At 33.6% G+C, this 57,671-nt stretch carries 50 protein-coding genes (1 of these 50 running past the window's edge); 37 read left to right on the forward strand and 13 right to left on the reverse strand.

Annotated elements, in window-relative coordinates:
* Positions 1–578 precede the first annotated feature (578 nt).
* Together JM172_RS19285 and JM172_RS19290 are read left to right on the forward strand one after the other, a co-directional pair.
* Positions 579–1,190, forward strand: a complete 612-nt coding sequence (locus JM172_RS19285) for a hypothetical protein (RefSeq protein ID WP_214484008.1) — start codon at positions 579–581, stop codon at positions 1,188–1,190.
* Positions 1,191–1,549: 359 nt separating this feature from the next.
* Positions 1,550–2,485, forward strand: coding sequence for a DUF2262 domain-containing protein (locus JM172_RS19290; RefSeq protein WP_214484009.1), 936 nt, complete (start codon positions 1,550–1,552; stop codon positions 2,483–2,485).
* A gap of 248 nt (positions 2,486–2,733) precedes the next feature.
* Here JM172_RS19290 and JM172_RS19295 read toward each other — a convergent pair whose 3' ends face one another.
* Positions 2,734–3,177, reverse strand: a complete 444-nt coding sequence (locus tag JM172_RS19295; protein WP_214484010.1) for a VOC family protein — start codon at positions 3,175–3,177, stop codon at positions 2,734–2,736.
* 81 nt (positions 3,178–3,258) lie between these two features.
* Between JM172_RS19295 and JM172_RS19300 the strand changes: the two genes are divergently transcribed.
* From JM172_RS19300 to JM172_RS19310, 3 genes are all read left to right on the forward strand, one after another.
* Positions 3,259–4,203, forward strand: a complete 945-nt coding sequence (locus JM172_RS19300; protein ID WP_214484011.1) for a helix-turn-helix transcriptional regulator — start codon at positions 3,259–3,261, stop codon at positions 4,201–4,203.
* A 577-nt stretch (positions 4,204–4,780) separates the two neighbouring features.
* On the forward strand, positions 4,781–5,320 hold the full coding sequence (locus JM172_RS19305) for a GNAT family N-acetyltransferase (protein WP_250886778.1): 540 nt from the start codon (positions 4,781–4,783) through the stop codon (positions 5,318–5,320).
* Between the two features lie 60 nt (positions 5,321–5,380).
* On the forward strand, positions 5,381–6,154 hold the full coding sequence (locus tag JM172_RS19310; protein WP_214484012.1) for a GNAT family N-acetyltransferase: 774 nt from the start codon (positions 5,381–5,383) through the stop codon (positions 6,152–6,154).
* A 588-nt stretch (positions 6,155–6,742) separates the two neighbouring features.
* On the opposite strand, the gene JM172_RS19315 is transcribed toward JM172_RS19310, so the two are convergent.
* Positions 6,743–6,880 carry a hypothetical protein gene (locus JM172_RS19315; protein ID WP_214484013.1) on the reverse strand — a complete coding sequence of 46 codons (138 nt, stop codon included), beginning with the start codon at positions 6,878–6,880 and terminating at the stop codon, positions 6,743–6,745.
* A gap of 1,084 nt (positions 6,881–7,964) precedes the next feature.
* Here JM172_RS19315 and JM172_RS19320 point away from each other — a divergent pair.
* The 9 genes from JM172_RS19320 to JM172_RS19355 all read left to right on the forward strand — a co-directional run bounded on the left by JM172_RS19320 (position 7,965) and on the right by JM172_RS19355 (position 18,842).
* Positions 7,965–8,579 (forward strand): histidine phosphatase family protein, encoded by a 615-nt coding sequence (locus JM172_RS19320; protein ID WP_214484014.1) that lies wholly within the window; start codon positions 7,965–7,967, stop codon positions 8,577–8,579.
* Positions 8,580–9,310: 731 nt separating this feature from the next.
* Entirely contained in the window at positions 9,311–11,944 is a 2,634-nt protein-coding gene (locus JM172_RS19325) for a phosphoenolpyruvate synthase (protein ID WP_250886779.1), read from the forward strand.
* A gap of 756 nt (positions 11,945–12,700) precedes the next feature.
* Positions 12,701–13,276, forward strand: a complete 576-nt coding sequence (locus JM172_RS19330; RefSeq protein WP_214484015.1) for a cupin domain-containing protein — start codon at positions 12,701–12,703, stop codon at positions 13,274–13,276.
* Complete coding sequence (locus tag JM172_RS25250; RefSeq protein ID WP_284730482.1) at positions 13,263–13,385, forward strand: hypothetical protein; 123 nt, start codon at positions 13,263–13,265, stop codon at positions 13,383–13,385. Before JM172_RS19330 ends, JM172_RS25250 begins: the two co-directional genes overlap by 14 nt.
* A gap of 422 nt (positions 13,386–13,807) precedes the next feature.
* The gene (locus JM172_RS19335) at positions 13,808–14,203 is read left to right on the forward strand and encodes a hypothetical protein (RefSeq protein WP_214484016.1); all 396 of its coding nucleotides are present in this window, start codon (positions 13,808–13,810) and stop codon (positions 14,201–14,203) included.
* Between the two features lie 336 nt (positions 14,204–14,539).
* Positions 14,540–15,589, forward strand: coding sequence for a beta-propeller fold lactonase family protein (locus tag JM172_RS19340; RefSeq protein ID WP_214484017.1), 1,050 nt, complete (start codon positions 14,540–14,542; stop codon positions 15,587–15,589).
* A gap of 80 nt (positions 15,590–15,669) precedes the next feature.
* The gene (locus JM172_RS19345) at positions 15,670–16,719 is read left to right on the forward strand and encodes a beta-propeller fold lactonase family protein (protein WP_214484018.1); all 1,050 of its coding nucleotides are present in this window, start codon (positions 15,670–15,672) and stop codon (positions 16,717–16,719) included.
* Between the two features lie 726 nt (positions 16,720–17,445).
* Positions 17,446–17,994, forward strand: a complete 549-nt coding sequence (locus tag JM172_RS19350) for a hypothetical protein (RefSeq protein WP_214484019.1) — start codon at positions 17,446–17,448, stop codon at positions 17,992–17,994.
* Positions 17,995–18,287: 293 nt separating this feature from the next.
* Positions 18,288–18,842, forward strand: a complete 555-nt coding sequence (locus tag JM172_RS19355) for a BclA C-terminal domain-containing protein (RefSeq protein WP_214484020.1) — start codon at positions 18,288–18,290, stop codon at positions 18,840–18,842.
* Between the two features lie 245 nt (positions 18,843–19,087).
* Here the strand turns inward: JM172_RS19355 and JM172_RS19360 are convergent, their stop codons facing one another.
* The gene (locus tag JM172_RS19360) at positions 19,088–19,429 is read right to left on the reverse strand and encodes a hypothetical protein (RefSeq protein ID WP_214484021.1); all 342 of its coding nucleotides are present in this window, start codon (positions 19,427–19,429) and stop codon (positions 19,088–19,090) included.
* A gap of 282 nt (positions 19,430–19,711) precedes the next feature.
* A complete protein-coding gene (locus tag JM172_RS19365) occupies positions 19,712–20,467 on the reverse strand; it encodes a hypothetical protein (protein WP_214484022.1) in 756 nt (251 codons plus the stop codon).
* Between the two features lie 685 nt (positions 20,468–21,152).
* Between JM172_RS19365 and JM172_RS19370 the strand changes: the two genes are divergently transcribed.
* From JM172_RS19370 to JM172_RS19380, 3 genes are all read left to right on the forward strand, one after another.
* Positions 21,153–21,665: a hypothetical protein gene (locus tag JM172_RS19370; protein ID WP_214484023.1), complete on the forward strand. Its 513-nt coding sequence runs from the start codon at positions 21,153–21,155 to the stop codon at positions 21,663–21,665.
* A gap of 359 nt (positions 21,666–22,024) precedes the next feature.
* Positions 22,025–22,249 (forward strand): hypothetical protein, encoded by a 225-nt coding sequence (locus JM172_RS19375; protein ID WP_250886780.1) that lies wholly within the window; start codon positions 22,025–22,027, stop codon positions 22,247–22,249.
* A gap of 297 nt (positions 22,250–22,546) precedes the next feature.
* Complete coding sequence (locus JM172_RS19380; RefSeq protein WP_214484024.1) at positions 22,547–23,179, forward strand: hypothetical protein; 633 nt, start codon at positions 22,547–22,549, stop codon at positions 23,177–23,179.
* Between the two features lie 116 nt (positions 23,180–23,295).
* Here JM172_RS19380 and JM172_RS19385 read toward each other — a convergent pair whose 3' ends face one another.
* Positions 23,296–23,550 carry a hypothetical protein gene (locus JM172_RS19385; protein ID WP_214484025.1) on the reverse strand — a complete coding sequence of 85 codons (255 nt, stop codon included), beginning with the start codon at positions 23,548–23,550 and terminating at the stop codon, positions 23,296–23,298.
* A 336-nt stretch (positions 23,551–23,886) separates the two neighbouring features.
* Positions 23,887–24,462: a hypothetical protein gene (locus tag JM172_RS19390; protein WP_214484026.1), complete on the reverse strand. Its 576-nt coding sequence runs from the start codon at positions 24,460–24,462 to the stop codon at positions 23,887–23,889.
* 543 nt (positions 24,463–25,005) lie between these two features.
* Between JM172_RS19390 and JM172_RS19395 the strand changes: the two genes are divergently transcribed.
* Positions 25,006–25,239 (forward strand): hypothetical protein, encoded by a 234-nt coding sequence (locus JM172_RS19395; protein ID WP_214484027.1) that lies wholly within the window; start codon positions 25,006–25,008, stop codon positions 25,237–25,239.
* Between the two features lie 341 nt (positions 25,240–25,580).
* Here the strand turns inward: JM172_RS19395 and JM172_RS19400 are convergent, their stop codons facing one another.
* Positions 25,581–26,552, reverse strand: a complete 972-nt coding sequence (locus tag JM172_RS19400; protein ID WP_214484028.1) for a helix-turn-helix transcriptional regulator — start codon at positions 26,550–26,552, stop codon at positions 25,581–25,583.
* A 106-nt stretch (positions 26,553–26,658) separates the two neighbouring features.
* Here JM172_RS19400 and JM172_RS19405 point away from each other — a divergent pair, with 106 nt between their 5' ends.
* On the forward strand, positions 26,659–27,537 hold the full coding sequence (locus tag JM172_RS19405; RefSeq protein WP_214484029.1) for an SDR family oxidoreductase: 879 nt from the start codon (positions 26,659–26,661) through the stop codon (positions 27,535–27,537).
* A 532-nt stretch (positions 27,538–28,069) separates the two neighbouring features.
* A complete protein-coding gene (locus tag JM172_RS19410) occupies positions 28,070–29,143 on the forward strand; it encodes a bifunctional transcriptional activator/DNA repair enzyme AdaA (protein WP_214484030.1) in 1,074 nt (357 codons plus the stop codon).
* 245 nt (positions 29,144–29,388) lie between these two features.
* On the opposite strand, the gene JM172_RS19415 is transcribed toward JM172_RS19410, so the two are convergent.
* Positions 29,389–30,084: an AIM24 family protein gene (locus tag JM172_RS19415; protein ID WP_250886781.1), complete on the reverse strand. Its 696-nt coding sequence runs from the start codon at positions 30,082–30,084 to the stop codon at positions 29,389–29,391.
* A gap of 399 nt (positions 30,085–30,483) precedes the next feature.
* A complete protein-coding gene (locus tag JM172_RS19420; protein ID WP_214484032.1) occupies positions 30,484–31,356 on the reverse strand; it encodes a DMT family transporter in 873 nt (290 codons plus the stop codon).
* Positions 31,357–31,864: 508 nt separating this feature from the next.
* Here JM172_RS19420 and JM172_RS19425 point away from each other — a divergent pair.
* From JM172_RS19425 to JM172_RS19440, 4 genes are all read left to right on the forward strand, one after another.
* Positions 31,865–32,551, forward strand: coding sequence for an ArsR/SmtB family transcription factor (locus tag JM172_RS19425; protein ID WP_214484033.1), 687 nt, complete (start codon positions 31,865–31,867; stop codon positions 32,549–32,551).
* 817 nt (positions 32,552–33,368) lie between these two features.
* Positions 33,369–34,829, forward strand: a complete 1,461-nt coding sequence (locus JM172_RS19430) for an Msr family ABC-F type ribosomal protection protein (RefSeq protein ID WP_214484034.1) — start codon at positions 33,369–33,371, stop codon at positions 34,827–34,829.
* Between the two features lie 768 nt (positions 34,830–35,597).
* The gene (locus JM172_RS19435; RefSeq protein WP_214484035.1) at positions 35,598–36,143 is read left to right on the forward strand and encodes a cytochrome D1 domain-containing protein; all 546 of its coding nucleotides are present in this window, start codon (positions 35,598–35,600) and stop codon (positions 36,141–36,143) included.
* Between the two features lie 313 nt (positions 36,144–36,456).
* Entirely contained in the window at positions 36,457–36,741 is a 285-nt protein-coding gene (locus JM172_RS19440; RefSeq protein ID WP_214484036.1) for a hypothetical protein, read from the forward strand.
* Between the two features lie 70 nt (positions 36,742–36,811).
* Here the strand turns inward: JM172_RS19440 and JM172_RS19445 are convergent, their stop codons facing one another.
* Positions 36,812–37,927, reverse strand: coding sequence for an HD domain-containing protein (locus JM172_RS19445; protein WP_214484037.1), 1,116 nt, complete (start codon positions 37,925–37,927; stop codon positions 36,812–36,814).
* 530 nt (positions 37,928–38,457) lie between these two features.
* On the opposite strand from JM172_RS19445, the gene JM172_RS19450 reads away from it, so the two are divergent.
* The 8 genes from JM172_RS19450 to JM172_RS19485 all read left to right on the forward strand — a co-directional run bounded on the left by JM172_RS19450 (position 38,458) and on the right by JM172_RS19485 (position 47,519).
* Positions 38,458–38,985 carry an RNA polymerase sigma factor gene (locus tag JM172_RS19450; RefSeq protein ID WP_214484038.1) on the forward strand — a complete coding sequence of 176 codons (528 nt, stop codon included), beginning with the start codon at positions 38,458–38,460 and terminating at the stop codon, positions 38,983–38,985.
* On the forward strand, positions 38,969–39,880 hold the full coding sequence (locus tag JM172_RS19455) for a hypothetical protein (protein WP_214484039.1): 912 nt from the start codon (positions 38,969–38,971) through the stop codon (positions 39,878–39,880). The genes JM172_RS19450 and JM172_RS19455 overlap by 17 nt, the downstream gene beginning before the upstream one ends.
* Positions 39,881–40,244: 364 nt before the next feature.
* The gene (locus JM172_RS19460) at positions 40,245–40,994 is read left to right on the forward strand and encodes a class I SAM-dependent methyltransferase (RefSeq protein ID WP_214484040.1); all 750 of its coding nucleotides are present in this window, start codon (positions 40,245–40,247) and stop codon (positions 40,992–40,994) included.
* 778 nt (positions 40,995–41,772) lie between these two features.
* Positions 41,773–43,926, forward strand: coding sequence for a peptidoglycan D,D-transpeptidase FtsI family protein (locus JM172_RS19465; RefSeq protein ID WP_214484041.1), 2,154 nt, complete (start codon positions 41,773–41,775; stop codon positions 43,924–43,926).
* A gap of 175 nt (positions 43,927–44,101) precedes the next feature.
* Complete coding sequence (locus tag JM172_RS19470; protein WP_250886782.1) at positions 44,102–44,521, forward strand: NUDIX hydrolase; 420 nt, start codon at positions 44,102–44,104, stop codon at positions 44,519–44,521.
* A 282-nt stretch (positions 44,522–44,803) separates the two neighbouring features.
* Entirely contained in the window at positions 44,804–45,064 is a 261-nt protein-coding gene (locus JM172_RS19475) for a hypothetical protein (protein ID WP_214484043.1), read from the forward strand.
* Positions 45,065–45,470: 406 nt separating this feature from the next.
* Complete coding sequence (locus JM172_RS19480; protein WP_284730483.1) at positions 45,471–46,754, forward strand: histidine--tRNA ligase; 1,284 nt, start codon at positions 45,471–45,473, stop codon at positions 46,752–46,754.
* 327 nt (positions 46,755–47,081) lie between these two features.
* Positions 47,082–47,519 (forward strand): NUDIX hydrolase, encoded by a 438-nt coding sequence (locus tag JM172_RS19485; protein WP_214484044.1) that lies wholly within the window; start codon positions 47,082–47,084, stop codon positions 47,517–47,519.
* Positions 47,520–48,425: 906 nt separating this feature from the next.
* On the opposite strand, the gene JM172_RS19490 is transcribed toward JM172_RS19485, so the two are convergent.
* A complete protein-coding gene (locus tag JM172_RS19490) occupies positions 48,426–48,860 on the reverse strand; it encodes a VOC family protein (RefSeq protein ID WP_214484045.1) in 435 nt (144 codons plus the stop codon).
* A 90-nt stretch (positions 48,861–48,950) separates the two neighbouring features.
* On the opposite strand from JM172_RS19490, the gene JM172_RS19495 reads away from it, so the two are divergent.
* A complete protein-coding gene (locus tag JM172_RS19495) occupies positions 48,951–49,601 on the forward strand; it encodes an RNA polymerase sigma factor (RefSeq protein ID WP_214484046.1) in 651 nt (216 codons plus the stop codon).
* Between the two features lie 190 nt (positions 49,602–49,791).
* On the opposite strand, the gene JM172_RS19500 is transcribed toward JM172_RS19495, so the two are convergent.
* A complete protein-coding gene (locus tag JM172_RS19500) occupies positions 49,792–49,962 on the reverse strand; it encodes a DUF8096 family protein (protein WP_214484047.1) in 171 nt (56 codons plus the stop codon).
* Between the two features lie 185 nt (positions 49,963–50,147).
* Complete coding sequence (locus tag JM172_RS19505) at positions 50,148–50,615, reverse strand: hypothetical protein (RefSeq protein WP_214484048.1); 468 nt, start codon at positions 50,613–50,615, stop codon at positions 50,148–50,150.
* Positions 50,616–51,050: 435 nt separating this feature from the next.
* On the opposite strand from JM172_RS19505, the gene JM172_RS19510 reads away from it, so the two are divergent.
* The 4 genes from JM172_RS19510 to JM172_RS19525 form a co-directional block, all read left to right on the forward strand.
* Positions 51,051–51,617, forward strand: coding sequence for an RNA polymerase sigma factor (locus JM172_RS19510; protein WP_214484049.1), 567 nt, complete (start codon positions 51,051–51,053; stop codon positions 51,615–51,617).
* Positions 51,595–53,256, forward strand: coding sequence for a DUF4179 domain-containing protein (locus JM172_RS19515; protein ID WP_214484050.1), 1,662 nt, complete (start codon positions 51,595–51,597; stop codon positions 53,254–53,256). The genes JM172_RS19510 and JM172_RS19515 overlap by 23 nt, the downstream gene beginning before the upstream one ends.
* 931 nt (positions 53,257–54,187) lie before the next feature.
* Positions 54,188–54,667, forward strand: coding sequence for a hypothetical protein (locus JM172_RS19520; protein ID WP_214484051.1), 480 nt, complete (start codon positions 54,188–54,190; stop codon positions 54,665–54,667).
* Between the two features lie 1,381 nt (positions 54,668–56,048).
* Positions 56,049–57,671 carry the 5' portion of a peptide ABC transporter substrate-binding protein gene (locus JM172_RS19525; RefSeq protein ID WP_214484056.1) on the forward strand. Its footprint extends 33 nt past the window's final position, so the window shows 1,623 of its 1,656 coding nt (coding positions 1–1,623); the start codon lies at positions 56,049–56,051; the stop codon falls past the right edge of the window.

Raw genomic sequence — 57,671 nt, forward strand, 5'->3', positions numbered from 1 at the left:
AGGTTCGCTTGTTAAACGGGATCTATGTCCCAACCAGCCAAAAACATGTTTATACAAGTAGGGGGCGAACAGTTTTGTTGACGAGATCAAGTCCCACTGGCGCTGCGTTCTACCCCGACTACCGCTATCATAAGACCTCATGAAAAAAGGTCAACCAGAAAAAACTGGCTAACCTTATATTACGACCTGGCGCGATGATCCAAGATCATCGCGTTTTTTGATTAGGAAAGTTGTTGTAAGATCTCAATAATTTTGAAATAATTGGTATAACAAAATGGAAAAGGTTATTAAATTTAATATTTTCATTTGAACTTGCCCAATATTTACTAATGGGTGTGATTATATGAAAGTTTTACAAAAATCCTATGGTTTTGCAACAAAAGTTAAAGCAGATAAACCGCAATTCTTATCAGTTAATAAAGATAACCGTCAGCTAACAATTCCACTCTCACTGATGACGTAAGGTTATCAGCCATGCTCCTAAAAGGGTAGGAGAATTATGAGAGCACAAAGAAAATAAGTTTTAGATAACTAGAATTCATGATGCGTAAATATAAAATAATGTGAGGTGGTAAACTATGACCGATTTATTAGGTAAATCAACAGTAAGAAGAAGGAAGATGGCATCTAGAATTCGAAAAGAATTGCTAAATAATGATGAAATGTGTGAAGAATTATATGAAGCATTAAAGATTGAAAGAGATAAAAAACATTGGCAAACTAATGTAGAAATTTTAAAAACTATTGGTGTTCTTAAGTGCACTAAAGATCCTGAATACATATATGAAAATTATATTATAAATTGTGATGAGCATTCTATGATGGCTCATGTTGCAGCTACCACTTATGTAAGAATTAAAAGAAGAAATAAAGATGATATATCAGTAGTTATAGATTTGTTGAATCTAGAAAAATATTCAGTAACAGAAGGAACTTTGGAGGCCCTAGGTTATGATAGAATGTGTCCCGATATTATTTATCAAGATGAAATAATTGAAAAATGTTTTTCATTTGGAAGGAATCGTAAAAAAACATTTACAGACCCTCGCTATGGTTTAGCAGCAGCTTGCGCTGGTTGGGAATCTAATAGAGTAACATCTTTTTTACAAGATTGTCTTCAGTCAAATGACACTCCGTTAATTTATGTAGCAAAAAATTCATTAAAAAGAAAATACGTGAGGCTTCGTTAAGATAAGCTAGATGATTAAGACAGAATTTAGTTTTATGTCTCAAGAATTCAGAGCAAGTTTGGAGAACAGTGTGATATCTAGGTAATTACTAAAGAAGATTTTATTTGGATAATAATATTTTAAACTGAAGAAGTAATAATATTGCTTTTTCCAATATAGACAGGCTTTTTTTAAGGTCTGCTAACATAATCTATGATCTTCAATAATCTGAAGCCTGAGTGAAACCTCCTTATTTCTTTCAACATTATTTAGCAAATTCGTAGAAGTTTGATAATGGTAAAGTGCATGTATTGGATTGTTTTGATACATTTTTTTAGGATTAACTTAAGTATGAATTTGGTAGAAAGTGAGGGATTTATATGAGTTACTATGAGACTACCGAAATTGTGGAACTCATCAAACAAGCATATGAAGGTAACGCTAAGGCTAGAGAAACTCTTAGAACAATTAATGTTCCATATGCTATATCTAATGATTTTTCGGAGATGATATTAGTACAGAAAAAAAGAGTAGATATCTGTAATGAGGGATTGATTCAGATTCGTAACGAGGCACCGACGAAAGGGAGTGAAGTACTGCAGGTAGCTGATATATATCAATGTGATAATGAGGGATCTTCTTGGGTAAGTACTCCAATTCCTTCTTGTTTTACTGTTAAAAAACTAGAGATCGCTGATGGGGTATTTAGTTTTATATCAAAGGATAACAAAACAACGGAAGGGACAATTTCTCAGATCAATGTTTCTATGTTAGATTTAATGTTTACAATAAATGGAGTAACTGAAGAAGAAATTGAACAATGCTTTTTAAACATTTCAACAACTGTTATAAACACTCCTAAGCTACAGAAAAAATCTTCTGAGAATGCAAATATAGAACATAATACTATAGGTACTTTCATTTTTGATAAACGTCATCAATGGTTTGTAAAAAATTATCAGACACCAAAATATAAACTAGAGTTGGTTATTAATACTTTTAATCGAAAAAGTGCTAAAAGAATGTTACCCATTATACATAAGATACTTAATAAACTAGACGAAATTAATTTAAATGCAAGGGAGTTTGCATCAAAAAAACTACTAGAAGTGAAAAATAATGATTGGTTAGAAGACGGTGAGGGTTTCATAACGAAAGATGATTTTATATCAAGTATGTTAATTTATACAATTATATTTAACGAAAAAGGAGATTTCGAATTATGGTATAACGATGATAGTCTTTTTTGGGGGCATGATATAACTATTTATATTAACAAGAAAGGAAAACCAAAAAGAGCAGTAATATCTGGTTGATTTGTTTAACATGTATGTTGATAAACTAATTTCAGTACAAACATAGAATAGAGTTTGGACTGGAGTAATTTATTCCATAAGTCAAATTCAATCTCTTTCTTATTGAAAAAAGATAAGTTTATTATGTAAAGAAGCCATTTTGTGAAAGATTCATCAAAATGGCTTCTGTTGGTCTATCTAAGAATATGGACATACAAGAAATATTTGATCTGGCTTTATTCCAAAGCTATATTACTTAAATTATATGTCTATTTTAAACGCTTATCATACATAAGTTGAATTTGAACACCATAAGGATCCTGAACAATTCCGTAAGCTTCACTGAAAATATTCTTAGCAAGAGGAGTAATAATTTGAACTCTATCATCGCTTGTTAAATTATTATAAAAATTTTGAATTTTTGCTAAGTTTTCACTTTGAATACAAAGTGAAATATTATTACCTACATTGTAGCTTTCACTAGGTAGCATTGTTTCTTCAGCAATCATTAGTTTAGTTTTTCCTAGCTGAAGTACCGAATGTGAAATAAAATCTTTGTTTCCTTCTGTTAAAACAAGTGAATCATCACGTTTTGCCATATCTGAATATGTCACACATAGTAGCTCCTTAGCATTTAAGTGTTTTTTGTAAAAGTTAATTGCTTCATATGCTTTGCCATTCATAGATAAAAAAACTGCAATTTCTAATGTCATTGAAATGACCTCCTTTTATTATTGACACTTTTAGTATAGACTTTAAAGGTATCAAACAATGACACCATTTAAGGAGTTAATATGAATAAGTCTGAAAGATTAAATGATATGTTGCAATTCATAAATAATAAAAAGACTTTTAACCTTAAGGATTTGATGGAAAAGTATAATATATCAAGAAGTACAGCGATTAGAGATGTTCAATCATTAGAATTATTAGGGATGCCAATTTATGCTGAGCAAGGTAGAAATGGGAAGTATTTAGTATTAGAAAATCGAATATTATCTCCAATTATCTTTACTGTTGATGAAATGTTTGCTGTGTACTTTGCTATGCTGACGTTGGAAGGCTATAAAGCAAAACCATTTGAATATGAAATAAGTTATTTAGAAGAAAAGTTTAAAAAAGTTTTACCTAATCAAGTGAAAGAAAATATTGAGAAAATGAAAGAGTTAGTTAGCTTAGAAATAACCAACCATAGTAATTTTAATCCTTACATACAAGATTTAATTCAAGGTATTATGGATGAGAAAATCTACCAAGTGTCCTATGAAAAAAATAAAGAAAAAATACAATTAACAGGTCAATTTATAAAAATTAACTCTAAATTTGGGCAATGGTATGCAAAATTTTACAATATTGATAAGCAAAGAGTCCAAACTTTACGGTGTGATAAGATTTTATCATTAAAAATGGTTAAAGATAGAATGTCAATGAGATTAGAATATTTATTATCACTATTAGGAACCTACCATAAAGAAGAGAATGCTATTCATTTTTCCATTGTTGTAAATGATAAAGGAAAGGACTTATATGATAAGGAGCATTATCCATCAATGTCAATTTTAAGAGAAGACGAACATTATGTTATATCAGGCTATTACAATTTGAGCGAAGAAGATTTTATTTCAGACTACATTTTGCGCTTTGGTCTGAACATTATTTCTATAAGTCCGAACTCATTAAAAATTTTGATTCAAAGCAAGTTGAAGGTTGTTGCGCTACACATAAATAATATAAACTAACTCGATTGTGTTGATTATAATACAGAGAAAACCATTCTAATCGACTTTTTTCAGTAGCATATAGCCCCTCATGAGTAAATAAAATATTCCAATTTGGCGCATATCTGAAATATAGATATGTGTCATTATTCATTTTAGGGCCATGTTATTTAACAACAAAATATTTCATATTTATTGTGTGAAAAGGGTGTTTAATGGTAGTAAGTAATAGTAACGTGGAGATGGCTTAAGCTATTGATTTAGACAATTATGTTTGGTATAGTTGTCTTATTACAGAAGGGAGTGAGGGTAAACCATGACTAATTTAATGAGGATAACCTTGGGAATTAAATGTATTGCCTCTCACTCATGCGGATTAAATAATTAAGCCTCCATGAAAAGCGCATGTAAGTATATTTTCGAAAAAGAACGTAATGTGAGTCACAAGGTTAATTTATATAACCCTGTGGCTTTTTTTATTTCTGAAAGATTAATAAATTATTACAGAGAAGTACTTATCATTTAATTTCCTGTTTTTCCTCACATAAGTTAGTCTAATAAATTATATCTCAGAGTCGTTAGATAATGGGGGAGGTTGTTGAAGAACGCCATAAATTTATGGGTAGGAGTTGATATAGTGCTTACTTTACAAAAAGTACAGCCAACGGAAGAGAATATATTACATAGCATAATGCAGTTTTACATTTATGAATTTAGTAGATATATTCCTTCTATAATATTAGAACAGGATGGAACCTATGTACCTTTTAATTTAGAGAAGTATTGGGTTAATAGTAACTTTCATGCTTACTTTATAAAATTAGAAGATGAATTTATTGGATTTGCTCTTGTTGAAAGCTCAACTGAGTCGAGCCCAAACACAATTCAAGAATTCTTTATTATGGCTAAATATAGTGGTAATGGCTACGGAAAAGAAATAGCGAAAAAAGTATTTACCATGTTTCCTGGTGATTGGAAGATTACTCAAATAGAAAAAAACAAGCCTGCTCGTTCTTTTTGGCAGGGAATTATTAACGATATTTGTAAGGATGAATTTACTGAGCGTTTTGAAGGTGGAAAATACATTCAAGAATTTAATACTAAGTCAGAGTGCAAGATTTCGAATCATAGGATATAAGAATATAAGAATTAATTCTGTATATTTCCAGTAAAAAATATTAGGAAAGAAGGAATTTTCATGATACATGAAGCAGATATCAATGTAAGAAAAAAGTTGTTTCCTATGTTCAAAGATATGGATAATACCATGGTTCTTTCGTGTCTTCAAGGTCATATGGGAACTGTTTGGGTTGATGATCTTGAGAACCCAACTATTGCACAAATTATGGTAGGCATTTTTGTATACTATGCTGGTAACCCATATTCAAGGAGGGCTGAGGAGTTACTATACAACCTTCCTGAACATATCTATGTGATCGTAAATAATGACGAATGGAAAAATCGTATAGAGACTGTTCATAAAGGAGTTTTGGATAAATTTCAACGATATAAATTCCAAAAAGATCCTGAAGATCTAAACCAGAGTCATATACACACTTTTTTATCAAAATTATCAGAAGGATATAGACTACAAAAAATAGATTTAACATTAGCGAAAGAACCATCTCTTCATGAAATTTCAGAGGATTTTACAAGTCAGTTTGATTCGATAGATGATTTTATAAATAGAGGTATAGGGTATGCCATTTTATATGATGGACAAGTTGTATGTGGAGCGTCATCATATAGTATTTATAATCATGGAATTGAGATTGAAGTCGCCACACATCCATTGCATAGAAGAAAAGGCTTAGCATCAATAGCAGGATCTGCATTGATTTTAGATTGTCTTGAGAATGGGGTTTACCCTAGTTGGGATGCAGCCAACATTGAATCTGCAAACTTAGCACAAAAACTTGGATACGTGTTAAAAGAGTCATATGACACGTATTATATTAATTATAAAAAATAAGTAAAAATATTAATTAATAATAATAACCATTATTCCACAATATGGCGCAAGAAGGTGGTCAAGGCTATCTGGACTACCTTAAGAATAATTACCTATTAAGGAAACACAAGTGATAATGTGGTTACTTAGACTATTTTTTAGAAAATCTCACACATCTAAGTTAACATACTGTACATTTACATGAAGACATAATAGCAAAATCCCTTACTCAATGAGTAGGGATTTTTTGAGTTTACTGTGGTTGCAACAGAATTCTTATTTACTTTCGTCTCTTTTTTTGAAAGTGGTGACGTTGATGCCTTTCCAAGTGAATCACCTCATGTTAGAAAGTAATTCACATGGTGAATTATAACAATAATTAAAATGAATTAAGTGAATAAAATAAGCAAAGTGGAGAATAAAAAAAAGCCTTGAATTATGCTTCAAGACTGAAAAATGGGTATCAAAACTAGTTAATTATATGAGAGCTATTAGCATGAAATGAATATTTTTTTATTATTTTGTGGTGATATCAGACTTAATAGCAAAAATTTTTCATAAAAAACACTTCAAAAATAATTGAAGGTGTACACAGATAATACTTACTTTCTATTTATTAATTTTTGATTCATTGATGGCGTTCTTAACAGCTAGTTTAATCACCCAATATAAAATATTTGCTCCGATTACGATAAAAAGTAAATAAATAAATAACCCCATCAATGGTGTAAATGCATTAAATGTCATCTTAAAACCCACTCCTGTATATAAAATTTATGTAATAGGTGAATAAACATAGTGTCTATTGTAACAAAAGACCCTTAAAAAAATTAAGTAAATACAATGATAGTTGTGTTTCCCACAAGAAAATTCTATTTCTAATAAATGACAATAAAAATAAACAAGGTGATAAATATTAAGGAAATCCCAATTGCTGGACTAACATTTTTCTTCAATATGCTTAGTTTCTTTAGAGTCAGATAAACAACTCCGACGGCTAATATGATAAATATATCTTCATACTTTGGTGAGAAATAATGAACAACATTGGAAAAAATAAAACTATCAGAAGAAACAATGGAAATTCAAGTTTCATATTTATCACCTCTAGTTTAGTTATAAGATAATTCTAACAAAATGTTTAGTAAACGCAAGATAGGTTGCGGTTAATAAGAGGGCAGAAGATAACAGAATGAACGAATTATTAAATAAATGTACAACATGTTACATTCACCTAATGTTACTCAACAATATGGCGCATCTCTGCAATAAAACGCGTTTTTTCTTTAGGAAAGAGCCGTAATAGTTGCAAAATCAAAAGAATCAATCACTATATTTTATAATTAAATTCAACAAACTTTTTCTTGAGAACTTTTCTGACCTCTTCAATTTTTTTATCTTTCTTAGAGTGAAGAGAGAAAATAGAAAAACTAAAATATATGTTACATAACTATAGTCCATCTCGCCTTTTGTAATAATTTTTCCCATAATATATGCTCCTCTCTCATACTCTTAATTATAATACTGTTTCTTTTTCAAATAACGGGAGGAATGCACTGCATCAATGCTTATTTTACTTCGGTAGTTAATAATGTCTCTTAGCTTCAAATATCCAAATATCGATCGAAAAAGGGAAATTACATTTTATAAAATAAATTATATGGTACATTTTTTATAAATTGCACGAAAATTTTTGCTCAATGATACAAAACAGAAACTTTATTTGAGAATCGACGTCTATTATGTAGATAGTGACTATAATAAACCACTTTCATTTACGTTATATTAATTACTTATAAATCTATACTAAATACATTGGAGGATTATTGTTTTGAATCAAACTATTTACTTAATTCGACATGGAGAAACAGTTTTTAATACTGAAGGACGATATCAAGGTGAGCTTGATTCCCCTTTAACAATAGCGGGAATTGATCAGGTTAAAAATATATCAAGGCTATTAAAGCTATTAATCGATGATCCAAATGAATGGACGATGTATTCGAGTCCACTAGGAAGAACTATTCAAAGTACAAAAATTATTTGTGAAACTCTGGGCTATGATTTTAATAAGGTAATTATAGATAATAGAATAAAAGAAGTATCCGCAGGTTCTTGGGCTGGTTTAACAACTAAGGAAATAGAAGCTACATGGTCTAAGCTTATAAAAAATACAGATAGTTACAATTGGTATTTCAAATCTCCAGATGGAGAAAGCTATGAAACTGTTGTAGAGCGGGCATCCAAATGGCTTGATAGTATAAATGGTAGAGAAAAAGTAATTGTCATTTCACATGGATTAATGGGGAGAGTGTTAAGAGGAGTATACAAACAAATGGATAAAGAGGAAGCATTAAGATTAGAAGTATCACAAAATACCTTATTTAAATTGAATAATCAGGACATTGAGGGAATCAGTTACGAGTATGAGGAATTTAATACATAAATCCAGGTAAAGAGTATAATGTGTGAGAAAAGGTTTTATAGAGGTTTTCTTTATTCCACAAAATGGCGCAAGAATATAGTCATGTCTATCCCGACCATTTTAGGGTTAATACCTATTTAAAATAGGTCAACTAGAAAAAATACTGGCTGACTTCATAAAAATGGCATTTAACGAAAATCACATATTACACAAAATTTCATAAAATTTCACAATCGTGAAGGCTTAGAATTTAAATATGAATGAATGCAGTTAGTGATTTAGCATATCCCTACTACCTTAAGAATAATACCTATTAGTAATAGGTCAATCTAAAATGTACTGGTTGATCTCATAATTCGAATGACTGGATTCATAACGTATTACTTCCTTTACATAGATTTGCAAGTTGCCTCCTAACATAGCTTGTAGTTTCATAGCTTCGCTTGTTATACGTGTTCTATGCCCAAACCAGCCTCAAACGTTTCTATAAGTAGGAGGTGAACAGTATTGCCGACAGGGTCAAGCCCCAATGGTGCTAGCGTTCTACTCTTCTGGAATGGCGTTAATCTGTAACAAGGGTTAGTGCTTTTCATTAATTTAGTGCCATATTGTTGAAGATTTATTGTTTATTGGACTTAGTATACAATTAATTAAAAAACACAAAGATCATTAATCAACATGTTGTTCATTAATGGTGTATGGAATCGTTAGAGTACATACGATGATGTGAAAAATCATTAGGGGGATAAAGAATGATGAAATCATCAGTGCTGTTTTTTGAAGAAATTGACCGTACCAGTCTGCCGTTAGTAGGTGGGAAAGGGTCAAACCTTGGAGAATTAAGCAAAGCTGGATTTCTCGTGCCGGGAGGTTTCTGTGTTACGACATCTGCATATAAGGAATTTATCCAAACAAGCCCTGAAATGGAGCAATTGCTGAACCAGTTGAATCAATTGGATATAAATGATTTAAATAGCTTACGTATGCTCGGGGAGAAAATTAGAAGTCATATGCAAGGACTTGCAATCCCTAAAGAAGTAGAAAAGAAAATCATTTTAGCATGGGAAAAAGTTGGGCAAGACCACTTCTATGCTGTCCGCTCAAGCGCAACGGCAGAAGATCTTCCAACTGCCTCTTTTGCTGGGCAACAGGATACTCATCTTAACATCCTTGGACAAGGACAACTTCTCGACCATATCAGGAAAAGCTGGGCCTCTCTTTTTACAGACAGAGCTATTGCCTATCGAGTGAAAAATAATTTTGATCATGAGCATGTTTATTTATCAGTGGTCGTGCAACGAATGATTAAACCTGATATATCAGGAATTATGTTTACAGCTGATCCTATTACTGGAAATAGAAATGTGGTCTCAATTGACGCAAGTTTTGGGTTAGGTGAAGCAATTGTTTCAGGAATTGTATCTGCAGATTTATATAAAGTAAAATCGGGAGAAATAATTAGTAAAAGTATATCAGAAAAGAAAAAAGCGATAATTCCGCTTGTTCAAGGTGGTACTGAGACGAAGGAGTTGCCTATAGAGAAGCAAAAGCAGCAAGCTTTATCTGATCAAATAATTATAAAAGCAGCTGAACTTGGTAAGAAAATTGAAAACCATTACGGTTCTCCTCAAGATATTGAGTTTTGTATAGTAGATGAAGAAATTTTTTTTGTTCAAAGTCGTCCAATTACATCCTTGTATCCACTACCTGATCTCTCACAGCAGCCTTTACGTGTATTATTATCCTTTGGCCATGTACAAATGATGACAGATGCGATGAAACCGTTAGGAATATCTGTTTTAAGAACGATATTCCCAAAGTCGTTTTTTGAGGAATCGGGTGGCAGACTTTTTATCAATCCAACACTTTTTCTACAAACAAAATTAGGAAGAAAAATATTCCCTAAGGCGTTAAATAGCATGGATGAATCAATTAGTCGATCAGTAGAAGAATTTATACATCGACCTGATTTTATGAAGAGTCCTGTTGTGAAAAAATCGATAAGACCATTATTGAAACACCTTCGTCCAATCATTAAGGAAGTTCTTCTAAAAATATTTATACATGATCCGAGTTTAGCTAGAGGTCATGTAGAAGATGTCATGGGCAGAGTAGTTAAAACTGTTCGAGATGATCTACATCATAAATCGGGAGTTATTCGTTTAGATGCTGTTAAAAACAACTTGGAACAGCTAATAGGTCATGTTTCTAAAATTATGGCGAATCCGATGACATTGATGATTACAGCAAGAGTTCTACAAAAAAAGTTATACCAAATGACCGGAAGTGATTATGAATTTAACCAATTAACAAAATCATTGCCTGGGAATATCATGAGTGAAATGGGTCATGAGATGGGGGATTTAGCTGATTTAATTCGGGATTTACCAGAGGTAGAGAAGTATTTAAAATCAGCACAAGACGATAGTTTTTATGAAGGTTTATTAATGGTTAAGGGTGGTAAATCCTTTAAGCAATCCTTTGAATCATTTATTGATAAGTACGGGATGCGATGCCCAGGAGAAATTGATATTACAAGGCCTCGATGGAGAGAGAATCCAACTCTCATAACATCAACGATTCTAGGAAATAAGCAAAACTTAAAGCCAAATGATCATAGAGAAAAGTTCAAGCAAGGATTAAAAGAGGTGGACGAAGCAAAGAGAAGAGTTTTACAACAGGTTGGTAATAGGGGGCTTAACAAAATTAAGCAAAAGTATATGTCTCGTCTAATAGACGTTTACCGTTATATGAGTGGTTTAAGGGAACATCATAAACATTTAGTTACAATAGTATTAGATGAATGTAAGCAAGCTTTACTGATAGAAGCAAATGAGATGGTGAATAAAAGAATACTTAAGAAGCAAGAAGATATCTACTTTTTAACTTTAGATGAAATAATAGAGATTGCCAATGGAACGTTCGAGTATAATGTTGCTGTTTTCATCAAAGAACGTAAAGAGCAATATGTATGGCATCAAACTTTAAATCAGCCAAGAGTCATGACAAGTGAGGGTGAGATTATAACTGGAACTATTAGAAAAGGAAACTTCCCAGAAGGAGCTCTTATTGGTAGCCCTGTATCAGCAGGTGTAGTTGAAGGTAGGGCACGTGTTGTATATAAGCCTGAAGAAGCGAATTTGAATGAGGATGAAATATTAATTGCAAGCTATACTGATCCGGGGTGGACCCAATTATTTCAAACTGCTAAAGCATTAGTAACTGAAGTTGGTGGATTAATGACTCATGGCTCTGTTGTAGCGAGAGAATATGGGATTCCAGCTGTTGTTGGTATAGATGATGCAATGAAAAAAATAAAAAATGGTCAATTAATTCGTGTCGATGGAAATCAAGGGTTTGTAGAGGTTATTACTGATGAAAATTAAGCTCAACAAATATTACTATTGACACAGAAAGTTAATCATGAAATTAGGATATTAAATGATTAATGAGTTGATTAGTTCTTCTCTAGGTAAGTTAATCTTACTAATGATCAATCTGAATTTGTTATTCCACTAGATGGCGCAAAAATGTAACTAAGCTTATCCATACTACCTTAAGAATCATATTAATGAAAATGGGTCAACAAGCTGGTTGACCTTAAAAATAAGAATGGCCCTTCTGTGTAATGATACTGAAAAGCGTCTTTATTTATTAATCTTTTTATCGTTTAAATTGTTAAATAGCACAAGTTTATCAAGAATGCTTAACTTTCAACAACTTTTCATTCTTCTACCATAGAATGGTGAGTTTATTTATTGAAAGGGCATACGTAATGAGTTCTCAAAATCCAAAAAAACTCCGACGTCATATTGGAAATGTTTTTTCGCAAACAACCTGATTTCTCAAAAATCCTCCCTCGAATGCTTTTGAATAATTTATTGATGCATTTTCTAACTGAATAAATACAGTTCTCACATTGAGTGGAAGGTTTAAAGAAAGAAATTTATAATATTAACTTATATTCTCTACCTCACCTTTTTCTCCAGCAGCAGCTTGGACAAAACAATGGATAAAAGGGTTTTCATCTTAAATAAAACATCTCCTTCTTTGAAGATACAATGAGTCAAGTACACTCCTCTACTACAGTACATAAGATAGTTTGTAAATAACAATTTATTAATCTGAGGGGATTGATGGAAATGTACTGTGTGCCTTATATGTATCAACATCCTTATAATGTGAATGTACCAATGCATACTTTCAGAAAGCCTAAACCTTATTGGGCTCATTCTAATAAGATATATGGCTCGTATCTGCCATATTATAGTCATAATAGGCTTGTATTAAGAGATTATGGAGCAAACCCATTTGTTTTAAATATCAATGAAGCTACCTTACAAAATAATACCTACCGTACAGCAATATGGACAGGTAAGCATTTTCAAGTTACATTAATGAGTCTCAATGTTGGTGAGGATATTGGTTTGGAAATCCACCCTAATACTGATCAATTCTTAAGAGTTGAACAAGGTCAAGGACTTGTTCAAATGGGTAAGGAGAGAGAAAGCTTAAGTTTCCAAAGAAGAATTTTTGATGACTCCGCCATTATGATACCTGCTGGAATGTGGCACAATGTGATAAATACAGGTAATGTTGCATTAAAACTATACTCGATATATGCTCCACCAAACCATCCATTTGGTACTGTTCATAGGACTAAAGCAGATGCAATGGCTATAGAAGAAGGTAACGGAAATAGAGATGGAATACAGTAGTTCTTCAGAAAAGTCATATGAAACAATAGAAGATTGGGAACTTATAGAAGTATTCAAACTTTTACAGCAAGGCAAAAATATGAAATATGAACATCATAATATTGAATGATCCTGATCATATAATAACACCATTTGTTAGTGCTAAAGATAACTTTTAACCATAAATTCAAAGGTGAAAGGGTGATATTCAACAGAGAAAAATATGTAACCTCCTAGTTCTGTGTATGAAAGGAGGTTAGCAATGGGGTGGGGGAAGTTCGCGATTTTTAGTGCTATTATGACCTTATAGTTGATGGATACAGGCTAGAGGTCGCTGGTTCGAGACCTGTCGAAATCATCCTAACGCTAGAATCCTTGATAACTCAAAGGTTCTAGCGTTTTTTATCTCCGTTGACTTGAGTTTTGACTTAATCTCAGGGTTATGCTTCCATTAACCGACAAAGAAGTGGTGATCATATTTCATACGTCCAATCACAGATAAGACTTACGGTATATAATATCGTATTAAACTGTGATTATGGAGGAATAACAATGACTCAATATAAAAAAGTAACAACATGTTGCGGGAATACTATCAAGGAAGGAAAACCGTGTGATTGTCCGTGTCAATTAATTACCGAAACCTCATCTCTTGATTATATAGAATTAGCGACAGGGGATGTAATTGAGGTATACAATGGGAGACCAATTGGATTACACGGTGAAGCTGAACTTACTGTTTCTGACCCAACAGGAAATGAAAGAGTAGTTATTAACTTTACTTCAAATGGTGTAATACAGCCTATAACTTTAGATTTAGCTACTAAAAACATTAACAAGCTCTTTTCATTTAAAAATGTAACGAGAGTAGAAATAACGGATATAATTGGAGGTGGAAATGTTTCTGTTGATATAAATTGTGATGGTATGACAGAGCCATGTAGTTAGGTGTCTGCACGTCACATCTGACGCGTACCTTCTAATATTTTCGCCTTAAAGTAGAAATTGTATGCAGTATTATATCGTAGTAAAGCATTGGAAACACTCTATAAATACCGTCACATCAATGTTTGTGAATGCGTATTGGGTTAGTATGTAAACTAGTAAAGAATGGCGTATACAGCGAAATACAAAAATCGGAGTGATATTGCAAAGGGAAAACGACTGACCCCAAGCGCCCCCAGCGAATAGCCTTTATCTGCCAAAAGAACAATGCCGATTCAAAAAATCACTTTGACCTTACGCTCGCATACACTGTAAAAAAGAATTAAGGAGGTCGGTACGATGGTACTGGCTTATGTAGTGAGTAACGGGCCTGACACTATATCTGTAATCGATACGAAAACGCATTCTCTTATCGCTAGTACGTTAGTGGGTGGTGACCCTAATGATGTTGCGATTTCACCTGACGGGAAAATTGCATATGTCACAAATAGAAGCTTTCAAAGCAATACCATGTCCGTGATTGATACGAAAACTCATTCAGTCATTGCTACTGTAGCGGTGGGTGCTGCCACGTTTGCTGTGGAGTTTACCCCTGACGGCAAGTTAGCTTATGTTACGGATAACATTGATTCCATTATTGCAATAGATTCAAAGACACATTCTGTTATTGCTACTATTTTTTTAGAGGATAATGCAGATGTCATCGAGTTTACCCCTGATGGCAAGCTAGCTTATGTTACGGATGGTTCTAGTATTTCTCCAGACGACGTGGTGTACGTAATTGATACGAAGACACATTCCCTTATTGCTACCGTTGGTGTAGGAGAGAACCCTAATAATATTGCGATTACTCCCGATGGGAAACTCGCTTATGTCACAAACGAACAATCTAATAATGTGTCGGTTATAGATACGAAAACGCACTCTATTATTGCTACGGCTCTCGCAGGAATCAGACCACAGGACGTAAAGTTTACTCCGGATGGGAAACTCTCATATGTTGTAAATCAAGGCGATGATTTAACAAGTGGTTCCGTCACAGTAATTTATGTGAAAACGCACTCTGTTATCGCAACAATTCCGATAGCTAATCCGGGTGACAGTCCAAGTAATATAGCGATATCACCTGACGGGAAACTTGCTTATGTAGATACTTTTAACGGAAATACAGTGACGGCTATTGATGTAAAAACACACTCAATTATAGCTACCGTTGCTCAATTAGAAAATAATCTCCGTTTTGTAGAGTTCACTCCGGATGGTAAATTTGTGTATGTGGGTAATGAGGGCGAAAACACTGTAAATGTAATCGATACGAAAACACATTCGGTAATCGCAACCGTTTCTGTCGGGAGTAATCCAGTTGCTATCGCATTCACACCGCATTAATATAATCTAACCTATTAAAAAGTCACTTTGACCTTATGCTCGCATGCATTGCTAAAACGATTGTTAGGAGGTCGGTGCTAATGGTACTGGCTTACGTAATGAATGCTAGTCCCTCTAGTGTTTCCGTTATTGATACGAGAACACAATCTGTAATTGCTACGGTGTTGGTAGGGCCAGGGACTGATAATATAACGATTTCACCCGACGGGAAACTAGCATATGTTACTTTCACGAGAAATGTGATTAGTGGTGTGTCAGTAATTGATACGAAAACACACTCGGTTATTGCAACTATTCAAGTAGGGGTTATGCCCGTAGGTATCACTTTTACACCGGATAGTAAACTTGCTTATATTGTTAACGAGGCGGATGATAATATATCTGTGATTGACACAAAAACGCATTCTGTTATTGCTACTATTTTTGTAGGGGGACAACTTGAATCTATAGCAATCAACCCCGATGGGAAATTAGTTTACGTATGTGACCGTGAAGACGTTAGTGGTGTTTCTTCTGTAGCTGCTATAGATGTTAAGACTCACAGTTTGATAGCGACAATCAATGTTAGTGAAGATCCAAGAGCCATTTTCTTTACACCCGACGGGAATTTAGCTTATGTAGTATGTCAAGATGATGGAAATGTATCAGTAATCGATACAAAGACACATTCCGTAATTACTACCGTCTCAGTAGGGAGCAGGCCTAATAATATTGCGATTATTCCGAACGGTAAATATGCATATGTCGTTAATCAAGGTGAGGGTTCAATACTCGGCTCCCTCACAGTAATCGACGTCAAAACGCATTCGATAGTTACTACAATTCCGATTGGTATTCAGGGAGACATGCCAAATAATTTCGCAATTTCACCTGATGGAAAACTCGCTTATGTAGCCACTCTCAACGGAAATACAGTTACTGCCATCGATATAAAAACACACTCAATCGTAGCAACGATAGAGGTGGGCGATAACAATCGTTTTGTCGAATTTACCCCTGATGGAAAATTTGCGTATATTGGAAACTCGAGCGATGGCACTGTCTCAGTTATTGACGTAAAAACTCATACAGAAATCACAACTGTAGACGTTGGTACTAATCCTGGGGCGATTGCATTCACACCGAACTAATCTAAATTACATTTAATATAAGTTCGTTCATCAATCGGCGGGCTTTTTCGCGTGCTCTAAAACGGAAAGGAGGACGATCTTGGTTTGGGAAAGCGGTGGATGACTCGACTATACAGAACAACAGCATAAAATCGAAGAAATAAACGAAATCATTACGTTAATTAACGGTGGATGGATATAGGCCGAGGAAATGCTGGTGGATATTGCACTAATCGAAAAGCTAGATTGATTTACCCTTATACATCGCGGCGATCGTGACTTGATCTACTTCGCGTCCAAATATTTCGGCGAGGACCTGAACCTGAAAAACAGCTGTAATTGGATTCTGTTATATGAAATCGACACCGAAAACGAACCACGGGAAATATATTATCAAACGCACCTCCATTCACCATGAATTTTGCAGGCTGATCATTTCGGTACTGTCTTTCAACAAAAACGACAAAAAATTGACCGCTTATGCCAGTAGGGATGCGGTCTATTCTTCTTAGAAGTCAACTCTTGAAGGAATCATTGCTGTTAGGCCGTCGGTGTAGCTGAAACCTTTGGCTTTTCTTGTTGTATACTGTTCCTGCTTGTCTATGATTAAAATATTATAATTTTTGGAAAATGTACAATTAACATAGACATCGACACATTTTAATCACGGTATACCTATTAATCCAACCTTCTATAGCAAATATCCATACATATATAGTAAAACAATTTTAGAAGGTGAAAATAAAAATGAAAGATAAAGACTGTAAATGTAGGGTTGTTCCACCACCACCTCAAGGACCTCCAGGACCGCCGGGGAAACAGGGACCACAAGGACCAATAGGACCTCCAGGACCACCAGGGACCGGTTTATCTTATGGTGTTTTAAGGGATACTCAAGACCCATTTGCTGTAAGTGACGGTAATCCAATTGTTCCACCACCTGGATATGATTCTCCAGGACCATTTAATAACACTACCCTCAATCAACTGATTGGTTCCATCACTGTGCTAAATACTGGAGACTATGAAATTTCATTTACTGTAAATGCCTTAGACACTGGAGATGTTGGCTCCCTTGATTTTTTTATTGGAATAACAATTAATGGTACACAACAGATGGATACAGAAATATTTGTAAACGATTCTAATCCTGAGCAAATCATACTTCCATTATCAAGAACCACTATTCGGATGTTAAATGCTAATGATGTAATTTCTACTGAACTGCAAACGACAGCAGCAGGACAATCCATAGTTTTCGTACGACCTTCCCTGCAGGTAATACAATTATCTTAGAGAAACGAAGACTCCCAGTAGTTGACGATTTTTGTATATCATCGAATATAATATTCAATTCTAGTAAGCATAATACCAGCTATAGGTAGTTTGATTCGTAGACCTCATCTATCGAAATATGTAAGCTCCATTCCAAGGATCTGGAATAGAGGCAGAGGTGAAAATGTATTTAAAGGACTTGTTTTTATTGTATGTACAATGATTAAAGCTGTGACTAATTACAAATATTAGTCCAAGCAAATATTAAAAAATATCATATAAATAAGTAGAATAATATTTTGGAGGTGAAAAAGATGCATGATAAGGAGAAGGACTGTAAATGCAGGGTCGTTCCACCACCACCACAAGGACCTCCAGGAAAACAAGGACCACAAGGACCAATGGGACCACAGGGGCCAATGGGGATTCCTGGGATTCCAGGTAGTGCATTAGGGTTTTGTGAAATTTTTAATATTAGCCAACAAATTACGACTCCAATGTCTGGTGACCTGGTGATGCTTCCTGATCTCGGACCATGTGAAGGTTTTGCAACTACTATGCCTACAAATAATGAAATCATGATTCCTGCTACAGGTTTTTATCAAATCACATATAGTATTGATGTATCACTAGGTCAAGGTGATATGCTTGTATTTAGAGTTTTGATTAATGGAAATGGTTTAAGTAAATCACAGTCTGTTTCGCAGAGTGATGGTGCTGGAATGAATAGTTCACGTACTACAGTTTCAAGAACCATGCTTCAAGATCTTAATATGGGTGATACTATTGAAGTTGAGGTCGTAAACGCGACTTTAACAGGACAAAATGGATACCTTTTCCCAGTTTTGGATATAATCAGATACACTTAATTCTATGTCACTACATTTCAAAAAGAGAAGTAAACATAAGAAATGCCCTACTCTATCTAAAAAGTGGGGCTGCTTTAATGTCATCATGCCAGAATGTTTAGGCATCCTGATACAATTTTCTTGGGACTATGTATAACACATTCATTTTTTAGCTTGTATAATATAATACCAATTATTATAATGATCGACACGTACTTGTAAGAATTAAAAATGCTGGTTCACATTTATTGTCTAAAATAGATAATCTATACGATAGGTGGAGTATCACATACTGTATAGCTTTGGGTCAATGTCTGTCTCTTATCTGACACAGGGTAAATACACAGTGTAATAGCATTCCCATCTGTTACGTGTTCAATTACATACTGTATACCAAAAGCCTCTTGTCCACCGACACTGGCTTGTAAGTCTACCATAGTATCAACCATGGCAACCCAATCCTTTTCTGGCACATTTATTGTATCTGTTGTTAATATTATAGGGACAAATACTGACCCTTCCATACCATCACTTAATGTAAATTGACCAAGCTGACAATTACAAAATATTTCATTGTTTCCTTTCCCTTTGCACGAACAGTCAGACACAGAAATTCTACAGGTTTTAAGGCGTTATTAATTAGTGAATGCCTGACTACTTAAATGTGCAACTGACAACTGTCTACATTATACAAATGTCATTAGAAAACCATGGAAGGGAGGCCGTTAAAATTGTCCCACTATACCGAGCGTCAGCATAAAGGTAGAAACTTGACATAATACTGTTTATAATCGCACTTATAACATTACGTGCAAAATCCTTTTCGACTTTCTCTATGTATATAACCTCCGAAAATTATTAAACGATTTCAAGAGAATTGGTGAATATCGCTAAGAACGTACAGTATCACAAGAGATTTGTAAAGGCACATCTTTGAACATAAGGAAAACAGTACAAATAATAACGGACTCATCATTTGCTATAGCTGTAAATACATTTCCATTATGATCTGTTACATCTACTTCTAGCTCTTTATTTGGATAGCCATTGAGGTTGTGTAAATTATTGTTATCTTTGTATGTTGGCAAAGAAGGTAATAAGGTTTTAGCTATTGATAAATCAGATGAATAGTAAGGAACATTCTCGTCATGTAACTCTTTTTCTGAAACATTTTGTAATATAGCTTCTATTTTATAATCCATGTTTCTACTGCTGAATATAGGAATCTTAAATTTTTGTTCATTTTCATTTATTTGAATATTTAGCTTAGGAGAATTCAAGTTTTCCTCATGTTTTTCTTTTAGTAGTTTCTTAATTGTTATTTCTGTTCTAATCCCTTCGAGAGTTTGCTGGTGATAAATCAAATATGCGATCAAAACAGAAGCGAATACACTAGAAACATTCTCTATTTTCCCTACTTCTAAATCAATATACTTTTCTACAAGTTCTGGTGATACAATCAAGATTATAATAGTTCCGAAGAGGAGATTAGTAATTATTAAACCTCTTCTATTGGATACGATTTGTTTTTTTATTTTTTTTTCAGATACTGTTTTATGAAATTCGTCATAATTATATATTTTATATTGCCTAAAAATAAAAAAACAAATTAATAAACCTATTGCTAACGTATCTAATCCATTCATTAAAACCTACCGTCCCTTACATGAATTTAAAAGTAAATTTATAACATAATAATAATCTATCATTTCTTATAATTTTGAACAATGAAAAAAATATGTTTGAACTAGTAATAATAGTTTGAAGTACAGTTTAACTAATAATCGAAACTTTGGGTAAAAGTGTGCAGACTAAAATCTTTTGCTAGTATTATTAACCGAATACATAACCATATGAGTATCATACGAAAGCGGGAACGTATTTATGAACAATATATCAAATTCACACGCAACCAGATTCGGTGTCCTAGCCAAAATAGGCACAGAAACGATAATTCTACTGGACAAGCACAGTAAAAAAAACATCACATCGGTGCCAGGATATTTATAACTTAGTTGAAAGAATGTAAAGCTTGTGAAAGTACTCGCTCAAATTAACGGATGCGTTTCAATATTGACCTTCAATGGAAAAGATGAAAGATATACCAGCCTGAACTCTTGAACTGTAGATTGGTGGTCTATTTTCAAGATATAAGGCCAATCCTCTGGGAATTGTCTACTGTCTGACCGTGAGTGTCGAGAACACTTGCGGTTTTTTATTGTTGTCATAGTCTTCTATACATTTTTGGCACATGATATATGTTAGTCCAATCTTCTATAGAAATTAACCATACATATAAAGTAAAACAATTATAGAAGGTGAAAATCACTAATGAAAGACAAAGATTGTAAATGCAAAGTTGTTCCACCACCACCCAAAGGGCCACCTGGTCCACCGGGGAAACAAGGACCTCAAGGGCCTCCGGGGCCACCTGGTAATATCCTAGGAGTATGCCAAATTGAAGGGGTTCAAGAGGAAACAGCATCACCAGGTCAAGGTGTTACATTTGGTGCTCCAGGGCCTTGTATAGGTTTATCAACTGCAGATAACAACAATGCCATTCGACTTTCTGATATAGGCATATATGAAATCTCATTTGAGGCAAATTGTACTTTAAACGCAACTAGTGAACTTTTTTTTCAATTTAATTCGGACGTAGTAGGGCCCATTGGATCAGACATTATGCTAGACCCTGATCCTTCTGCATCGGAAGTATATCCAGTTTCAAAATCTTTTCTTTATCAAAGTAGTGCCATGAATGAATTGATTTCAGTCTCAACACCTGTTGCTGATGCCGCACCTAGTTACGAAGGACATATTTTACATGTCATTAGACTTACTTAATGTGTCAAACCGTAAATAATTCGAATTTATTGGTTAAAATAAAAAGGCTGGTATCCAGTCTTTTATTATGGCTGTTTTCGCATTGATTGTTGCTTTTTGTTCAAAGATATAAGCACGTAAACATATAGCGTTCGTGGCATCTTTTCTACTTAAACAATTATTGAGCACTCCTAAAACTCGTCAAACTGTCCACTTTTAATAAAAATAGCAACAAAGTTTACGAAAAGAGCCTTTATTATTTATACTAATGCATACAAAATTCAATTCTTGTTTACATCATGGGAACTTAATTGCAAGTGGACAATCAACATGGACTTTAATTGATGCTAAACATGTTTACCCAACCTTCTATATGTATTTTGGGAGAAAAAGATAGTTCTTGTTTTATTGTGGAACGCTTTGATAAATTGAAAAACAATCAAAATCTTATATTAAAAGTGGTTGATGGTGGAAATCATAGTTTAGAGCTTGAAAAAAATCCTATAAAATTCATTGAAATATTAAAAAGTGTAACTTCTGATATAAATGAGTTTTTCATATTACGCCTATGGAGGAATAAGGACCTTAGAAAGTCATATCACTGATATGGCTTTTTGTTCGAATTTATATTTTAAGACAATTAACTGTACACGGTAGATCTGTGTTAACCAGATAGGGTGAGGTATATTAACTTTACTACGAATGGTTTCAGATTTACCCATAATACTTTAAAAAAATATCCAAAATTCTATCCATTCTGAGGTGGATTAGAGCTAATGCTAGTATCAAGGTTCAAATAGAAAAGAGAAGAATGAAATAGTATGAAAAATGAGTAGTTTTTTACTTCCCTTATATACAATTATTGGTATAATATTAGAGGAGTTTTAAGGGGGAGAAATAATATGAAAAGAACACTATTATTATCATTTGTTGTATTCCTAACTATATTTGTTTCGGCATGTAGTCAAGAAAAAGCAAGTGATGGAAAAGAAATTGAGTCGGGAGAAATTTCAAAAGATGTTGAGAAAGAAAATGAAGCAGAGTCAATTGAAGTAGATAAAGGGTTGTTAAATGTTGAAGTAACTCTACCAAACTCGTTTTTTGAGGGAGAAAACATGGACAGTATAACGGCTCAAGCAAAAGAAGATGGCATAAAAGATGTCATACAAAATGATGACGGTACTATTACTTATGTAATGTCAAAGTCTAAGCATAAAGAAATGATGGATGAAATAAAAGATAGTATACTTACGACCGTCGAAGATTACAAAAATAATGGAGACTTTCCTTCAATTAAAGATGTAATACATAATGATTCATTTTCAGAATTTACATTAGTAGTAGATCAAGAAAAATACGAGAACAGTTTTGATAGTTTTGCTCAACTTGGATTAGGAATGTCAGGTATGTACTATCAACTATTTAATGGTGTTGATCCACAAAATTATGTTGTAACGATCTTTGTTAAAAATGATGCCACTGGTGATTTATTTAAAACGGTTGTTTACCCAGATGCTTTGGACGAAACAGAATAATGATTAACTGTTATAAAAAAGCGCTCTTATTGAGTGCTTTTTTTTTGCTTTGCAAGATAAATTATATTAACTGAGAAGGAGTTGTGCTAAAGAAAAAATAATAGAGTTTATTGATACTAATTGGAAATGCCACCTTGTTCATTTTTTTCTTTTTCCCTTTCTTCTAAATATCTCTCATATGCTTCTTTTACTCTATCCGTTTTAGGTGCTATTTTTAAAAGTCTCTTGTTGAGATCGTTAAGTAAGTACAGACTTCTAAATAAGCAACCAAGAACGATACCCGAAACGATAATCATAGCAAATGGACCAGTTATAAAGAATAAAAGAGAGCTTAAGATAGTAGCTGCAATTATTGTTAATAACAAAATCACATTAATAACCCCCTTATGATTCTATAATTATACACTAAACGAAAGGAGGAGATGTAATATTCAAAATAAGCAAACAGATTCCACCTTAAGTCGATGATTAACAGTTCGAAATATATACGGGGTAGATGGACCTTTAACGGTAAGCAAAACAAGTATAATAGTAACACCCTTCATTATTTAAATGCGATATGGCTCAATAAAACAACTAGCTGATTACATTCACTTTACGGTAGTTATATAGCTTTCAAAAAGAATGTGCCCCATTTTGTAGCAATTTGGAATTGTTATATACACAGTGAGCACATAAATGATATTTCATTACAATATATTTAGGTTTTATTGAGGTGTACAATTACTAGTAGTAATCGTTAAATCCCAGCCTCCTGCAATATTACCTGAATCGTCAGGGAATGCATCAAAAACGAAAAGACTCCAAATGCCGTTAGGATTTGAAAAATTAAACGTACTTAACATTGAACCGAAAGATTGATTAGTAGGCGCTGGTGGTGGTAATGGTACTAGTTCACCTAAATAATTTGATGGTTGAAATGTACCAGTGGTAAGTGGCAAAAAGAGTGGAATGATGCTTGATCCCATATCATCAAAAGTAAGGGTTATATCGTCCACTTTACCAAATCCAGCTCCTGCCATAATTGTGGCATTTCTACCATCAGGAGCAACTAATAATATGATAAGGTCACCAACAAAGGTGTGACTTAAGTTATTAATGGATACAACTACTTTCACAATTTTGTCTGTAAATCCAGAGACGCATATATTTGACGGATAAGGAGTAGCTGTTCCTTCTTCTGGAATTTGTATAGGCGTGGAATTTCGAAATTTTTTTGTGGTAAAAACGCAATTTGATTTTGGCGCAATTCTACAACGGTATATAGGTGGTATTTTTGACATGAGTTCACCTTCTAAAGGTATTTATTATTATACAATGGTTAAATAACAGCAGTTGTATAGGTTGCTATCCTTATGAAGGAGTGGAATTTTTCAAAAGTAAGAAGTTGTACATTTGTCAATGTGGAAAGAGCCTGCTAGTGGGAAATATATACTGCAATATAGATGAGAGCATAAAATTGTTTGTAGCTAATCGAGCAGTTTTTGCGGAAGAATGATGAGGTAACATCGCTTTTAAGTAACAAGAGTATCAAGTTAAAGAAAGTTGACTAACTAATTATTTAAATGGATAGATAGTCATTGTTAAGTTGACTTGAATTTTATTAATTGCTTATATGAAGGTTGCTAATTATACTCTGTGGAAAGTGGTCTTGAGAGTTATTGATACTTGTATATAAGATTTATTATATATACATTTAAACACAGTCTTGTAAAATATAGATTTGACTAAGCCAGCTGTCCATTAATAGGTGTAGGGACTTCCTCCTAGTAAGATCATAGCGGTGGATTCGAAGTGATACATCTTTCAATGATATCAAATATGAGTTGCCTAAACAATTCTGTCCTGCATCCTCGGAACATATTACTCTTATCTTTGAAACATTTGCAAATAAAATAGAATTATCAGCGGTATTCGGACGATTTGGTGCAGGGATATTAATAGGGGGTTCCATATTATTTGCAGTGATAATTGCAGTTGCTCCACATTCAGAGTCAAAAGGCTACATTAATATTCCCGAAAAGAGGGAGACCGTTTTTCGATGTGAACATGTCAATTGATTCATTACATGCTAAACTATAATCGTGTCCATTAAAGAACCGTTCAATAACAGGGCAATCACAACAATTCCCCCTAGAGCCATCAACGGTAACAGGACAACCACAACAAGCAGACTGTTCTTTAATGATGGTCTCATTGATGCCCAGCCTATTCCCGCAACATGACGAAGCTTTATTTGCGCTCAATTTTTCCTCTGCCTTGTACAAATTTCTGCAATAAAATATGTTTGTATTATTATGGATAGGCACAGTTGTATATTTTGAAGGATTCATCAATGAATTATAGATTGTAAAATGTTATCGTTAGTAAGATAAATGATAGTTACAACATTAAAAGGTTTTTATAGTGTCTTCTCCTGCTCATAAAAATTTACGACAGCTTTTGCCATATCGTATATTTGTTTCTTTAAACTGTTAGGATGTATAATTTTTATTTGATCTCCGAAGCCTAAAATATACTCTTTAGCTTCTTGTTCTGCATCAAAGCTAAGTTTTACTGGTATCCAACCATTTTCTAAAGGAGTTTCTACCTGTAAAATTTGTACAAAACGTCCAGGAAACTTTATTCTTTGAATAATATGAGGTGATACTTCGACATTCACCTCGTATCTCGGTAAGCTGTTAATAAATTCTGTTGTTGAAGATCTCCAAAAGTGCGCCAGGTTAAAGTCATTAGGTCGGTCAAATTCTTCCTTAGTTAGTGCTGCAGACTGCATTCGTGAAGCACGGTAGTTTCTGAATTTTCCATTTGAGTGCGCAACTAAATACCACGTACTCCCTTTAGCGACTAAACCTAATGGGTTTACAATTCGTTCAACACATTGTCCATCTGCACGTTCATATTTAATGTGAAGTTTCTTTTCATCCCATATCGCTTGTTGCATAGTTTTAAAAGACTCAATTTTTTCAGTTGACTGCCGCCATGTACTAGTATCTACATGGATACGGTTCCAAATATCATTCGTATTTTGTTCATAGGTACTAGGAACAGATGCAAGGATTTTTTGCCGTGCTTCATGCCAATCTTTTGCTAAACCTAGGTCAGTAAGCAACTGAAGTGATGGAGAAATTAACAATGACATTATTTCATTGTGCTTCAAACCAGTTAAATTTGTCTTGTATTTATCAAGTAATGTCCAGCCCCCTGATTTACCACGTTCCGCAATTACAGGAATTCCCGATATACTTAATGCTTCCATATCACGATGAATCGTGCGTTCTGATACTTCTAATTCCTGGGCTAATTGTTTAGTTGTTAGTTTTCCCTTATTTTGTAACAACAGTAAAATGGAAATCAATCTATCTGCACGCATAAAAATACCCCCTGAAAAATAACAATAACAGAATAATTATTATATGACATAAGGTGACATCATTAAGTATTATACTATTCTTATCAAAAAAGTGGAGGTTGATTACATGAAACAATTAACAGAAAAAATAGCCGTAGTTGCTGGAGGAACAAGGGGAGCTGGGCGTGGAATTGCAATGATGCTTGGGGAAGCAGGAGCAACGGTCTATGTAACTGGAAGAAGTACGAGAGGTAATTTATCTTCAATGGGAAGAACAGAAACGATTGAAGAAACTGCAGAGCTCGTTAATAGTAAAGGTGGAATAGGGATACCAGTTAGAGTTGATCATACGGTTGAAGACGATGTGAAATCTTTGTTTAATAAAATAGAGGAAGAACAAAATGGTAAGCTAGATATTCTCGTAAATGATGTTTGGGGAGGGGATCCACTCACCCAATGGGAAACCCCTTTTTGGGAACATGATTTAGATAATGGGCTTCTTATGCAGAGAAGAGCGGTACATTCCCACATGATTACTAGTCATTATGGTGTTCCACTTATGGTGAAAAATCAGAAAGGGTTAGTTATCGAAATAACAGATGGTGTAAGCTATGATTATCGAGGAAATTTATATTACAGTTTGGCAAAGATTTCGACCATCCACCTAGCACAAGCGATGTCAAAAGATTTAGAGGATCATAATATTACAGCAGTAGCGGTGAGTCCTGGATATTTACGTTCAGAAGCTATGTTAGATTGGTTTGGTGTCACTGAAGAGAATTGGCAAGAAGGAGCTGCTAAAGATCCACACTTCATCGCTTCTGAAACACCATTTTTTATCGGTAGAGCGATTGCAGCACTCGCGAGTGATCCGAAAGTACAAAACAAAACAGGAAAAGCACTTAGCTCATGGGAATTATCAAGAGAGTATGGATTTAAAGATATTGATGGAAGAAAGCCTGATTGGGGCAAATATTTTGAAGAAAATGTTCAACAAAACCAATAGTTCTCTCGGTTACTTGACTTGACGCAATTCTTGAATAGAATCGCGTTTTTTTTGTCTATGATTGAGATATAAATAGTACCCTTGTTTCCTGAATCTTTGGCAACGATAAGTCCTTCTTTTGCTGCTATTTTTTGCTATCTATGCTTTCCTTAACACGAATGCTAAAAAATAGATGTTCATTTTTCGTATGCACAATGTCTATATCTTATTTATAATTTTATATATGTACAGTGAAAATACAGCCGAAATGAGAAACTGTAGAGCAATAATAGTGTAACGAAGGTAATGAAGTTATATAAATATCCGAAAGAAATAAAATTGTTATTACCATAGGCTGTTTTTGAATTGAATGTTGTTTATCGTACTAGGAAATAAACACGAATACAGCTATCGTTCGTGGCATCTTTTGTTTGCTAAAGACTAAAAAAATCTTATATAACATACTTCCTTCTCATATTTAGTGAAGTATAGCAACAAAGTTTACGAAAAGAGCCTTACAATAATATTGCACAGATAAAATGAGGGATCTGAAATGATTAATGATGAAGCGTTAAAAAAACAATATTACGAAGCATTGTTAGCAAGAAATTCATCATTTGATGGTATTTTCTTTGCTGGAATTAAGACCACAGGTGTATTTTGTCATGCGACATGTCCGGCTAGAAAGCCTAAATATGAAAATTGCAATTTCTATGCAACAGCTGAAGAAGCACTTTTAGCAGGATTTCGTCCTTGTAAGAGATGTCATCCAATGTCATATCCTAAAGAAATATCTCCGCTTGTACATCAAATGATACAGCTTGTTGAGGAAAATCCAGAAAAAAGGTGGAAGGATGCTGATTTCTCAAAGTTAGGTCTTCATGCAGCTACCGCTAGAAGACAGTTTAAAAAATTTTATGGTATGACCTTTGTACAATATGCGAGAGCTAGAAGAATGGGGATTGCAATGAAATCGATAAGAACAGGTGAAAAAATTATCAATGCTCAAATAGATGTAGGGTATGATTCTTCGAGTGGCTTTCACGATGCATTTTCCAAAATCATGGGAAAAGCACCAACAAAGTCTAAAAGTGTAAAAATGCTATATGCAAACTGGATAGATACTAAATTAGGACCGATGGTAAGTATAGTAGATGATGATTATTTATATTTACTTGAATTTGTTGATCGTAGAGGTTTGGAAAGAGAAATTGAACGTTTGCGAAATAAGTTAAACGCTTCAATCATTCCAGGAGTAAATAAAATATCAAAACAGATTGAAGAAGAAATCACAAACTATTTTACAAAAAAACTAACAACATTTAAAACCCCGATCATCTTACTAGGGTCTGAATTTCAAAAAACTGTCTGGAATGAACTGATGAAAATTGAATTAGGAAAAATGACTTCATATAAAGAACTAGCTGCCTTAATTAATAACCCAAGATCTGTCAGAGCCATTGGTAACGCAAATGGGGCCAATCAATTAGCAATCATCGTCCCATGTCATAGGGTTATCCAATCTAACGGAGATTTAGGTGGATATGGTGGCGGTTTAGAAAGAAAAAATTGGTTGCTAAACCATGAAAAAACGTATAATAACTCACTCTCCAACAAACCAAATTAACCTGATTTATCAAAGCTTTTTTAGAATGCAAGGATGGAATTTTTACCCTTGCATTCTTTTAGTAAGTACAAAATAGTTTCAAAGTTCAATTCTTAGGCTGTTTTCGTATTGATTGTTGTTTTTCGTACTACTAAAGTTCGTGACATCTTTTCTTGTGTACAATAATGACTAACAATATAAAACCATTTTTGTGTTACTAATGTGATAACATTAGCAACAAAGTTTACGAAAAGAGCCTTTCTCTATTATGCATTTGGTGCTCGATATACTTCTTCAAATGGTTGTACTACAACAAAGCCACTACCGCTAAACTTCATTTGAAAACTTTCTCCGCTTCCTCGACCAAACAAACTTTTAAATTGAATATCTGTAACAATATCAGGAGTTAAATTACTAGACCAAGCGATAGTAGAATTTGGGTCTGTCATTACTGGGTTATCAGGAGTTACTTCTAAAGTGAGAGGCTCATAATGACTAGTAAAAGCAATAAGACCATGTCCTTCTAAACGAACATTAAATAGTCCACCTGCTAACATACCAGCAATTTTACGAATCATTTTAATATCCCATTTAACAGTTGACTCGAAAGCCAAAATATCATTTCCATTGATAGAAATAGCTTCTCCATCAAGATTAATAATGTATATCTTTTTCCCACTATCTGAAAAATATACTGTGCCGTTTCCTGATGCTTTCATCAAGCTAACACCTTCTCCAGTAAATTGTTTTTTAAACATTTTACCGATGCCGTGCTCTAAAATGCTTTCTCTTACAAATTTAACTTGGCCCTTATAAGAAGTCATGGAACCGACCTTTGCCCAAACTTCTCCATCTAAATTAACCTCTAACATTCTAGGACTTTCTAGTTCAAATACACCTTGATTTTTTTCCTTTTGCTTCGTTTGATCTACAAACTCTTGAATAGAATATCGCTGATTCAAATAAAACCCCTCCTGAAAAATATTCTGAAACAAGATGGATAGCGAAAGTGTTATTGAGGAATATATTTTTGTAAAATGTTTCTGTAATAAAGATAGCATATATCAAATTGATGTGATGTAGAATTTTGTCATTCATTTTATTCGTACATAAACTCATCTTTTATTAGTGCCGGTTAATTTAGTTCTTTATTAATCAAATTTTATCATATATGGGTCAAATCCATGAATATATGGGTTGAATTCATGAGTTTATCGGTCAAATGCGTGAATTAATGGGTCAAATCCATGGGTTTATCAGTCAAATCCATGAATTCATCCATCGTGGTCAACGATTTAACAAATAGAGAAGAATTTTATTATTTAGATTGTATGAATTCTCTCTCGTATAGTTGGTTGTGGTTACTTAAATGAGCTTATTTTTTCTTTTGAGAAATTCCAATTGACTAAGAAAATCCCAATAAAAATGAGTAGCCCACCTAAATAAACATACCATTGAACAATTTCGTCAAGCAGTAACCATCCAAAAAGTACTCCAAAAAAGGGAGCTAAAAATAAAAAGGCACTCGTTTTACCTGGATCACCTTTATTGAGAAGGTAGTACCAAGTTGCAAATTGAACGATAGAACCCATAATAGCTAAATATAGCACAATTGATATAGATTCAATATTTATGATCATTTTTGGTGATTCAAGTATGATGCTCAAGAGTAAGAGTACTAACCCACCGAACAGCATTTGATAAGCTGTAAGTACCCATATATCAAAATGAGATCCCCATTTTTTAACTAATATAGTTGCTATAGCCCAAGAAATTCCTGCTCCAAGCCCTAAAAGTGTTCCAGGTTGTAATTGTAAGTGAAACCCAAATGTAACTATTACACCTAGACATCCTATTAAAACTCCAATCCATTGATATAATCGGTATTTCATTCGTAGAAAAATGGTACCGAGGATTACTACAAGAAGTGGGTTAATAAATGTTAGAATAGAAGACTCACCCGCTGTAATCGTTCTTAGGCTTAGAAATATACATCCCATAACACCTGTAGTTTGAAAGAGTCCTATCATAAATATCTTCATCCAAGTGTCCTTGGGTGAATGTAGCTTTTTATTCTTAACCCAAAGAGACATTATTAATCCAGCAATTGTAAAGCGTAACCCAACTAAAAGAAATGGTGATACATATGCCAAGCCCATTTTCCCTATCGCAAAAGAAGATCCCATCAGTGAAGTAGCAAGTATTACTAGTAATGTGTAAACAATTGGATTCATAAGTTCCTCCGAATTAACTTTTATATTTAAAGGTAAACTCTTTCTCATTGATTGAAGTAATTGTACTTAAAAAAACACAGGTCCAACTATCGGTTCTTAGCATCTTTTCTTCTAAGAAACAATTGCATAAAGCCCGATTTAATTGTAGTAATATTGTATAAATAGCAACAAAAAGTTGCTGTTTTCTCATGGATTGTTGCTTTTCGTATTGAGAAGTACACAACTAGAGACGTGGCTCTTTTCTTCTGTACAGCGATGACAAACAATATAAAAACTCTTTTTATAGTACTAAGCGGATAGCAACAGCAACAAAATTTTACGAAAAGAGCCTAAAAAAAAGACCTGATAAAAAATAAATATTACTGTATGAGTAGCGTAACATGGATATAATAAAATCATAATCGAAATATGGATGTAAAGTTATATTTTTTCACTAACTAAATTGATGGTTCTAAATCAATATATTAGTTATGATCGAGATGACTAAGAATGTGAGGGGAGAATAAATATGAGCGGAAGACCTGATGTAGCAAAGGTTGCCAGCCTTGTGAGCGAAAATTCTCGTGCAGCAATCCTGACAGTATTATTAGACGGTAGATTTCACCCTGCAAGCGAGCTAGCGTATATGGCGCAAATTAAACCTCAAACTGCTAGTTTTCACTTAACTAAAATGGTTGATGCCAATTTAATTACAATGGAAAAGCACGGGAGACACAGGTATTATGGTATTCGTAATCAGGAAGTTGCGCAAGTGATGGAATCTCTACTTTCAATAGCTCCACGTACTGAAATCAAGTCATTAAAACAGGCTTCTGAAGATAAAGCAGTACGTTTTGCACGAACTTGTTATGATCATCTTGCAGGAAGCTTAGGTATACAAATCACTGACTCTTTAGTTAATACAGGTATTCTTTGTAATAACACCACAGAGTTTGAGGTGACAGACAAAGGAGAAGAATTCTTTGCATCTTTTCAAATTAATCTTCGGGAAGTTAAGAATAAGCGTCGTGCATTTGCACATAAATGTTTAGACTGGAGTGAAAGACGTCACCACCTTGCTGGTGCATTAGGAAATGCTCTGCTAGAAAGAATATTGGAGTTAAACTGGATTCAACGCTCAGCCAATTCCAGAGCTATAACAATCACTCCTGCAGGTAAGAAAGGATTTAAAGACATATTCATGATTGATGTTTAAAGCAAGTTGTCTCTAGTACTGAACGGTACTTAATAAGACTGTTTTCACATTAATTCTTTTAAGCATTCTTTCTTCTCTAAAGAGCCATAATAAATGAATATTTCGTAGGAGCATAACGATGAGCATAACATAAATTGCAATTTGAACACAAAAAATTTACGTTTGCAGTTTTATGTTAAAAATTATATGTTTGAAACACTTATACAACTAGATTAGGGTGCATCTTTCCTTCTATAACGAAGACTGGACCACTTTTCTGTTAGTTAAGCAGCTATAGCAATATAGCTGAAGAAAAGAGCCTAAATATTTCAATGCAACTGGTTAATACGAAATATGAATATTAAGAATTTGAACGCTTTTTTATCACTTAGGGCAGGTTGTCAATTTAAATCATGCGAATGCCTTTGATTCTAGAAAACAATAATGATAAGAGTGAGAAATATCTTGGACTCTATCACTTTGCCATTTCTGTAGACTAAAAAAAACTGTCAACTCATTAACAGAATGGAATTAAAGCTGTCAGTGAACTTAGAGGTACAGGAAATAGAGATTATGAATGCCATTTTAGCTCCTGTTGGAAATAGAGCTGAAATAGTCATTAATGATAGTTAAAGATAAAAAAACCTTTACTAAATGGCAAGAAATGAGGTAGAATTTTTTTGTTACATAAATAGAAGATAATGTTAATTTTTTCGCGTTGGATTGGAGTATTATTTTGAAGATGATGTTACTTTTTTACTAATACGGGCTTGAAACAAAAGCTCGTATCGATTTTATAGCTATCGATACGAAATTACATATTTCGGGAGGTAGCAAAATGGAACATATTTGTTTTGAATTTAAAAATATTGAAATGACTTATTTAGATAAAAGGGTATTAAGAATTGAACGGTTAGCTGTGCATCAATTTGATCGAATAGGAATCGTGGGGAAAAATGGTGCCGGGAAAAGTACATTAATCAAGTTGCTTTCTGGGATTGTTCAACCTTCAGTTGGGAAGGTACATCGCTATGTAGAGCATGGGTATTTTGAGCAAATATCAGCACCAACAACTGATGAAGCAGACCCATCGTTACTTGGAAGGTTAGCTGTTCCGCAAAATTCTAACCATTTAAGTGGTGGAGAGCAAACAAGGCTGAAATTAGCACAATTGTTTACACATTATTATGAAGCATTACTAATTGATGAGCCGACAACTCATTTGGACCAAGAAGGTATTTCATATTTACTTGATGAATTGAGATATTACTATGGGGCACTGATAATCGTTAGTCATGACCGTGCCGTACTTGACAAGCTCACCACATCTATTTGGGAAGTCGATGAAGGAGAAGTACACGTTTATAAAGGTAATTACAGCGAGTATGTAGAGCAGAAACAATTAGAACGTGAACAGCAAAATCAAGCTCATGCTCAATATATGAAAGAACAGAAGCGTCTAGCAAAAGAAGCGCAAGAAAAAATGAAAAAGGCCGAAAAAGTTGCACAAGCCGGAAGTATGTCAAGGAAAGAAGCGAAGGCTAAAGCGAACCGTATGTTTGAATCGAAGTCTAAAGGGACATGCCAAAAAGCAGTACATCGCGCCGCAAAAGCAATTGAACAACGTAAAGATAGGCTAAAGCATGTGGAAGCAGTGAAAGAGGAAAAGCAAATTGTATTTCACCAATCAAAAGCATTGGAATTGCACAATAAATTTCCAATTATGGCTGATAGATTTAGTCTCGAATTGGAAGATCGTAGATTGTTAGATGAAGTTAGTTTTCAACTCCCTTTAGGGAAAATAATAGCGATAACTGGTGAAAATGGAAGTGGTAAAAGTACACTATTAAAGCACATTGCCAGTCATGCCGTCGGTCTGACGATTACACCAAAAGCGAGAATTGGCTTCTTTCGTCAAATGAGCTATCAATTTACAAGTGATGAAACGATCCTGCAATTTATGAAAAATCGTTCAGAATATGATGAGGGGTCACTAAGAAGTGCTCTACATTCAATGCTATTTTTAGATTCAGACTTATTAAAAAAAGTGAACACATTAAGTGGTGGAGAAGCGATGCGCCTCCAGCTCTGTCTATTATTTTTAGGAGAATATAACATATTATTGCTAGACGAACCTACCAATTTTTTAGATACCAGGACTATTGAAGCATTAGAGCGATTTATCTGTGCCTATAAAGGAACCATCATATTTGTATCACATGATACAAGGTTCATAAAGAATGTGGCAGAGTTACGTTTAAACATTTCTGACAAAAAATTGCAACAACAGTGTTTATGAGTTAGCATATATGGTAGGTTAGACCGTACGTTCTTTATATGATTCTTATTTTCGAGAGAATTTACAATGAGCCGAGTGGAAAAGACGATCAATTTTTAAATTGTATTTTGTGGAGGCTGTATTTCGCATTAATTGTTGCTTTTCCTAATAAGTACGAAACACGTAAATATTTAACGATCGGTATTCTTTTCACCATTAAAGACTTTAAAATTACATTTAAGAGAAACAACAAAGTTTCCGAAAAGATGTGGAAGAGGACTTGTTATATGTCCTCTTTTCTTTTTTTGGAAATTACTCCATATAATATTTTTAAGCTAACTTTTTACAAAAAAGAAGGCACTTTAGAAGATGAAATTTTATAAAATTATTGAATTGGACTTACTAGAAGATGTTCTGGTCTTTGAGCACGACAGTAAAATTCAGGCATTTCACCATCCATAAAATCGTTACTCTTTGCTGTGACGATATCCCTGTATTAAATTATATTTCCATATTTCCTTTACTCCTGTACATTATTGTATGTCTACGAAGTGTACATTCACATAATTAATATGGTGAATGACATACATTCCAAGTTGCTCTCATTCTCTCAACTCTTATTTCAATAAATTACATGCTTAATAAAAATTTCTGTTAAACACTAAGATCATTGTACACTTTGATACATCCATAATTTAAAAACTGTATGATAAATGTACAATTTCGAATCAAACAGCTTACTCTCTTCATATTCATGTAATAACAAATAAAATAAAGAGGTGCATTCACTTGACTACTTTTGTCGTTGACACAAAAACTCACTTCCTTATAACTACACTTCCAGTAGGCATTCCAGCCGCTTTCTCAGGGCCTCCTCAATCTTTAACACCAGATGGCAAGCTTGTTTATACTATTAATGTAAATGGCCGTTCAGTATCTGTTATTGATACAAAGACACATTCAGTAATTGCTACGATTCAATTTGATGCTTCTACCCTTCCACAAGCTATTGATACTTCTCCAGATGGCAAATTAGTTTACGTTACTACAAATCTAGGTACTGTACCTGTTCTTGATGTAAAAACTCATTCAATAATCGCTACAGTTTCTATAGGAGAACTCCCTCTTACTTCGGTAAAGTTTACACCAGATGGAAAGCTTGCTTATGTTTTAGGTTTCAGAAGTTCTGAGCCCGGTACTCTCTCAGTTATTGATACAAAAACTCACACAGTTGTTGCTACTCTGATTCTTCCAGAAGATAGCACATTACCGTTATTTATTTCTTTTACACCAGATGGAAAATTAGCCTATATAAACGCAGGTACAACCAATTAAATAGTATTCAAGCGCCATGGTCATCCCAAGTTTAAAATATCATCATTATTTTATTTATTTTGATCTTCCTTAAAGGCTGTTTTCACATATGTTGTTGTTTATAAAAGATAAACACGTATACAACTTTGTTAACGGGAAAACAGCGATTGACATTAGCCATTTAGGAATATATTTAATTCTTATTTCCATTAAAACTCACTTGAATTTTTTCCTACCCCATCTTAATATAAATTGAACTAATCTACTAATAGATCTCATGACATTGATTGAAATGGGGTCTATTGACCAAAAAATGATAAAAGGATTCACTATTATGAACTACATAAAGTACTTTCAATTCAAATGTATATTTTATATTACTGTGTTTTTTCTTTTTGTTCTTGGTTCTATTAACATTAAAAAACCTTTCTCAGCTCTTACGAAAGTTGATCTTCTTCAAATAGGGTTAATTTTCTTTTTATCAGCATTAAGTTTATATGACGAGATTTCAGAGCGTTTCTCTAATATACGACCCCTACAAAGGTTTATATTGTCTACATTCTCTTTTTTACTAGCTACCATTCTAGGTGGAATGATTGCTTTTCCTCTAGTAAAATAAATTGAGAATGATAATTGAGGCTATTTTGTTCAAATTTAATTATGAACACCTAAAACAACTTACATATTGATTAAGAGTCATTTAATGAATAGACACGATATTTTGCTGGTATTTCAGTGATATTTTGTATATGCTTAGAAACTTGTAAAATATCAACAATTTCTTCACCATTACTAACATAAATCTCCCCAGTATATGAACAATAATTTCTGTTTTCTTTAATAACAATCCCAGTAGAAGAAGACATATCCATATAGGATTCATCATATTTTACACTGTCAGTTGATGATAAATATAGTGTGGCTAACTTACTCAATTGCTCATGTTCTTTTACATGACTTAATATGAAAACTTCATCCACAAGCATTTTATCGTGCAGAGTAAGAAAATCTTCTGTTTGTAGTATTTCAGATTTCAACACGTTTGAGAGCGATTGTGATTGAAGATGAATGTCTTCATGTACAACTGTTTTAAAAATTTCTTGTATAAGCAGATCCTTACCAACAACAAAAGGATGACCGAAGCCATACTTGTATAAACTCTCCTTCATGCTTATCATTCGTTCTATTTGAGGAACTGCGGAGACATCAATCATTAAAGTATTTCCTTTCAACCGAAGGGAATCAATTAAAATATCAATGTCATAAGGATTAATGTGTAAGTGAGAATAATATAAATCTCTATTCCAAAAATCAAGCTGATCGAGTGATAGTGAACCAAATAGAATTTCTTCAATGATTTTATACTTACTACCACCTTTTAATATATGTAAAACATCGTTCAGTAAGTTTGGTGTTCGGTCTAATATATTTCTGATTTCTGCGTTTTCGCTAATGATTCGAAGCGTTACTTCTCCATGATCATGACCTGATATGAGTTGGAAGCAATGTGAAAAGGGACCATGACCGATATCATGTAATAATGCTGCAACTTTAGCAAGTTTTTTTTCATACTGAGTAAGAGAAATGTCTCCCCGTGCACTTAGGCTAGAGATAACTCGCTTCAGCAATTCATAGATTCCTAGGGAATGCTCAAACCTAGTATGAATTGCTTCGTTATGTAGAAAAAATGTATTACCTTGCTGTTTAATGAGAGATAACCTTTGAAATGCTTTCGTTTTAACTATTTCTATCATGTCTTCATCTTCAATTAGGATTGTCTTATAAATGGAATCATTGACTATCATTTCTACCTCCTGAGTTTAAACTGTAACTATATGATTCTCCAATGCTATGGCAATAACATTATACCAAGGTAAACAAAAAATTAACATAAAATGTTATTTGTTAATTTGTAGGTATATCTTATTACAGGATGTGTTCTTAATTATTGTTAAATTTTTATAAAAGAAAAAACGTTGACCATTTGAATAATGTATGAATAGAAATATCAACCTATAAGATCATAAAAATTCGCAAATCAAACCCTAATCGTTAAATCTAGTATTGTTAGTTTCTAATGATGTATGGGCAAGTTTGTGAAGTCACTACCTTCCAATACTAGCATTTCGACTGTATAAATTTGTAAAGTCTTAGCTATTAATCTACGTTGCTTTTATTAAAATATTTCAAAAGATGAATATAGTAAAATTAGTTTATCTGAAGGTATGAGTAAAAATTGAATAAACTTTATTTAAAAAATTTGTTTACAGGTGTCACAAAATGAACTTTCAAACGACTGATTAAATATAAAACAGGAAAGAAGGTGATGATGGGATTGAACGAAGATAAGCAGCAACTTGTAATGGATTGGTACGAAAAATATTATGACGACGTGTACCGCTTTATTCTCTTTATGCTTGGTGATAAACAATGCTGTGAAGATCTAGTTCATGACACATTCGTGCGTGCGTATATTTCATATGACAAATTTGGCAACCGCTCGAATATAAAAACATGGTTGTTCAGCATTGCCAAGCATTTGGTAATTGATGAAATTCGCAAACGAAAGAGAAGAAGGCTTGTTTCGGTAGTTAAAGAGATTCCTTCACCTATTAATATCGAACAGTATATTGAAAATAAAGAAGCGGTCATGCAATTAATGAAGTCTATTCAAGAATTAAAACCAAATTACCGACTAGTAATTATTTTAAAGAAAGTGGAGGAGTGTTCAACAAGAGAAATTGCAGAAAGTCTTGGCTGGTCCGAAGCAAAAGTACGTAAAACATTGTCAAGAGCATTGCAATTACTTAAAAAAATGAAAGGAATCGAAGAAGGAGGCGGCCGTATTGAACAAACATTTTGACGACCAATGGAAGCTGCTCCAACAAATTGGACCAACGAAAAATCAAAAAGATAAGATGAGAACAAGGCTTTTGAAATCTATTCAAGATCACCAGGTTGTTCACACGCCAAGACGGGCATTTCTATTAAAAAATTTCATCGCTGCTGCAATCCTACTAATGATTTGTGGAAGTTTTTTATGGCTGATTCTAGAAGAAAGTGCACAGCCACGAACGGCATATGAAGAATCATTTGAGTATAATCAGCTCAGCTGGATGTTAACTGATGTCTATCCCGAGAAAACTGGTGACGATATTCTTCTTTATAGGAAAGATGATCCAGTTGAAGTAGGTACGGTGGCAGAAGTTTCTGAAGAGGAGAAACAAGAGTTAGTTCATTCATTACCAATGTTTGTGGAAGAAACGCTTGAGAATTTTCCTTATCCAATGACTATGTATATTGAACATGCTAAGACGATGGATGCTGCGTTACGATATCACTTCTTTGTTGAATTTACGGATGGGAATTGGGTTCACATTACATTTGATTACCCAAAGCTTGAATATGCTGAAATTTTTCACGCTATGTCCACTTTGGAACTTAAAGAGAAAGAACCATATGTTCATAATGAACAGCTCTATGTCACACACGGCTATGATGACTTGTTGTATCCTGCTGGATTAGAGCCGATTTCCATTTCCCGTGAGAAAGAACATTATTACTGGGCAAATGCTTCGAAAAGTGTATATTTTGACTACGTAGATAAAATTGTTAATGGACTTGGAGGTTGGGAGTTGCGATCTGTAAAAGGGCTTACTTATACACTTGTTCAAGAAAGATTTGAAACAGAATTATCAATCACTTTAGATAGCAAAGAAATAGCATATGAGTTTGTTTATCATGATCAAGACGAGTAGCTATATAAGTTACTAAAGTTTATTGTTAATGAAAATAAATTAGCATAGTTAGATTTTATGCTGTACAATTGGAAAATATATTAAAATATACCTTTTATATAATGTCTGTTTCAATTATAATAAATATAATCTTTCAAACGGGGTGAATGAAATGTCTTATCGTATTGTTCGAAGTAATTAGTTTTCGGGCTGGGCAAAAACGCGTACCAGCCATCAAGGGTGAAGTCTGCCCTTTTGTCGAAAACGAAATCTTTGAACAGTGTCGAGAGTCATTAACATACTTTTTAAAGCCAAGGCACTGGACTGTATTTTAAGTAAGTCTGTGAGTCTTGGTTTTTTATATTTGAAAGGTGGATAAATAAAAATGAACGAATTAGAATATAAAGATTTTTATGACAAAGTTGGAAAAGTAAATGGTTGGGATTTTAGTAAATTGAAGTCCACTTCAGAAGGGGTAAAATGGCATTTTTACGATGAAGTTGTGAAAAGGTGCAAATCTTCTGATGTATTGCTTGATATTGGTACAGGTGGCGGAGAAAATGTGTTGAAAATTGCTCGTTCAGCAAATTTCTTGGTTGGAGTAGATATCTCTAGTGGAATGATGGAAACAGCTCAAGCAAATCTTGCGAAATCAAATGTTTCAAATGTACGATTTTGTCAATTACCATCGGATAATTTACAATTTCCTGCAGAGTTTTTTGATATCGTTTCATGCTGTCATGCCCCATTTAATGCAAAGGAAATTTCAAAGGTATTAAAGAAAGGCGGAATTTTTTTAACTCAACAAGTCAGTGAAGGCGACAAACAAAATTTAAAAACAGCATTTGGTCGCGGACAATCGTTTGGAGAAAAGGATGGAGCATTACAAGAAAGATATGTACAAGAATTAATCAAAGCAGGTTTTTCAAATGTCCAAACCTTCGATGAAAATGCTCTTGTTTATTACGAAAGGCCGGAAGACCTTATTTTTCTGTTAAAGCATACACCTATTATTCCTAGATTTGGAGAGGAAAAACAAGACTTAGACATATTGAAGGGCTTCATAGAAAAAAATAGTACTAATAAAGGAATTTGTTCAAACTCTAAACGATATCTCATAATAGCAACAAAATAATAGAATAGAGTTTTATAACTATACACGCATTCATGATGTGATAAATTATACTGCCAATTGCTTATGAGAAGCTTATAATATATAGAAAAATCACTGCTTATGAGTGAATCCCCCTATTCAGCAAAGGGTACAAACTTACAAACGTTAACAGAATATGAAGACAATTCACTGTGAGCATTTTCTTAATAAGTATATGAACTTGATTCTTGGATGATAAATCCCAATATGTCTTGTATAAATTACATATTGGGATTAAATTATGCAATCGGTCGTTAAGATAGGCCCTATTATGTTATTTGAATAATGTAGTTCATATTTTATAAGATCAGCTTCTATAACCTCCTATAAGTCTTTTGCACGAATTCTGCCAATCCATTTTTCATTCTTACACTATTCTTTCAAACTATGTCAGTTCAAAATGATAACTTATCAAAATTTTACTATTATAGTATTTTTTTATACGTAATTGTGCAACTTATACATCACATCATTCGTCAAACATAAAAGGGGGAGTATCAAGAAAACAATTTACTTTTCGATATATTCAGAGTTGGTTAATTTACAAATTTAATAGTGAATGGTACACGATTTTAAGAGAGTGGGTAACACTGGAGTTCAAACTAAATGATGTCCCTCCTCTTAAGACAGCATAGGCAATAAAGGAAAAGAAATTGAATTTAAAAGTCATAAGTTAATTCAACGCTATGGTCTGTTTGTATAGTTGAATATGCTATAAAAACTTGATAATAATGGAAAAATAATTATAGTAGGTGCATGGATGAAAAAGAAACAGAAAAACAATAAGAAGAAAAGGAACCATCTCCCATTTCGGTTGAATGTGTTATTTTTTATCGTCTTTTTACTATTTTCAATATTGATTTTAAAGCTTGGACTTACTCAGATTGTTTATGGGGAAGATTATCGACGTGAAATTGAAAAAAAAGAAGAGGTGACGGTAAGTGCATCCGTTCCAAGAGGGAAAATATATGACAGGAATGGTAAAGTCATTGTAGACAATTTACCGTTAAACGCAATCACATATACTGGCTATCAAGGTACAACTGCTGAGGAGCGTCTTAAGGTTGCGAGAGATCTAGCAATTTTCATTGACAAAGATACTAAAGATGTTACTGAACGTGATAAAAAAGACTTTTGGATGTTAACTCATCCTGAAGAAGCTTTGGAAAAAGTAACAGATGCAGAATTAAAGAAACTAGATGATGGTGATCTTGAAGCAACAGATATATACAAGCTTCAGCTTAATAGAATTACAGAAGAGGAGCTTGCCACAATTACAGGCCAGGAGCTTGAAGTGCTTGCAATTTATCGTGAATTTAGTGGTTATGCACTCACACCACAAATTGTAAAAAGTAACAGTGAAAATAAGAATGATGAAGTTTCTGAAGAGGAGTATGCAGTTGTAAGTGAACATTTATCACAATTGCCAGGAGTAGATACGACGACAGATTGGGTGCGTGAATATCCGTACGGGGATACCTTTCGAACAGTATTAGGAAATATTACATCATCCAAGGAAGGGTTACCTTCTGAAGTAGCTACCTATTATGTCGCTAAGGAATATAGTCGTAATGACCGTGTAGGTAAAAGCTATATTGAGAAGCAATACGAAGATGTTCTACATGGTCAAAAAGAGAAGGTTAAAAATATTACAGACAAGGCAGGTAATCCTCTTAATCAGGAAGTTATTACAGAAGGTGCGAATGGTAAAGATCTTGTTCTTTCTATTGATATGGATTTGCAAATTGCAATTGAAAAAATTATTGAAGAGGAATTAGTAACTGCAAAAAGCAAATCGGGATCTGCATTTTTAGACCGTGCCTTTGTCGTTATGATGAACCCTACTACTGGTGAAGTACTATCATTAGCTGGGAAGCAATATGTGAAAAATGATCAAGGTGAAGTGGAATTTTTGGATTTTGCTAGGGGAACTTTTCAGTTGTCGTATGCGATGGGTTCAACAGTAAAAGGCGCGACAGTGTTAACAGGCTTTGAAACAAATACAATTAAACCAGGTACTACCTTTATTGATAGTCCATTGAATATTAATGGTTTACCAAAAGGATCATATAAAGTGTTAGGTCCTGTAAACGACCTTGATGCGCTTAAAAAATCTTCTAATGTCTACATGTTTCATACAGCAATTGGGGTAGGTGAAGGTAATTATGCTTATGGAAAACCATTGTATATAAATACAGCTGCTTTTGACACGTTTCGTTATTATTTTAGTCAATTTGGTCTAGGGGTAAAAACAGGGATTGATTTACCTGGGGAACAAACTGGCTTTGCTGGAACAGATACACTCCCAGGTTTATTATTGGATCTATCTATTGGGCAATATGACACGTATACACCACTCCAGCTAGCACAATATGTATCTACTATTGCTAATGGTGGTTACAGGGTGAAACCACAAATTGTCAAGGATATTCATCAACCATCTGATGGTCAAAATGGACTTGGTCCAATTTTAAAGGAATTTAAACCTGAAATCTTAAATAGAGTTGATATGAAAAAAGAGTATATTGAACAAGTGCAGGAGGGGTTTCGTCAAGTAATGCAAGAATCAGGAGGTACTGCTGTAGGTTCTTTTGGAGACAAACCGTATAAACCAGCTGGGAAAACAGGAACCGCTCAAGTAGATGTGGATAAGTCGGAAAATGTAGCTTATGCTCATAATTTAACTCTTATTGGTTATGCACCTTATGACAATCCAGAGGTTGCATTTTCGGTTGTCGCTCCTACTGCAGACTACGGGAATAGTAAAACCTCCATCAATTTAAACATAGGCGAGAGAATTTTAGATGAATACTTCAATTTAAAGCAAAACAGAGCCAATGGTACGGAACAAGAAGTTATCGATGAGGCTGAGTCTGAATTAACCGATCCCACAAGTGAAGAAGAAAATGAGTAGTGATTGAGAGAGAGGGGCTAAATTTAGAAAATATCTATAAATTAGCTCCTCATATTAATTTGAAGGATTGTCATTCTTAGATAGTTTGCACTAGTCTACTATAATTTTCTTTTTCTGTATTATGTATAACTACATTGAGAAAACAAACAACCTTTTATATGGGAGGATTCCGATATTGACCCCGATAAAAAAAGCTTATGGGTATGTTACTAGAATGAAAGAAGGAAAAACACAAGTTTTAGTCTTTCAACACCCAATATCTGCAGCTGGAATACAAATACCAAAAGGCACAGTTAAACCTCATGAAAGTACTTATCATGCTGTAATAAGAGAAATTGAAGAAGAGACTGGGCTGAAAGATTTTCATATTGAATATTTAATTGCTCAAGACTTATGGGAAAATGATGACGGTGCTATACATCATCGGTTTTTTTATAAAATTTCTGTAACGACTGCATCAAGTGAATGGGACTACGAGCCAACAGGCGGAGAGGAGGAAGAAGGACTAACGTTCCATTTTTTCTGGATTTCTTCAGAAAATGAGGTTGAACTTATTAGAGGACATGGTGATTATTTAAAGCTTGTCTTTGATTGAACATTGCATCTATGCATCCCTAACTTAAGTGATATGTGGAACATTTGTTATTGAACATTGTATTAGCGATCGGAAATCGACACACCAGCGTTATATAACTTTAATGAATGTACTGCTGAGGTATTAATTTTATACTAAGTAATTCAAAAGGCATGATTTATTATGGTATGTCACTTTATTAAAATTTGCAGATATATATATACTACTGATTATATAATCCTTAAGTGTAACAAATAAAGTTTTTAACGAACCAAGAAGGCTTGTAATGGCTAGGACAATATCATGATTCAAACTTTATTTTTTGGGGAGAACGTACGAGAGAATTACCCTCAACAAGCATTAACATATTTATATGCAGAATCGTTTATTGCCTGTCAGCTTGGGAGTCTATTAGAATTGTGTATAATCGCGCTATATGCCATTAAAAGACTTATAACTAACGGAAACGTTATGAATGATAATGACTTATTTTCTAAAAATACAGATATGATTATTGGGAAAACACGACGAAGGCTGATACATATGAGTCGTAGTTTAATGTAGTGAAAAATCGAAAAATTAAGAAATAATACATTGATACTGCTAATGAAGTATGATATAGTAACTGGAAATTAGAGGTGATAAACATGACCTATTGTATAAGTTTTATTTCATTCGAACAATTTCATCATCATAACAATTAGCTGTGCTATACGATCCAAAAAATCGTACATAGGATGGCTATTTCTTATTAAATCGCATTTGACTAAGTTAACAACTTATCTCAGATGCGATTTTTTTATTTAGGTTCTTTTCGGAGACTTTGTTGCTTTTGTTCTATAAATTTGAGCAACTGATGTGAATGATATGATTTTTATAGTCTGTTGAGAAGAAAAGATGTCACGAACTCTAGTTGTGTATGTGTTTCTTAATAAGAAAACTGCTTACTTTAATTATGGAGGAAGAAAAAATGAAAAAAATGGCTTATCAAAATGTCAAAGGAACGAAAGATTACTTACCAAGTGCTGAGATAATAAGAAGGGATATTAAAAGAACGTTAGAAGATGTATTTATCAAATATGGATGCAAACCACTAGAGACACCTATTTTAAATTATACGGAATTACTTGCTTCAAAATATGGGGGTGGAGCTGAAATATTAGAAGAAATGTATGCATTATCTGACAGAGGAGCAAGAGATTTGGCTTTAAGATATGATCTCACGATACCCTTTGTCAAAGTAGTTGCGTTGAATCCGACCTTGAGGCTGCCTTTGAAAAGATATGAAATTGGTAAAGTATTCAGGGATGGACCTATAAAAACAGATAGACTTAGAGAATTTACGCAGTGTGATGTTGATATTGTTGGAGTAGAATCACAATTAGCTGAAGCTGAATTATTAATCATGGCATTGGATGCCTTCCGCCAACTCGATTTAGATATCATTATCCAATATAACAATAGAAAATTATTAACTGGCATATTGGAAGTATTTCAAACAGAGGATAAAAAGATTAATAAAGTTGTGATGATATTAGATAAGCTTGAAAAGATTGGCTTAGACAATGTAATAAATGAGCTTGATGAAATAGGACTGTCGAAGTTAACGATTAAATCGATCAAACAATTTATCACTGCTACCAATCATACAAGCTACAGTTACTATCAATCATTCGCTGAACAAAATGATCGAGTAAAACAAGGACTCGATGAATTACAAGAGCTAGATAATTATTTGGAATTACTTGATGTCAGTGAACGATGTGAATTTAACCCATTTTTAGCAAGAGGGTTAGAAATATACACAGGTACGATCTATGAAGTTTTTTTGTCTGATTTATCACTGAAATCAAGCATCGGGAGTGGTGGGAGATATGACAATGCAATTGGTGGACTTATTGGAACGAATGAAAAATATTCGACAGTCGGAATTTCCTTTGGTTTAGATGTCATATATACAGCTATGAGTCAGTCTAAGAAACTAACTGACAAGACGGATATAGATTATTATTTAGTACCAATAAACACTGAGAGAGAATGCTTGTTAGTAGCCAACTATTTAAGGAATCAAGGTTATAAGGTTGAATTGGAAATGAGTAACAAAAGATTAGGAAAGGCGCTTGATAAGGCAAACAAAGAGAAAATACCTTATGTAATTATTGTCGGAGAAGATGAAGTGAAGAAAAATCAACTAAAAATAAAAAATATGTCTTCAGGAGAAGAGAAGTTCGAAGCTTTTCAATTTAAAAGTTAAACTGCTTATATTATCAATGGTTCAACCATATAAACAGTGAATGAGCGGTATACGATGGGTATATTTTGTTACAACCATGACAAGATTACAGCGTAATTATATGTGACAGTTACTACTTTTGAAAATAAGCCGAAGTTTGACAAGGTAAATATGTAAGAATATGATTAAAATGGGTAATGAACGGTATAATTATATGTATTTTCCATTGGTAAGGTCTACACGAACAGATTCTAATCTGGTGGATGTTGTGTAAGGAGATCTCCTCAAGAAAAAATAGCTTTATACCATTCAATGATACTACTATTTCTTAAGGGGGAAATACGAGCGGTGAAAAGAGTAGACGTTGCATACGTACTCATCTTTGATGAGAATGACGAACAAGTTTTGCTGGTTAAAAATAAGGGCGAAAAGACCTCTTACTATACTTTACCAGGAGGGGCAGTAGAACAGGAAGAAACCCTACAAGATGCTGCTATCCGTGAAGTTAGAGAAGAAACAGGGTTTGTCGTAGAATTAGACGGTATATTTTCTATAAGTGAAGCATTCTTTGAAGAAAGTGGTAACCACGCTGTTTTTTTTACTTTTAGAGGAAAAATAATTGGCGGAGAAATGGGCATATCATTGCCTGAAGAGATTGAAGAAATCACCTGGATGGAATCGTCGAAAGCAGAGCAATATGTACATATTACAAACGAAAAGGGGTTGATTAAAAGTAAATCATCAGCCCCTTATTTTCTTAGAGGTAGAGTCAGTCATAAGGACTAAATATATGTTAATTGATTGGAAAAAGGTGAAGAGGAAATGGAAATAGAAGTTGTATGCTTTTTATTATCCTCTCTATCTAACCCCTAAATATAATCGAAAAGCATGATTTTTGAGCATTATCTCTAGCTTCCTTCGTTCAATTTCTTTATATATATCTATTGTAGATCCATGTTTTCCATGGCGTTTAAACCATTTTTTTAACAAGGTCATCACCCTTTGTTTTTTTGATGATTTAAGTATAAACTGATGCGCCATTTTTAAATACGACCGAAAGATTGTTTAGATGTCATTCTTAAGACGGAATTTTTTCTCTTGCCAAAGGTCGATCAAAAACATGATTAAGAAGTACATAATTGGGACTTTTAAACACATTTCCTGTTAAATAAGAATGTGAATACATGTAAACTGAAAACGAACGGGCATGAGGTTTATTATAATGTGAACGCAGTCTTTGATTTAGTAAATTTAATATTGGAATTTGGAAACCGATAAAGATGTATATCCTTCCTATATTTAAAGAATCATAATCTAATCCAAACATTGTAATTATAAATGGAGAGGTTAATAATTTGTGGAAATGTTGAACTTAAACAGTTGTTATTAGATTTTCGAAAGAAAAAGTTGTTCTAAAAACTCATGGACTAGTTGTAACGGGGAAATGATAATCGTCATTATGATTTGGATGTCATATTTAATACATATAAAAATAGAGATATAGAATGGCATTCCAGGGGTAAGATTCAGTTTGACGAGAAAAGACTAAGGAGTCATAAGGTGATAAATGATGTCTGCTGACCTACTAAGCTACGAGTAGATCATTATCCAAGTAGAAGAGGTATGGAAATAACGCTGTTTTAATCAAAAAAACGCTCCTATTGAGCGTTTTTTTGATCGTTGGACACTTTATTAACTTTCTAATGTCTTTTTGTTCATCTTCTGAACCTTTTTAACGTTTTCAATATGAAAAGGTGAGTCAATACTTTCACTAACAATACTAAATGTATTATTATCTAAATCAAAGAACTCAAAACCTTTCATTCCCCCATAATCTTCAATATCTGTGTTTATAACACCATTACTATGAAGGTGGTCAAATACTGAATTAATATCTTCAACTACAAAATTAAAATAGACATTTTTCTTCTTCCCTTTAATGATAAATTCAGTTGGTTGTGGAGCTTCAACTTGAACAAGGGCCAATTGAGTTGAACTGTTTGGAAAATAAAAACCAGCCCCATCTTCCCATCCATCAATTTTCTTAACGCCTAAATTCTTTTCATACCACTTTGTCGCTTCCTTAATGCTAGTTACAGGGATAAATATACTTCCAACTTGCATCATCAAATCACTCCTTTTATATAAATTCCTAAGTATAACGTTTATAATGGTAAAAAGGTTACAATAATTTTATTTTTTTTGAGGGGGTTTTAGATGGTATTTGACAATTTAGCATTAACAATCACAAAACTATATAAATACTGTTTGAAATTAACAGGCTCAACATGGGTGGCAGAAGACCTTGTTCAAGAGACTTTATTAAAGGTTTATAGGCTGAGAGACTCAGAACCTAACCGAGAAATTACATACCCTTTTCTTTATACTGTGGCTAAAAACCTTTTTATAGATGAAAAAAGAAAAAAAAGAGACTTATTTTATTTCAATGAAGAGATTCATAATCAGACGAATGATTTTTTAGAATACGATAACTTGATTGAATCATTACTTGTATCTTTACCATTAAAACAAGCTATGCTCGTAACTCTTAAAGACGTGTTTGGTTATACGATAAAAGAACTAAGCTCAATGCTTCGCACAAGTAATGAATCTATAAAAACAGCATTACATCGGTCAAGAAAGAGACTTAAATCATCTCCAAAATCTAATGCAGATGTTAATGTTCAAAACCATCAAATCATTGTTGGGCTTTCTAGTGCAATAAAAGAGGCCAATGCTAACAAAATATTTTTTTATTACAGATTACTTGAAGCCCGTAACTTTAAAGTAAGCAGAAATAGTAGTCAGTCTGTATGTCATGTGGTAGATCCTGATGGAAATATACTCGAGTTTCTATCTTCATCATGATTCGAGTAGGAGAATGTGGGTTATGTGAATGTAAAAAGTCATGGATGTTATTTAGTATAGTCATTGTAATTAATTTTGGTTAGATCTTACCATATAAATTTAGCTATAGAAATTAGTGAGGACAGGGTAAATCGTTATTTCATCAAATCTTACCTTGGACAAAACGAAAAGCCCTATAAGTAGGGCTGGGCTAGATACTTTTTTTCATTCCACAATTCGTACATTCACGTATAAAAACATAGTCCTTTGCAGAGCTTTTAAAAATGGATGAGTTACAATTATCGCAACGACCACTTACTTTGTCAGGGTATTTCTTGTAATCGTATACTATATTTAAATCTATCTCTGTATGATCTGTCATTTCATTACCTCAATCAATTATATTTTATAAATACATTTTACCAAAACTACACACAGATTTAAATATGACTATGTCTAGGATAAGTAGTAAAAAGCTTATAACAAATATTTTTGTTGAGGTACTCTTACAATGAAAATAACAATTTGAAGTAATATTATTTGATAGAAGACTACTAAATATATCGTTTACTTCACTTCTAACACGAAATTATAAAGAGCATCACCATCAGATACATTTGTATTTTCCTTATCCATCCACCATACACCGTAGCTATAATAATAAATTCCCTTGTCCATTGGTGCGAAAAAGGTGTTGTTTTCTACAGTAACATCAGAAGTTTTAACACCTTCAATTTGCGTTACATGGATTTTGGTAGGCTTTGGTTCATAATGCATGACAAACTTTACTACTTCACCTGACCTCACTTCAATAGGTGTTTCTCCTTCCAACAATTCCACTGGCCCAGCTGTATCAACGCAAATGTTTGAACTTTTTGAAGTTTTCCAACAGTAACTCCCTAGTATTGTTTCATACTGTTTATTATTTATCTCAATTAGTGCAATTGGTGGCTCACTTTCAATCACTTCATTATTAGAACATGCAGCTGTAATTAGTACGAAAAAAATGATAGGAGTATACATTAGTTTTTTCATTTTTTATATCCTTTCTATTTAACTTATATAATATTTTTTGTTATAACGTATTAATAATCTGCTATACGCTAATAAGCTACACTGGATTTGATGATTAAATCATTAATGTAAAAGGAGAATTATTGTATAGATGTCAGTTTTATCACATGTAATGATCCTTATAACAAAATCTAATCTCCTGTTTCAGCCCTTGCTTCCACTAATGAAGATATAGGTTTTTCTCCTTCTTGAGTCGTGTTATGAAACCCCCTACTTTTAAACTCTTTATGACCATGTCAATTGTATAATGTAAAATACACCATATTCTATAAAAATATGTTAACTTAAGGAATTTTTTATGTTTATTTGAAATTATTTCACTCATAAACCCGTTATTATAAATGATAGAAGAATCGAGAAATGCGCATGATCGTTTTAACTTGTCAGGAGGTCATTATGGAAGAAGAACTGAAATGGGTAGAAGAAGTGCTAAGTGGCAATAAACAAGTCTACGCACACATTATTAATAAATATAAAAATTCGTTATTTGCAACGATTCTACGGATGACAAAAAATGCACAAGACGCACAAGACTTAGTGCAGGAGGCATTTATAAAGGTGTATCATCAGTTGCATAAATATGACAGCCAAGGCTCGTTTTCTAACTGGATGTATCGAGTGGCTATTAACCATTGTATGGACGAATTTAGGAAGAAGCGTTATAAGATGAAGCAGGTTGAAATCAACGAAGTAGATCTATTAAACATGAATGATCCTGAAGTCATTTTCTTAAAAAAAGAGAAACAAAGGCAGCTTGAACGCTTAATCGAAACGTTACAAGAAGATGAGCGTATGGTTATTTTGTTACGGTATGTAAATGAACTCAGCTATAACGAAATAAGTGAGCTGGTAGACTTGCCTTTATCAACTGTTCGAAATAAACTTCATCGGGCAAAGAGCAAGATGAGACGTACAGTAAAACAAGGAGGGGATTACTTCTATGAATTGTCCAACGACAGATAAACTTTCTCAGTATGTAGATCAATTACTTCTGATACAAGAACACACTACAATTCAACATCATTTAAAAGATTGTGTGCATTGTCAGCATGTCGTAAATGCTTTTCAAGATGAGCAAAGATTTATAAAGGAAACATTACAAACACCTACACTACCTGATCAATTTGCTTCCACCGTTCTAGACCAGTTAGAACCATACAAACAGAAGGTTACTCGCAAGAAGAGGTCGACTAAAAAAAGAATCATGCTCACTGTAGCAGGCATCATTTTAACTGTAAGCTTAAGTGCGGTATTACAGCCTAGCTTTGCTCAATTAATTGGTGGCCTGTTTTCTACAAATCAAGTGGATGATGGCTTAAGAATGGCGTCCCAAGCTGGTGTCGGTGAAAGAGTAAACCTTGAAGTTACTGATCAAAATATAACATTTAAAGTTGAAGATGTCATTGCAGATCCTTCTCGTCTAGCTATATCATATCAATTGATAAATGAGCATGGCAAAATAATTGACTATGACATTGACTGGTCTGTCCATCCTAAGGACATGGACAATGACATTTCAGCAATCATTCAAAATGGCAAAATTATTCCTATGGAACGGAAGAGTTGGATGAAGCGTGAAGATGATTATGGGTTTATTGAATTCCCTTTAAGAGAATACGAGGAATTAGGAGAGGCGTTCACGTTAGTATTTAACATATCTAATATTAATGGTGTAAAGGGCAATTGGCAGCTAGATGTTCCAGTGGACTTAACAAGGAGTCTACAATTAACTCATACATTACCCTTAAATGATGTAAGTACTACCTATAATGGAGTGATGATCACGATGAAGGAAACACGCTATGCTCCATCATCATATGAACTACTGTATGAAACATCATTTACGGAGGAAGAATTAGCAAAGGTTGAAGAAAATATACAAAATTTTGAAGAACAGTATGGTGAAGACATCATTAGTGGTTTAACACGATATGGGTCTGATGTTAATTATCATTTGGAAAATGAAGAACATAAAAACATACATGAAAATGATCGTACCTATCATGACGCAATCTTCCAAGATAATTCCATAGATTCTAATTTTCATAGTTTAGGTACTTCTAACGAAGATTTAGCACTGCTTGGGCATAATGCATGGAGTACATTTTTCACCCCGCTAGGTGAGGATGAAAAACTGACTTTTGTGCTTGGCGGCGTGGCAAAAACAGTCCCTTCAGATTTTTCGATAACAATTATTCCTAAAGAGTTAAAGAAAAATCCAGTTACATTTGAATATGAGGGAAACTATATGACAATTACAAAAGCAAAAAAACGTAATGAATATTCTTTGCGAAAAGCTATTATTCCTATTGAAATAGCAACCAACTTCACTATTGAAATGGAAGGTGGCAAGGATGAGTTAGCGTCTGAGTTCGTTCATTGGATAATAGAAGATGATAAGGGCAATGTATATCCAACATTCGATACAAAATCAATTCTCAATAAAAAAGATAAAAACGATCGTTATAAAACGACAATTGACATTCGAGCGTACGATTTAGAGGAGATTCCAGAAGAATTAACATTACACTTACTTTCGGTTAAACGCTTTTATGAATTGGATAAACAATGGCAGGTCCCGCTTTATCAAATTGCAGAATGATATTGTAACCCTTTTTTAGAAATATAGATCATCAGCATTACAACTAGATTGAACCTCAATATTCAATACCGAATAATAAGGTTCTGACTTTACAGTGAATACTTGGTTATCATCAATTTTCATAAACAATAGCAGCTAAATTTACGAAAAGAATTTAAGAAATAATATGATTATGAAGTTTTTTTAAAAAAGTTGAAAAGGACTTACGAAAGTTGTTGTTTACATGTTTGTATCAGTTCCTGTCAATCTTTGTTATTTATATAGTGTTGTAATGTTTGGGATGCTAGGATATCAACCTTAAAAGTTATTTTTGTTCATCACCTAGTCAGTTCATTGCAAAAGAAATATAACAAAATTGTTTGATCTTTGTATCTAGGAATGTCGAGTCGTTTTATTGAAAAAGTGAATGAACGCCCAATAAGTAAGTTTGAAGATGAGGAACGATTATGTAAAGTTGTTTTTATAATATTTAACTTGGTTGCCTTAAATATGAATTAAAGTCAAAGCAATTCGTTTCAAATACAGGTAATGTTACAAGCTACAAGACAATATAATAAAAGAGATCATGAAAGGTTTGACACAATAAACTTGATCGCCAACATTTACAGAATGTGAGAAAAAAATATAAATAAAAGAAACCCCAAACTAGTAATTTTAGAAGCATGTTTGGGGTTTTATTATTTTAGCTTTTATTTTTATTAAAGGTCAAGCCTTCGCATAACTCTCATCACTTTGACTAGGGAAGCTGATGAAACAGGGCTTAGGAATAAGAATGAGTAACTTATATGATTGTTTTCTAATATCCACCATTATAAAACCCATTCAAAGATGGTATTTGTCCTCTGTAATATCAGAGTTATTACTTAATCTAAATATTATGTGATCGAAAGGCAGCGTTCTACATTCAAATTAAAACAAGGAAGTGACTTGAATGAAACAGTTAATTAGATTAACGTTGTTTTCCATTTTCCTCATCAGCTCAGTTGCTTGCAGTAACGAAGCTGTAAATGATGAAGAAGTTCATGAACTTGTTATGGCATACAAAAAAGAGCAGTACACAATAGAAGACCCGTCTGCACCCCCTTCAGAGTTTGAAATTTCCGAAAATGTTAGTCACTATTTATCTGAAGATGCTTTATATGAACAAAATATAAATAGAATCTTTGATATAGCCCCTAAAGTTGCAAAAAAGCTAAACAAAAAAATTGAATTAGTAGATGTAGTACTTGTAAAAGGTGAAGAAGATGAAAATAGCAATATAGATTATGATTATACGATAAAATTAAAAATCGGTACTGATGAGATTATTGAAGTAAATGGACATGTAACAATATCTAATGACAATGGTTTGAAGATCATGAGCGACTTTGATCACTTTCGTCATATAGGAGCTAGGTTTATGAATAAATAAGTGTATTAAGCGAGACTAAAGAGTTTAAATCGTAATTGTCTATTGAATGGCACGAAATGAGGAGCAAATTTAACTTGTTATTTATGAGTTTTATCACAGTAGTATGATCAAATGCTCGTTTTAGCATAGATGTCGAAGAAAATAGTTTTTCTCCACAATTTCTTAATTTTCTGGATTGGTTGTTTATATATTTTGATTCACCAAAGCAAAGACACTAAGCGGCATCACTTTAGAATAGGAATAAAGCCTCTGGATCTTGTTGGTAAGATTGTAATAAAAAATTTACTAGCGAAGATGGTGGCTGAAATATGATTATAAGATATCCCCTAGCTAAAGGTGGTTCGACAATATTTTCATGTTGAAGAACCGTATTTAAGAGAGGGTTTAGGGTGAGATAGACGTGATAACGATTATCCCATCCTATTTGTGCGCTGTAATTTTTGGGTGAAGTTCGTGATGCAAAAAGAAAAACTGAATGCTTTTGGTTATGTTTCAGGTGTGGGCTTACAACATGGTTATATGGAAGTATACTCGTACATCCTGAATAATGTCAGGGTATTGGTCAAGCTTTAGTAAGAGTATGATTGAGAGAGTCAGAACGGTTTGGCTTGGGTATCATCACTTTAACACATAGCAAAAAGCATTTGAAATTTCATTGAAAATGTGAATTTACTCCTTGTTAGGGCGGGATATGGGTAAGCAAAAAGATTGATAATATTTACAACTGATTTGTAAAGAAAGCGGGGTTCAAATGTAATGAAAGGCAACGGATTGTCTGTCATCATATAACTTAAGTATTTATAACGAAAGTAATTAGATTGACAGCTAACACAAAATCTCATGTCTATCAGCAACTTAGTTTAAAGTTTAAGAAAATCCTATTTTCGATCAAATAATATTGATGTGAGCATATGTCCTTTCACCGGGAATTTGCTGTTTTTGTAATTGCAAATATTAGGTTCCGAAGGAATATGTCGATATGTTTTTGTTTTTAATAGGGTGATCTATTCGATGATGGCATGCATATAAATATTTTGAAGTTCTGCTCATGACAAGATCGAATCATTCTATAGTTTATTCCTTAATATCATTTAGAATGAGGAAATCAAGTTTTGGTTCCAATGTCTTCATCAAATACATTTAATAGTTTTTTAGTGCCATATTCCATATTAACAACGACTGGTTTAGGGTCATTTTTCGACAAAAAAAGTCATAAAATTTGCAAAAAGAAGAAAAATATTAATTTACAATATTTTCAGTAAATAATATAATAGTTTCAGTGGGCTATAACCACTACATACAAAAAATTACATTTAGGGGGAGATTCAATTTGAAGAAGACAAAGCTGTATTTGCTTCTCACATTGCTGTTAGCATTCACTATGGTCTTTGCTGCATGCGGAAATAGTGAAACAACCTCTGAGACAGAAGAGGTAGCAGAAAGTAACGAAACGACTGAAGAATCAGAAGAACAAACAGAAGAAGAAACAGAAGCGAATGAAACAGGACTTGCAGAAAATCAAGTTTTACGTGTGAATAATAATTCAGAGCCGAGTACTTTAAATCCTGGCTTAGCAGAAGATACAACTTCTTCGGCAGTTTTATTACAATCATTTGAAGGTTTAACGCGTGTCGGTAAAGAAGGTAAGCCTGAGATGGCAATGGCCGAGGATTATGAAATGTCTGATGATGGTCTTACTTATACGTTTAAACTTCGTGATGGCCTAAAATGGTCTAATGGTGACGCTTTAACAGCACATGATTTTGAATATGCTTGGAAATGGGTGCTACAAAACCCTGAAGCAAACTATGCTTATATTCTTGATTATGTAAAGAATGCTGAAGCAGCTAGAAATGGTGAAGTTGACCTTTCTGAAGTTGGTGTTAAAGCACTTGATGATCTGACTCTTGAAGTTCAGCTAGAAAATCCAACTGCTTACTTCTTAGAGCTTACTGCATTTTATACTTATTTCCCAGTGAATAGTAAAGTTTCAGAAGCAAATGCTGACTGGGCATTAGATGCTGGACCTGATTACACTTCAAATGGTCCTTTCAAACTAGCATCATGGGAGCATAACGATATAATTGTACTGGAAAAGAATGAAAATTATTGGGATGCAGATTCAGTAACATTAGAAACAATTGAGATCATTATGATTAATGATCAAAACACTGAATTAACGATGTTTGACAATGATGAGTTAGATTGGGCGGGTGACCCAACTGGTAGTTTACCTTCTGAGGCATTACCAAGCCTTAAAGAAGCAGGTATTTTAAATGTTAAGCCTATTGCTGGTGTATATTGGTATAAATTTAATACTGAAGAAGCACCATTTAACAATAAGAAGATTCGTAAAGCGTTTGCGTATTCAATTGACCGTAAAGCAATTGTTGAAAATATAACACAAGGTGGAGAAGTTCCAGCCTTTGGTATCATTCCACCATCTATCTTCCCAGAAGCAGCTGAAGGGGGATATTTTAAAGATGCGGATTATGAAACTGCTAAACAATTGTTGGAAGAAGGTTTAGCGGAAGAAGGTTATGCAAGTGTAGAAGACCTTCCTGCTATCGAGCTTTCGTACAATACGAATGAAACACATGCTAAAGTTGCACAAGCAATCCAAGATATGTGGAAGAAAAATCTAGGTGTAGAAGTGGAATTATTTAATCAGGAGTTTGCCGTTCATCTTGATGCAATGGATGCGGGTAATTACCAAATTGCTCGTTTAGGATGGCTAGGAGACTTTAACGACGCAATGAACTTCTTAGAAATATATAAAGAGGTCGGCGGAAACAATGATACTCGATGGGAAAATGATGAGTATAAAAAGTTATTGGATGATTCTAACAAAGAGACAGATCCTGCAAAACGAAAAGAGCTTTTAAGCAAAGCTGATGAACTTATCATGGAAGAAATGCCAATTGCTCCAATCTATTATTATACAAATGCGTATGTGAAGAAAGACAACTTAAAAGGCGTTGTAGTTTCTGGATTAGGAGACGTA

Source organism: Bacillus sp. SM2101, from assembly GCF_018588585.1.
GTDB classification, from domain to species: Bacteria; Bacillota; Bacilli; order Bacillales; family SM2101; genus Nanhaiella; species Nanhaiella sioensis.

Bases quoted from the DNA above. Each gene is read 5' to 3' on its own strand.
- JM172_RS19285 (WP_214484008.1), top strand. From the start codon at position 579: ATGACCGATTTATTAGGTAAATCAACAGTAAGAAGAAGGAAGATGGCA.
- JM172_RS19290 (WP_214484009.1), top strand. From the start codon at position 1,550: ATGAGTTACTATGAGACTACCGAAATTGTGGAACTCATCAAACAAGCA.
- JM172_RS19295 (WP_214484010.1), bottom strand. From the start codon at position 3,177: ATGACATTAGAAATTGCAGTTTTTTTATCTATGAATGGCAAAGCATAT.
- JM172_RS19300 (WP_214484011.1), top strand. From the start codon at position 3,259: ATGAATAAGTCTGAAAGATTAAATGATATGTTGCAATTCATAAATAAT.
- JM172_RS19310 (WP_214484012.1), top strand. From the start codon at position 5,381: ATGATACATGAAGCAGATATCAATGTAAGAAAAAAGTTGTTTCCTATG.
- JM172_RS19315 (WP_214484013.1), bottom strand. From the start codon at position 6,880: ATGACATTTAATGCATTTACACCATTGATGGGGTTATTTATTTATTTA.
- JM172_RS19325 (WP_250886779.1), top strand. From the start codon at position 9,311: ATGATGAAATCATCAGTGCTGTTTTTTGAAGAAATTGACCGTACCAGT.
- JM172_RS19330 (WP_214484015.1), top strand. From the start codon at position 12,701: ATGTACTGTGTGCCTTATATGTATCAACATCCTTATAATGTGAATGTA.
- JM172_RS25250 (WP_284730482.1), top strand. From the start codon at position 13,263: ATGGAATACAGTAGTTCTTCAGAAAAGTCATATGAAACAATAGAAGAT.
- JM172_RS19335 (WP_214484016.1), top strand. From the start codon at position 13,808: ATGACTCAATATAAAAAAGTAACAACATGTTGCGGGAATACTATCAAG.
- JM172_RS19340 (WP_214484017.1), top strand. From the start codon at position 14,540: ATGGTACTGGCTTATGTAGTGAGTAACGGGCCTGACACTATATCTGTA.
- JM172_RS19345 (WP_214484018.1), top strand. From the start codon at position 15,670: ATGGTACTGGCTTACGTAATGAATGCTAGTCCCTCTAGTGTTTCCGTT.
- JM172_RS19350 (WP_214484019.1), top strand. From the start codon at position 17,446: ATGAAAGATAAAGACTGTAAATGTAGGGTTGTTCCACCACCACCTCAA.
- JM172_RS19355 (WP_214484020.1), top strand. From the start codon at position 18,288: ATGCATGATAAGGAGAAGGACTGTAAATGCAGGGTCGTTCCACCACCA.
- JM172_RS19365 (WP_214484022.1), bottom strand. From the start codon at position 20,467: ATGAATGGATTAGATACGTTAGCAATAGGTTTATTAATTTGTTTTTTT.
- JM172_RS19370 (WP_214484023.1), top strand. From the start codon at position 21,153: ATGAAAGACAAAGATTGTAAATGCAAAGTTGTTCCACCACCACCCAAA.
- JM172_RS19380 (WP_214484024.1), top strand. From the start codon at position 22,547: ATGAAAAGAACACTATTATTATCATTTGTTGTATTCCTAACTATATTT.
- JM172_RS19390 (WP_214484026.1), bottom strand. From the start codon at position 24,462: ATGTCAAAAATACCACCTATATACCGTTGTAGAATTGCGCCAAAATCA.
- JM172_RS19400 (WP_214484028.1), bottom strand. From the start codon at position 26,552: ATGCGTGCAGATAGATTGATTTCCATTTTACTGTTGTTACAAAATAAG.
- JM172_RS19405 (WP_214484029.1), top strand. From the start codon at position 26,659: ATGAAACAATTAACAGAAAAAATAGCCGTAGTTGCTGGAGGAACAAGG.
- JM172_RS19410 (WP_214484030.1), top strand. From the start codon at position 28,070: ATGATTAATGATGAAGCGTTAAAAAAACAATATTACGAAGCATTGTTA.
- JM172_RS19420 (WP_214484032.1), bottom strand. From the start codon at position 31,356: ATGAATCCAATTGTTTACACATTACTAGTAATACTTGCTACTTCACTG.
- JM172_RS19425 (WP_214484033.1), top strand. From the start codon at position 31,865: ATGAGCGGAAGACCTGATGTAGCAAAGGTTGCCAGCCTTGTGAGCGAA.
- JM172_RS19430 (WP_214484034.1), top strand. From the start codon at position 33,369: ATGGAACATATTTGTTTTGAATTTAAAAATATTGAAATGACTTATTTA.
- JM172_RS19440 (WP_214484036.1), top strand. From the start codon at position 36,457: ATGAACTACATAAAGTACTTTCAATTCAAATGTATATTTTATATTACT.
- JM172_RS19445 (WP_214484037.1), bottom strand. From the start codon at position 37,927: ATGATAGTCAATGATTCCATTTATAAGACAATCCTAATTGAAGATGAA.
- JM172_RS19460 (WP_214484040.1), top strand. From the start codon at position 40,245: ATGAACGAATTAGAATATAAAGATTTTTATGACAAAGTTGGAAAAGTA.
- JM172_RS19465 (WP_214484041.1), top strand. From the start codon at position 41,773: ATGAAAAAGAAACAGAAAAACAATAAGAAGAAAAGGAACCATCTCCCA.
- JM172_RS19475 (WP_214484043.1), top strand. From the start codon at position 44,804: ATGATTCAAACTTTATTTTTTGGGGAGAACGTACGAGAGAATTACCCT.
- JM172_RS19480 (WP_284730483.1), top strand. From the start codon at position 45,471: ATGAAAAAAATGGCTTATCAAAATGTCAAAGGAACGAAAGATTACTTA.
- JM172_RS19490 (WP_214484045.1), bottom strand. From the start codon at position 48,860: ATGATGCAAGTTGGAAGTATATTTATCCCTGTAACTAGCATTAAGGAA.
- JM172_RS19495 (WP_214484046.1), top strand. From the start codon at position 48,951: ATGGTATTTGACAATTTAGCATTAACAATCACAAAACTATATAAATAC.
- JM172_RS19500 (WP_214484047.1), bottom strand. From the start codon at position 49,962: ATGACAGATCATACAGAGATAGATTTAAATATAGTATACGATTACAAG.
- JM172_RS19505 (WP_214484048.1), bottom strand. From the start codon at position 50,615: ATGAAAAAACTAATGTATACTCCTATCATTTTTTTCGTACTAATTACA.
- JM172_RS19510 (WP_214484049.1), top strand. From the start codon at position 51,051: ATGGAAGAAGAACTGAAATGGGTAGAAGAAGTGCTAAGTGGCAATAAA.
- JM172_RS19515 (WP_214484050.1), top strand. From the start codon at position 51,595: ATGAATTGTCCAACGACAGATAAACTTTCTCAGTATGTAGATCAATTA.
- JM172_RS19520 (WP_214484051.1), top strand. From the start codon at position 54,188: ATGAAACAGTTAATTAGATTAACGTTGTTTTCCATTTTCCTCATCAGC.